This window comes from Plantibacter sp. LMC-P-059a (assembly GCF_030209505.1).
Taxonomy (GTDB): domain Bacteria; phylum Actinomycetota; class Actinomycetes; order Actinomycetales; family Microbacteriaceae; genus Plantibacter.
This window is the reverse complement of the sequence record NZ_JARVRZ010000002.1, coordinates 284,018-341,511: the sequence shown is the minus strand read 5'-3', so window position 1 is coordinate 341,511 and position 57,494 is coordinate 284,018. Positions and strand designations below refer to the sequence as shown.

50 protein-coding genes (2 of these 50 running past the window's edge) are annotated in these 57,494 nt (G+C 70.1%); 27 read left to right on the top strand and 23 right to left on the bottom strand.

Features of this window, described 5'->3' with window-relative positions:
* The 3 genes from QRN27_RS05015 to QRN27_RS05005 all read right to left on the bottom strand — a co-directional run.
* Positions 1–842, bottom strand: partial view of an ABC transporter ATP-binding protein gene (locus tag QRN27_RS05015; protein ID WP_350224087.1) — the start only. Its footprint begins 862 nt before the window's first position; 842 of the gene's 1,704 nt are visible here — the first part of the coding sequence; the start codon lies at positions 840–842; its stop codon lies beyond the left edge, outside the window.
* A 45-nt stretch (positions 843–887) separates the two neighbouring features.
* Positions 888–1,469 (bottom strand): ECF transporter S component, encoded by a 582-nt coding sequence (locus tag QRN27_RS05010; RefSeq protein WP_285040961.1) that lies wholly within the window; start codon positions 1,467–1,469, stop codon positions 888–890.
* 113 nt (positions 1,470–1,582) lie between these two features.
* Positions 1,583–2,533 carry a pirin family protein gene (locus QRN27_RS05005; protein WP_285040960.1) on the bottom strand — a complete coding sequence of 317 codons (951 nt, stop codon included), beginning with the start codon at positions 2,531–2,533 and terminating at the stop codon, positions 1,583–1,585.
* A gap of 117 nt (positions 2,534–2,650) precedes the next feature.
* Here QRN27_RS05005 and QRN27_RS05000 point away from each other — a divergent pair, with 117 nt between their 5' ends.
* The 5 genes from QRN27_RS05000 to QRN27_RS04980 all read left to right on the top strand — a co-directional run bounded on the left by QRN27_RS05000 (position 2,651) and on the right by QRN27_RS04980 (position 6,537).
* A complete protein-coding gene (locus QRN27_RS05000; protein ID WP_285040959.1) occupies positions 2,651–3,769 on the top strand; it encodes an AI-2E family transporter in 1,119 nt (372 codons plus the stop codon).
* Between the two features lie 47 nt (positions 3,770–3,816).
* Entirely contained in the window at positions 3,817–4,251 is a 435-nt protein-coding gene (locus QRN27_RS04995; RefSeq protein ID WP_285040958.1) for a hypothetical protein, read from the top strand.
* A 73-nt stretch (positions 4,252–4,324) separates the two neighbouring features.
* Positions 4,325–4,939: a hypothetical protein gene (locus QRN27_RS04990; RefSeq protein WP_285040957.1), complete on the top strand. Its 615-nt coding sequence runs from the start codon at positions 4,325–4,327 to the stop codon at positions 4,937–4,939.
* A gap of 144 nt (positions 4,940–5,083) precedes the next feature.
* Positions 5,084–5,851, top strand: a complete 768-nt coding sequence (locus QRN27_RS04985; protein WP_285040956.1) for a YcnI family copper-binding membrane protein — start codon at positions 5,084–5,086, stop codon at positions 5,849–5,851.
* The gene (locus QRN27_RS04980; RefSeq protein WP_285040955.1) at positions 5,851–6,537 is read left to right on the top strand and encodes a copper resistance protein CopC; all 687 of its coding nucleotides are present in this window, start codon (positions 5,851–5,853) and stop codon (positions 6,535–6,537) included. Before QRN27_RS04985 ends, QRN27_RS04980 begins: the two co-directional genes overlap by 1 nt.
* Before the next feature lie 63 nt (positions 6,538–6,600).
* Here the strand turns inward: QRN27_RS04980 and QRN27_RS04975 are convergent, their stop codons facing one another.
* From QRN27_RS04975 to QRN27_RS04965, 3 genes are all read right to left on the bottom strand, one after another.
* Entirely contained in the window at positions 6,601–8,679 is a 2,079-nt protein-coding gene (locus QRN27_RS04975; RefSeq protein ID WP_285040954.1) for a bifunctional copper resistance protein CopD/cytochrome c oxidase assembly protein, read from the bottom strand.
* Positions 8,680–8,891: 212 nt separating this feature from the next.
* On the bottom strand, positions 8,892–9,503 hold the full coding sequence (locus QRN27_RS04970; protein ID WP_285040953.1) for a hypothetical protein: 612 nt from the start codon (positions 9,501–9,503) through the stop codon (positions 8,892–8,894).
* Between the two features lie 139 nt (positions 9,504–9,642).
* Positions 9,643–10,299 carry a fasciclin domain-containing protein gene (locus QRN27_RS04965; protein WP_056008590.1) on the bottom strand — a complete coding sequence of 219 codons (657 nt, stop codon included), beginning with the start codon at positions 10,297–10,299 and terminating at the stop codon, positions 9,643–9,645.
* 210 nt (positions 10,300–10,509) lie between these two features.
* Between QRN27_RS04965 and recQ the strand changes: the two genes are divergently transcribed.
* The 3 genes from recQ (at position 10,510) to glf (ending at position 16,016) form a co-directional block, all read left to right on the top strand.
* Positions 10,510–12,513, top strand: coding sequence for a DNA helicase RecQ (gene recQ / locus QRN27_RS04960; protein ID WP_285040952.1), 2,004 nt, complete (start codon positions 10,510–10,512; stop codon positions 12,511–12,513).
* 161 nt (positions 12,514–12,674) lie between these two features.
* Positions 12,675–14,756, top strand: coding sequence for an acyl-CoA dehydrogenase family protein (locus QRN27_RS04955; RefSeq protein WP_285040951.1), 2,082 nt, complete (start codon positions 12,675–12,677; stop codon positions 14,754–14,756).
* Between the two features lie 93 nt (positions 14,757–14,849).
* On the top strand, positions 14,850–16,016 hold the full coding sequence (gene glf, locus QRN27_RS04950; RefSeq protein ID WP_285040950.1) for a UDP-galactopyranose mutase: 1,167 nt from the start codon (positions 14,850–14,852) through the stop codon (positions 16,014–16,016).
* A gap of 54 nt (positions 16,017–16,070) precedes the next feature.
* On the opposite strand, the gene QRN27_RS04945 is transcribed toward glf, so the two are convergent.
* The 3 genes from QRN27_RS04945 to QRN27_RS04935 form a co-directional block, all read right to left on the bottom strand.
* Positions 16,071–17,018 (bottom strand): glycosyltransferase family 2 protein, encoded by a 948-nt coding sequence (locus QRN27_RS04945; protein WP_285040949.1) that lies wholly within the window; start codon positions 17,016–17,018, stop codon positions 16,071–16,073.
* 19 nt (positions 17,019–17,037) lie between these two features.
* Positions 17,038–18,084, bottom strand: a complete 1,047-nt coding sequence (locus QRN27_RS04940) for a glycosyltransferase family protein (RefSeq protein ID WP_502929468.1) — start codon at positions 18,082–18,084, stop codon at positions 17,038–17,040.
* Between the two features lie 76 nt (positions 18,085–18,160).
* Complete coding sequence (locus QRN27_RS04935; protein ID WP_285040947.1) at positions 18,161–19,261, bottom strand: glycosyltransferase; 1,101 nt, start codon at positions 19,259–19,261, stop codon at positions 18,161–18,163.
* Between the two features lie 86 nt (positions 19,262–19,347).
* On the opposite strand from QRN27_RS04935, the gene QRN27_RS04930 reads away from it, so the two are divergent.
* From QRN27_RS04930 to QRN27_RS04915, 4 genes are all read left to right on the top strand, one after another.
* Positions 19,348–20,328 carry a glycosyltransferase gene (locus QRN27_RS04930; protein ID WP_285041398.1) on the top strand — a complete coding sequence of 327 codons (981 nt, stop codon included), beginning with the start codon at positions 19,348–19,350 and terminating at the stop codon, positions 20,326–20,328.
* Positions 20,325–20,933 (top strand): hypothetical protein, encoded by a 609-nt coding sequence (locus tag QRN27_RS04925; RefSeq protein ID WP_285040946.1) that lies wholly within the window; start codon positions 20,325–20,327, stop codon positions 20,931–20,933. The genes QRN27_RS04930 and QRN27_RS04925 overlap by 4 nt, the downstream gene beginning before the upstream one ends.
* 212 nt (positions 20,934–21,145) lie before the next feature.
* Positions 21,146–26,893, top strand: coding sequence for a PKD domain-containing protein (locus QRN27_RS04920; RefSeq protein ID WP_285040945.1), 5,748 nt, complete (start codon positions 21,146–21,148; stop codon positions 26,891–26,893).
* Between the two features lie 5 nt (positions 26,894–26,898).
* Complete coding sequence (locus tag QRN27_RS04915) at positions 26,899–27,981, top strand: glycosyltransferase family protein (RefSeq protein WP_285040944.1); 1,083 nt, start codon at positions 26,899–26,901, stop codon at positions 27,979–27,981.
* On the opposite strand, the gene QRN27_RS04910 is transcribed toward QRN27_RS04915, so the two are convergent.
* Genes QRN27_RS04910 through QRN27_RS04900 form a run of 3 tightly spaced genes read right to left on the bottom strand, consistent with a single transcriptional unit; the run spans position 27,935 to position 31,965 of the window.
* The gene (locus QRN27_RS04910) at positions 27,935–29,242 is read right to left on the bottom strand and encodes a lipopolysaccharide biosynthesis protein (protein ID WP_285040943.1); all 1,308 of its coding nucleotides are present in this window, start codon (positions 29,240–29,242) and stop codon (positions 27,935–27,937) included. The two genes, QRN27_RS04915 and QRN27_RS04910, sit on opposite strands and share 47 nt — an antisense overlap.
* Entirely contained in the window at positions 29,239–30,570 is a 1,332-nt protein-coding gene (locus QRN27_RS04905; RefSeq protein ID WP_285040942.1) for a hypothetical protein, read from the bottom strand. Before QRN27_RS04905 ends, QRN27_RS04910 begins: the two co-directional genes overlap by 4 nt.
* A 3-nt stretch (positions 30,571–30,573) precedes the next feature.
* Positions 30,574–31,965: a tyrosine-protein kinase domain-containing protein gene (locus QRN27_RS04900; RefSeq protein ID WP_285040941.1), complete on the bottom strand. Its 1,392-nt coding sequence runs from the start codon at positions 31,963–31,965 to the stop codon at positions 30,574–30,576.
* Positions 31,966–32,056: 91 nt separating this feature from the next.
* Here QRN27_RS04900 and QRN27_RS04895 point away from each other — a divergent pair, with 91 nt between their 5' ends.
* Entirely contained in the window at positions 32,057–32,695 is a 639-nt protein-coding gene (locus QRN27_RS04895) for an arsenate reductase/protein-tyrosine-phosphatase family protein (RefSeq protein WP_285040940.1), read from the top strand.
* A gap of 5 nt (positions 32,696–32,700) precedes the next feature.
* Here QRN27_RS04895 and QRN27_RS04890 read toward each other — a convergent pair whose 3' ends face one another.
* On the bottom strand, positions 32,701–33,675 hold the full coding sequence (locus QRN27_RS04890) for a DUF6492 family protein (protein ID WP_285040939.1): 975 nt from the start codon (positions 33,673–33,675) through the stop codon (positions 32,701–32,703).
* A gap of 390 nt (positions 33,676–34,065) precedes the next feature.
* On the opposite strand from QRN27_RS04890, the gene QRN27_RS04885 reads away from it, so the two are divergent.
* The 5 genes from QRN27_RS04885 (at position 34,066) to pip (ending at position 39,531) form a co-directional block, all read left to right on the top strand.
* A complete protein-coding gene (locus QRN27_RS04885) occupies positions 34,066–34,224 on the top strand; it encodes a hypothetical protein (RefSeq protein WP_285040938.1) in 159 nt (52 codons plus the stop codon).
* A gap of 2 nt (positions 34,225–34,226) precedes the next feature.
* Positions 34,227–34,886: a hypothetical protein gene (locus tag QRN27_RS04880; RefSeq protein ID WP_285040937.1), complete on the top strand. Its 660-nt coding sequence runs from the start codon at positions 34,227–34,229 to the stop codon at positions 34,884–34,886.
* An 826-nt stretch (positions 34,887–35,712) separates the two neighbouring features.
* Positions 35,713–36,663 carry an LAPAL motif-containing putative phage structural protein gene (locus QRN27_RS04875; protein WP_285040936.1) on the top strand — a complete coding sequence of 317 codons (951 nt, stop codon included), beginning with the start codon at positions 35,713–35,715 and terminating at the stop codon, positions 36,661–36,663.
* A gap of 916 nt (positions 36,664–37,579) precedes the next feature.
* Positions 37,580–38,467, top strand: a complete 888-nt coding sequence (ypfJ, locus tag QRN27_RS04870) for a KPN_02809 family neutral zinc metallopeptidase (protein WP_285040935.1) — start codon at positions 37,580–37,582, stop codon at positions 38,465–38,467.
* Positions 38,468–38,571: 104 nt separating this feature from the next.
* A complete protein-coding gene (gene pip, locus QRN27_RS04865) occupies positions 38,572–39,531 on the top strand; it encodes a prolyl aminopeptidase (protein WP_285040934.1) in 960 nt (319 codons plus the stop codon).
* Positions 39,532–39,668: 137 nt separating this feature from the next.
* Here the strand turns inward: pip and QRN27_RS04860 are convergent, their stop codons facing one another.
* The 5 genes from QRN27_RS04860 to QRN27_RS04840 all read right to left on the bottom strand — a co-directional run bounded on the left by QRN27_RS04860 (position 39,669) and on the right by QRN27_RS04840 (position 45,151).
* A complete protein-coding gene (locus tag QRN27_RS04860; protein ID WP_285040933.1) occupies positions 39,669–40,391 on the bottom strand; it encodes a polysaccharide deacetylase family protein in 723 nt (240 codons plus the stop codon).
* A gap of 104 nt (positions 40,392–40,495) precedes the next feature.
* The gene (locus tag QRN27_RS04855; RefSeq protein ID WP_056008516.1) at positions 40,496–40,963 is read right to left on the bottom strand and encodes an FAD synthase family protein; all 468 of its coding nucleotides are present in this window, start codon (positions 40,961–40,963) and stop codon (positions 40,496–40,498) included.
* Between the two features lie 123 nt (positions 40,964–41,086).
* Complete coding sequence (locus QRN27_RS04850) at positions 41,087–41,857, bottom strand: CDP-alcohol phosphatidyltransferase family protein (protein WP_285040932.1); 771 nt, start codon at positions 41,855–41,857, stop codon at positions 41,087–41,089.
* Positions 41,854–43,122, bottom strand: a complete 1,269-nt coding sequence (locus tag QRN27_RS04845) for a glycosyltransferase (protein ID WP_285040931.1) — start codon at positions 43,120–43,122, stop codon at positions 41,854–41,856. The genes QRN27_RS04850 and QRN27_RS04845 overlap by 4 nt, the downstream gene beginning before the upstream one ends.
* A gap of 484 nt (positions 43,123–43,606) precedes the next feature.
* Positions 43,607–45,151: a sugar transferase gene (locus tag QRN27_RS04840; protein WP_285040930.1), complete on the bottom strand. Its 1,545-nt coding sequence runs from the start codon at positions 45,149–45,151 to the stop codon at positions 43,607–43,609.
* A gap of 456 nt (positions 45,152–45,607) precedes the next feature.
* Between QRN27_RS04840 and QRN27_RS04835 the strand changes: the two genes are divergently transcribed.
* From QRN27_RS04835 to QRN27_RS04820, 4 genes are all read left to right on the top strand, one after another.
* Positions 45,608–46,093: a MarR family winged helix-turn-helix transcriptional regulator gene (locus tag QRN27_RS04835; RefSeq protein ID WP_285036464.1), complete on the top strand. Its 486-nt coding sequence runs from the start codon at positions 45,608–45,610 to the stop codon at positions 46,091–46,093.
* 335 nt (positions 46,094–46,428) lie between these two features.
* Positions 46,429–47,733: a C40 family peptidase gene (locus QRN27_RS04830; protein ID WP_285040929.1), complete on the top strand. Its 1,305-nt coding sequence runs from the start codon at positions 46,429–46,431 to the stop codon at positions 47,731–47,733.
* Between the two features lie 4 nt (positions 47,734–47,737).
* The gene (locus QRN27_RS04825) at positions 47,738–48,115 is read left to right on the top strand and encodes a DUF1801 domain-containing protein (protein ID WP_285036469.1); all 378 of its coding nucleotides are present in this window, start codon (positions 47,738–47,740) and stop codon (positions 48,113–48,115) included.
* Positions 48,116–48,253: 138 nt separating this feature from the next.
* Positions 48,254–49,438 (top strand): SLC13 family permease, encoded by a 1,185-nt coding sequence (locus QRN27_RS04820; protein WP_285040928.1) that lies wholly within the window; start codon positions 48,254–48,256, stop codon positions 49,436–49,438.
* Between the two features lie 24 nt (positions 49,439–49,462).
* Here the strand turns inward: QRN27_RS04820 and QRN27_RS04815 are convergent, their stop codons facing one another.
* Both QRN27_RS04815 and QRN27_RS04810 read right to left on the bottom strand, forming a co-directional pair.
* Positions 49,463–49,837: an iron chaperone gene (locus QRN27_RS04815; RefSeq protein WP_194669179.1), complete on the bottom strand. Its 375-nt coding sequence runs from the start codon at positions 49,835–49,837 to the stop codon at positions 49,463–49,465.
* Between the two features lie 90 nt (positions 49,838–49,927).
* A complete protein-coding gene (locus QRN27_RS04810; RefSeq protein WP_285040927.1) occupies positions 49,928–50,914 on the bottom strand; it encodes an NAD(P)/FAD-dependent oxidoreductase in 987 nt (328 codons plus the stop codon).
* Between the two features lie 107 nt (positions 50,915–51,021).
* Between QRN27_RS04810 and QRN27_RS04805 the strand changes: the two genes are divergently transcribed.
* The 4 genes from QRN27_RS04805 to QRN27_RS04790 all read left to right on the top strand — a co-directional run bounded on the left by QRN27_RS04805 (position 51,022) and on the right by QRN27_RS04790 (position 53,312).
* Positions 51,022–51,630: a helix-turn-helix domain-containing protein gene (locus tag QRN27_RS04805; protein WP_285040926.1), complete on the top strand. Its 609-nt coding sequence runs from the start codon at positions 51,022–51,024 to the stop codon at positions 51,628–51,630.
* Between the two features lie 91 nt (positions 51,631–51,721).
* On the top strand, positions 51,722–52,120 hold the full coding sequence (locus tag QRN27_RS04800; RefSeq protein WP_285040925.1) for a hypothetical protein: 399 nt from the start codon (positions 51,722–51,724) through the stop codon (positions 52,118–52,120).
* Positions 52,121–52,174: 54 nt separating this feature from the next.
* Positions 52,175–52,690, top strand: a complete 516-nt coding sequence (locus QRN27_RS04795) for a DUF427 domain-containing protein (RefSeq protein WP_285040924.1) — start codon at positions 52,175–52,177, stop codon at positions 52,688–52,690.
* Positions 52,691–52,835: 145 nt separating this feature from the next.
* Positions 52,836–53,312 carry a hypothetical protein gene (locus QRN27_RS04790; protein ID WP_194669183.1) on the top strand — a complete coding sequence of 159 codons (477 nt, stop codon included), beginning with the start codon at positions 52,836–52,838 and terminating at the stop codon, positions 53,310–53,312.
* A 9-nt stretch (positions 53,313–53,321) separates the two neighbouring features.
* Here the strand turns inward: QRN27_RS04790 and QRN27_RS04785 are convergent, their stop codons facing one another.
* From QRN27_RS04785 to QRN27_RS04775, 3 genes are all read right to left on the bottom strand, one after another.
* The gene (locus QRN27_RS04785) at positions 53,322–54,311 is read right to left on the bottom strand and encodes an MBL fold metallo-hydrolase (RefSeq protein ID WP_285040923.1); all 990 of its coding nucleotides are present in this window, start codon (positions 54,309–54,311) and stop codon (positions 53,322–53,324) included.
* 204 nt (positions 54,312–54,515) lie between these two features.
* Positions 54,516–55,421, bottom strand: coding sequence for a LysR family transcriptional regulator (locus tag QRN27_RS04780; RefSeq protein ID WP_056778989.1), 906 nt, complete (start codon positions 55,419–55,421; stop codon positions 54,516–54,518).
* A gap of 76 nt (positions 55,422–55,497) precedes the next feature.
* Complete coding sequence (locus QRN27_RS04775; protein WP_285040922.1) at positions 55,498–56,247, bottom strand: NRDE family protein; 750 nt, start codon at positions 56,245–56,247, stop codon at positions 55,498–55,500.
* Between the two features lie 80 nt (positions 56,248–56,327).
* Here QRN27_RS04775 and coaBC point away from each other — a divergent pair, with 80 nt between their 5' ends.
* Positions 56,328–57,494, top strand: partial view of a bifunctional phosphopantothenoylcysteine decarboxylase/phosphopantothenate--cysteine ligase CoaBC gene (coaBC, locus tag QRN27_RS04770; protein WP_285040921.1) — the 5' portion only. The gene runs 87 nt beyond the window's last position; only the first 1,167 of its 1,254 coding nucleotides appear in the window; its start codon is at positions 56,328–56,330; its stop codon lies beyond the right edge, outside the window.

Sequence of the window (57,494 nt, the reverse complement as noted above, 5' to 3'; positions counted from 1 at the left end):
GGGAGCTCGATCGCGTCGAGGGCGGCGGTCAGCTCGTCGGGCGTCAGGGGGAGGCTCGGCAGGCGGACGCCAGCCTCCTGCAGGCGCAGTGCGGCGAGGGTGGCGACCGGCAGCCAGACGCCCAGCTCGAGGAGCTCGCTGACGTGGCCGATGAGGACCTCGCGGGTCGGCCCGTCGAACCGGAGACGGCCGTCGCGGTCGAGGACGACGACGCGGTCGACGAGGTCGATGGCGGCGTCGAGGTTGTGCTCGACGAGCAGGATCGCGTGGTCCCCCCGGGAACCGTCCGGTGCGGAGACGAGCGATCGGAGCGCTGCGTAGACCTCCTCGATACCCGCCGGATCGAGGTTGGCGGTCGGTTCGTCGAGGACGAGCAGCTCGCCACCCATCGCCAGGGCGCACGCGATGGCGAGTCGCTGGCGACCTCCGCCCGAGAGGCGGTCGGGGTTCTCGGTCCGCCGTTCCCAGAGCCCGACCTGCCGCAGCGCGCGCTCCGCCCTGGCGAGGACGTCCTCGACGGGGAGCAGGAGGTTCTCCGGTCCGAAGCACACTTCGTCGAGCACCGAACCGGTGACGATCTGGGCGTCGGGATCCTGGAAGACCATCGAGACGTGTTCGCTCAGCTGGGCGACGGTCGCCTCCGCGGTGTCGAGTCCGGCGGTGACCACGGTGCCCTCGAGTTCGGCCGGGAGCGCGTGGGGGATGAGACCGTTGAGGGCGAGCGCGAGCGTCGACTTCCCGGATCCGCTCGGTCCGAGGAGGAGCACCACCTCGCCCGGCGCGATCCCGAACGAGACGTCGTCGGGGGTCCACTGCTCCCGGTCGTCATGACGGATGCGCACCCGACGGACCAGGGTGGCGGGCTGCGCCGGTGGAGCGACGTCCACTCAGACCCGCGTGTCGACGGATCCGCGGCCGCGCTGCACCGGCTTGGCGATGGACCGCCCGACCCCTGCCCTGGCGAGCGCTGCGGCCACGCCGCGTCCGGCCGCGGTGAACGCGATCGGGCTGAGGACGAACAGGGCGATGTAGACGGCCTGTGCGACCGGGGTGAAATGGTCGATGCCCAAGACGACGAGCACCGAGGCGGCGAACACGATTCCGGCGATCCCGGCGGCGAGATAGAAGACCCATGAGCGCCACACGCGGTACCGGGACACGGCGAAGGGGATCTCCTGGAGGAGGCCGATGGCGAGCCCCGTGCCGAAGTAGCGGAAGAACCACTGCGGGCTGAAGGCTGCGGAGACGAGGCCGGCGGTGAGGCCGGTCATGAGTGCCACGCCACCTCGGCGCAGCAGCGCCTGCGCGACGACGCCCGGCAGGAAGTACACGCCGATGATGAGGCCGTAGAGCACCGGCGCGGTGGCGGAGATCGTGCCGCCGACGTATCCGGAGACGACGAAGACGAGGCCGCCCCCGACACCGATCGCGGCGCAGGTCAGCAGCAGTCGCGTACTCAGACGTTGCATGAGCCCACCTTCACGAGCAGCCGATCTCCTGAGGACAGCCTATCCTCCCTTGGCCGGGCGGACGGCCGACGGATGTGGTCCGGATCGGGATGGCGAGCGCCGTCCGGAAGGGGTCAGATCGAGCGCCGACGCGGGGTCAGCCGGACGTTCGGCAGTGGGGGAGCCGGGATGCGCTCGGCCCCGTGACCGGCCACCGAACCGAACCTCGGCGACCCGGCCTCCCAATCCGCTCGGGCGGTCTCGATGTCCTCGTGGCTCCGACCGACGAAGTTCCACCACATGACGAGTTCCTCCGGGAACGGTGTTCCACCGAGGAGGACGAATCGGGCACCGCTGCCGCTGCTCAGGCTGAGGTGGTCACGACCCGGCTCGAGGTAGAGCAGCGGACCGGAGGCGAGGGCGATGCCGTCCACCTCGAGCGCACCGTCGATCACGAGGACACCGTGCTCGAAGGCGGGGTCGACCGGCAGGGTCACCGCTGCACCGGGGTCGAGGACGACGTCGGCGCCGAGGAGCGGCGAGTGCACGGTGGCAGTGGACGTCCCGCCACCGAGCGTGCCGATGAGGACCGTCGCGCGGAGACCGGGAACGGTGTGGACGGGGAGGTCCCGGTGCTGTTCGAACGCCGCCGGAACCGAGGAGGCGTGCTCGGGGAGCGCGACCCAGAGCTGCAGGCCGTGCATCTCGTCCTCCTCCTCGCCGACGGAGAACTCGGAGTGGGAGACCCCGACGCCGCTCGTCATGAGGTTCAACTCACCAGGGCGGACGACCACGTCGCTGCCGACGCTGTCCCGGTGACGGATGTCGCCGGCCAGCGGCCAGGTCACGGTCTGCAAGCCGGTGTGCGGGTGCGGCAGGACCCGCATCCGCGCGCGGTCCTCGTCGAATCGGTCGAGGAAGCACCAGGCGCCGATCATCGGCAGTTCGCGCTGGGGGAGGGTGCGGTGGACGCTCAGGCCTCGGACGCCGCCGAGGGGGACCACGCGCGCCTCGAGCAGCCGCGTGCCAGAGCCGTCGGGCGCGTGGCAGACGCTGGGTACCGGATCGGCGTCGAGTCTCGTCATGAGCGCCTCCTTATCACGGCCAACGCTACTCCGCTCGATCTGCCGCGGTCCTCGCCGACGTGCTTGACTGGGCGACGGGGCCACGCCGGTCCCGTCGCTCCCGAGATTGGGGACCCCATGGGCCTGTTCGACAAGCACGACGGTACGCCCGAGCCGCTCGCCAGAGGACTCTGGCACGACCGCATCGGCACCCTCGCCACCCGCAGCGTCCAGACGCTCGCGATCGTCGCCGTCGCCGCGCTCATCGTCTTCGCGCTGACCCAACTCTCCCTCGTGATGATCCCCGTCGTCATCGCCCTCATCCTCGCGTCCGCGATCTACCCGCTCATGCGGTGGATGCGCTCGAAGGGCCTCCCGTCGATCCTCGCCACCTGGATCGCCCTCGTCTCGATCCTCGTCGTCCTCGGCGGCATCGGTTGGCTCATCGTCTGGGCCGTCCGCAGCCAGTGGGACGACCTCGTCGACTCCGCCTCCAAGGGCTTCGGGCAGCTGCAGGACTGGCTCGGCACCCTGCCGTTCGACATCGACGAGAAGCAGATCGAGGACGCCAAGCAGACCGCGGTCGACTTCCTCACCTCGAGCCAGTTCGGCAGCGGGGCGCTCGCCGGGGTCTCGGCGACGGCGAGCTTCCTCACCGGGCTCGTCCTCATGATCGTCGTGCTGTTCTTCTTCCTGAAGGACGGGCCGCGGCTCTGGGAGTTCCTGCTCCGGCCCTTCACCGGGGCCGCGTACGACCGCGCCAAGCGCATCGGTGGCAAGACGGTCGACACGCTCGGCGGCTATGTGCGCGGCACCGCGACGATCGCGGCCGTCGATGCGCTCGGCATCGGCATCGGCCTCGCGATCATCGGCGTCCCGCTCGCGCTGCCGCTCAGCGTCATCGTGTTCCTCACCGCCTTCATCCCGATCGTCGGTGCGACCGCCGCCGGCATCCTCGCGGCGCTCGTCGCGCTCGTGGCCAACGGTCCGGTCGCCGCGCTCATCGTCGTCGGTGTGGTCGTCCTCGTGAACCAGCTCGAGGGCAACTTCCTGCAGCCCGTCGTCATGGCGCGTTCGCTCAAGCTGCACGCCCTCGTCGTCCTGCTCGCCTTGACGGCCGGCACCATCCTCGGCGGCATCGTCGGGGCGGTCCTCGCGGTCCCGATCGCCGCGGTCGCCTGGGGCATCGTCGGCGTCTGGAACGGTCCGGACCAGCCGGCGGAACCCATGCGACAGAAGCGCCCGGAGTCGGTCTGAGTCGAGCGGTCACCGACGCACCCGGAGGCGCCGGATAGCATGTGAGCGTGGACACCCACGACCTCCTCGGCCTCGTGTTCGAGGTCTTCACCTGGATCGGCTTCGGATGCGCCGTCGTCGTGCTCCTCGCCATGCTCATCGCCAGGGCGGCGGACGGCAGCTGGGTCGAGACGCACGGCGTCATCGTCGACGGGCCGGTCGATCCTGAGCGCCCGGAGGGGACAGCCGGCCGGGAGGTCCGCTGGATGACGGAGGCCGCGGAGCTGTACTCCCGTCCCGTCTCCGACGCGGAGTTCGACGCGCTCCGCGACCCGGAGGAACCGAACGTCTTCTACGCCCGACGCGAGCCGTCGCGTGCCCGGTTCACCCGGAGCGCCGATCATGCGAAGGCACTCCGGCTGCTGTTCTGGGTGAGCTTCGGTATCGGCGTGGTCTGCTCCGTCGCGTCGATCGTCCTGCTGTTCGTGGCCGACGCCGCCTGAGGGCGAGCGTCGCTCGGGTAGTCTGGAGTCCGAGCGTCGACACCTGGTCCGCTCGTTCTCCCGGAGGCATGGCATGACGGAACGGTGGGCTCGAGTCGCCCGCGGCACCGCCGCAGCCGCCTTCGCCACCTTCGCCGCCGCACTTTCGCACACGATCGGCGGAGCCGCGGCACCGTCCGCGTTCGTGCTCCTCGTCGGCGGCACCTTCGCCGTCCTCGTCTGCGTGCTGCTCGCCGGCCGACGCATCACCGTTGCGGGGATCGTCGCCTCCGTGCTCGTGAGCCAGCTCGGCTACCACGCGCTCTTCACCCTCGTCCCGAGCACCGTCAGCGCCTCGGTGACCTCGGGCGGCGGATCCGGTGCCGGTTCGTGGCACCGGCACCAGGTCGTCGAGCTGGCCGCCGGCGGCGGCATCGCGATGCACAGCCACGGCGCCACCGCGATGTGGGTGGCCCACCTCGTCGCCGCCGTCGCCACGATCACGGCCATCCTCTTCGCCGAACGCGCGACCCGCGCCGCGCTCTCGGCGCTCACGGTCCGGGTGCTCGCGCGCCGCCCCGCACCGGTCCACCTCGTCCCGGCCCCTCGGCGCGTGCAGTGGGTCCGCGTCAACGAGCGCCCGCGCAACCTCGGCGTCGTCCTGCTCCACCTGCGTCACCGCGGTCCTCCGGCGTTCGCCACCGCCTGACCGCCGCGCCACCGTCCGACACGGACGGGTGCTGTGCGCGGCGTGGTCGGCCATCCGCATCGCAGCACCCATCGGCGCGCCCGCCCAGGCGTCGCCCCATCCGTCTCCGCAGGCTCGACGCCGCGGAGCAGTCGACAGGACATCATGAACGCAACGACCCCCCGCCCCACCTTCCGCAAGCCGGCCGCCCTCGGTGCGATCGCCATCGGCGCCGGAGCACTCCTCGCCGTGGGAGCGCCGCTCGCCGCCAGCGCCCACGTGAGCGTCACGCCCACCTCGACCGCCGCCGGCTCCTACACGGTGCTGAGCTTCGCCGTCGGTCACGGCTGCGACGGCTCGCCCACCACGAGCCTCTCCTTCGAGATCCCCGAGGAGATCAACGCGGTGACACCGACGGTCAACCCGAACTGGACCATCGACAAGCAGATGGCCCCGCTCGCGAAGCCCATCACCGACAGCCACGGCGAGCAGCTCGCCGAACGCGTCGGCACCGTCGTCTACACGGCCAAGACGCCGCTCGCCGACGGCTACCGCGACACCGTCTCCTTCCAGGTCCAGCTGCCGGCCGACGCGGAGGGGAAGACCCTCGTGTTCCCGGTGACGCAGACGTGTGAGGTCGGCCAGACCGACTGGACCGACGTCGCGAAGGACGGCCAGACCGAGGACGACCTCGAGTCGCCCGCACCGGTCGTCGTCGTCACGGCCGCCGAGGCCGGCGACCACCACGGCGCGGCTGCGACGGACGACGACGGCGACGGTGACCACACCGAGGCCGCTGCCGCCTCCGACGCCGGCACCACCGACGTGCTGGGACGCGTGCTCGGCATCGCCGGGCTCGTCGTCGGTGCCGCCGGCATCGTGATCGCCGCGTCCGCGCGTCGCGTGGCGTCCGACGCGAAGCGCCAGGCCTGATGACGACGGCCCGTCGCCGCCGCCTCGTCGGCTCCGTCGCCACCGCGTTCCTCGCGGCGGCAGCGGTGTTCGCCATGGCTGGTCCGGCTGCAGCGCACAACAGCATCGTCTCGACGAGCCCCGCCGAGGGATCGACGGTCACCGAGCAGCCGGAGCAGGTCGTCATCACGACGAACGACAACCTGCTCGACCTCGGCGAGGCGGGTCAGTCCAATCAGATCCAGGTGACCGGCCCCGGCGACGAGCAGCTCCAGTACGGCACGGCGTGTGCCGCGGTCAACGGACCGGCGCTCGTCATGCCGGTGCAGCTCGGCGAGGCCGGGGAGTACACCGTCGTGTGGCAACTCGTGTCGACCGACGGGCATCCGTTGTCGGGGAGCTACACCTTCCAGTGGGCACCGGCCGAGGGTCAGGAGCTCGCCGCCGGCAGCTCTGAGCCGGCGTGCGCGACGAGCGGTGCCTCGTCCGTCGGGCCGTCGTCGGCCGCGGGTGGCGCGGGCGATGGCGACACCGCGACTCCCGCCGCCGGTGGTCTCAGCGGCGACGTCTGGTGGGTGGTCGGCGCGATCGGTGTCGTCCTCGTGGCCGGCATCGGCGTGCTCCTCGTGACCCGTCGCAAGCCCGAGCCGGACGACCCGGCCTCGGCGTCGGGCGGTTCCGGCGCGGACGGTCCTCCCACCTCCTGATCGTCCTCCTCACCACGACGGCCCCGTCGGCATCCACTGCCGGCGGGGCCGTCGTCGTCCGGCTCAGGAGTGCTCGCGATCCTCGCCCGACTGCTCATCCCGTTGGTTGATGCGCGCCAGACGGGCGTTGTAGTCACCGAGTTCGGCGTCGCCGTCGCGCTCCGCCCGGCGGTCGTACCGTTTCGCCGCACGCTCGTCGCTCTGGACCCACTGCGAGACGACGATGAGCGCGACGAGCACCGCCGGCACCTCGCCGACGCTCCAGGCGATGCCGCCGCCGACGCCCTGATCGGCGAGGAGCGCGGCGGTGTCGGTGTACCCGAGCGCCGTCCACCAGTCGGCGGCGAGGACGGTCGAGCTCGACATGATCGCCAGGCCGAAGAAGGCGTGGAACGCCAGGGTCGCGAGCAGCAGGATGAGCCGGAACGGGAACGCGGGCCGGTTCGGACCGGGGTCGACGCCGATCAGTACCCAGAAGAACAGGTACCCGGTGGCGAGGAAGTGCACGGTCATGAGGACGTGCCCTTGGTGCGCGATCATCGCCCACTCGAACCAGCCGGTGTAGTAGAACACCACGAGGCTGCCGGCGAACAGGACGCCGGCGACGGCGGGCTTCGACAGGAGGCTCAGATAGCGGGAGTGCACGACGGCGAGGATCCACTCGCGGAGCCCCCGCCCGCCGTCCGTCCGGGCCGGCAGGGTCCGGAGGGCGAGGAGGACCGGGCCGCCGAGCACGAGGAGCGGCGGCACGATCATCATCAGCGCCATGTGCTGCAGCATGTGGGTGCTGAAGTGGATCTGGCCGTAGGCGGCGAGGCCACCGCTCGTGGCGTACAGCAGTGCGACGCAGCCGAGCAGCCAGGCGACCAGCCGGGTCACCGGCCACGCGTCACCGCGCCGTCTGAGCCGCAGGAACGCCCACAGGTACCAGCCGGCGCCGATGGCCGCGATCCCGGCCCACATCCAGTCGACATGCCACTCGGTGAACATCCGGAGCGGCGTCACGGGCGGTGGGTACTCGAACCCGAGGAGGCGGCGTCGGACGTCATCGGCGACGGGCTCCTGCGACACCGGCGGTTGGCTGCGGGACAGCGCGACGGAGACGCCCATCGTCACGGCCATGACGACGACCTCGCCCACCGCGAGGCGGATGAAGGCCCTCGGGTCACCACCTGGGCGCAGCAGCCGGGGGATGAGGCGACGGCGGTGCCAGACGCCTGCGCAACCGAGGAGCACGAGGGCCACCGTCTTGGCAACGATGAGCAGCCCGTAGGGGGTCAGGAGGTCGGACGGTCCGGCCAGACGCAGCGAGGCGTTCACGACACCGGAGAAGGCCACCGCCCCGAACGCCCAGCCGGCGAGCACGGAGTAGCGCGCGACCACGACCCCGATCTCGTTCCCGACGGCACGGCGCAACAGGATCACCGCGACGAGGCCGCCCGCCCAGGCGGTGACGCCGATGAGGTGGACGGCGAGCGAGTTCACCGCGTTGCCGTGTTCGTCGGAACCGGCCGCGTGTCCGGACAGCGAGAGCGGCAGGAGGGCGAAGACCGCGATGGCGTTCGCCGCGGCGACCCAGGCGAGGCGACGGGCGAGCACCACGATGCAGCCGACGAGGAGGACGCACCCGAGCGAGGCGAGGAGCGTCTGGCCGAGTTCGAGTTGCGTCGCGTAGAAGAGGAAGGTGTAGGCGAAGGTGGGCGACGACACGGGGACGCCGATGGAGTTCGCCGCGGTGAACACGAGGACCGCGATGCCGGCCGCCAACCAGACGGCCGACGACCAGGCCGCCCAGCGGATGGCCTTGGCCTGCGAGAACGAGACGATGCCGGGCACGATCCGTTGCCCCGGCAGGAGGAACGTCGCGGCAGTCAGGAGCCCGATCGTCACCGCCGCCGCCGCGTCGTGGATCACGCGCGCGATCGGGAGCCCCCTCGTGACCACGACACCGGGGTCGGAGAGCAGGGTCCCGGTCGAGAACGCCCCGGTGCCGACGAGCGCGAGCAGGGCGACGGCGACGGCGATCGGCACGGATGCGAGCATGATCGCCTCCGGTGCCCGGATCGGTGCCAGGCCGGGGGAGCGGTTCGGCGCGACCGCGAGGTCGTCGTCCGGTGGGGAGGAGGTGCGGGGTTCGGCCACGGTGGTGGCTCCTTTCCTGCGGGGTCGGCGCGCTCGTCCCTCGGGACGCGTCACCGCCGCAGCACTGACCGCTCGACGGGTCGGCGGGGACCGTGGTCGAGCGACGGGAATGGGGAGACGGGTCGCGCGGCGCTCCGGATGTCGGAGCGCGGTGGGACGACCCGCGGGGTGGGGCGGTCGACGGGGACCGATGGGTCCGGCCGGCCGCGTGCTCAGCGGATGGTCGCGAGCGGCGGACCGCGCAGGGCGGTCGTCTCGGGGTGGAAGCCGAGCGGGTGCGCCAGGCGGGGCTCGATCGCCGTCTCGACGCGCGTCGGGCGGGTCGGCGGCGCGTCCGTCAGCGCCTTGCGGATGAGGCGGACGAGGACGAACTCCCGGACGCCCGCGAGGGCCGCGAGGAGCGAGCCTGCGCGCTGGAAGGCGGCGATGGTCACGAGACCGGCGGCGAGGTGGGCGGACCACATGCCCACATCGGTGTGGTGGCTCGCGGTCGCGCCGGCGACGAGGTCGACCGTGGCGGCGGATCCGTGCGTGCCGTGCGCCATGGATCCAGGGTGCTGAGCCGTCCGCGGTGCGGTGCCGAGTACGAACAGGGTGTGGAACAGCACCTGGCTGACGACGACCGAGAGCGTGGTCCGCAGGAGGGTCAGACGCCGACCGGCGAGGAGGACGCAGGCCGCCGTGGAGAGGACGAGTGGGACGACGACACCGAGGGCACCCGGGACCTGGCCCCCGCCTGCGACGTGCGACAGCAGCGCGATGAAGGTCGCGAACACCGCGGCGCTCGAGCCGCGGAGGACGCGGTCGGAACGGTCGGACGGCATGGCTCCATTCTCACAGACGCACGTCGAGGCAGTGTCGCCGACGGCCGCTCCCGGACACGACGAAGCAGCCCCGCCATCCGGTGCGGATGACGGGGCTGCGGGTGTCGCTGGTGATGCGTGCGGGTGAACCCGCGGTCGGCTACTTGGCCGGCGGCATCAGGACCGAGTCGATGAGGTACACGGTCGCGTTGGCGGTCTTGACGCCACCGCAGATGACCTTGGCACCGTTGACGGTGATGTTGTCACCCGAGCCCTCGACCTTGACGGTTCCACCCTCGACGGTGGTCTGGTCGCCATCGATGTCCGACGGCGCGATCTGGCCGGGGATCACGTGGTAGGTGAGGATCGACGTCAGCGTCGCAGCGCCCTCAGGCGTCTTGAGGCTGTCGATCGTGGCGGCGTCGATCTTCTTGAACGCGTCGTCGACCGGAGCGAAGACGGTGAACTCGGAGCCGTTCAGCGTGTCGACGAGGTTGACGTCGGGGTTCAGCTGGCCGGAGACCGCAGCGGTCAGCGTGGTCAGCAGCGGGTTGTTCGATGCGGCGACGGCGACCGGGTCGGCCGACATGCCGGCGACGGAGCCTGCACCGTCCGGGACAGCGTCAGCGTAGGCGGCGCAGCCCGAGCCGACGAGGTCCGCTGCGGGATCTGCAGCCATGGACTCGGTGGGTGCGGAGCTGGGCTCCATGGAGGACCCGCTGTCCGAGCTGGAGCCGCTGGAACAGGCAGCGAGGCCGAAGGTTGCGACGGCGGCGAGTGCGAGCACTGCCATGTGGTTCCGCTTGATGGTACGCATGTGATTCTCCTTTGATGAGGTTTGGACCGGCTGTTCGAGTGCCTCTCAGAACCGGCCCTCGATGACACTTCGGAGCCCCCACAGGGGTGGTTTGGAAAATCTTCGGATCCGGCCTCGACGACCCTTGGGCATTAAGAGGGACGAACTTTCCGTCCGGACCGCTGTGGAGGCTCGCACGGCGATGTCGGCTGTGGCGGCTACGATCGACGGATGAGCTGGAGCACCGAACCCGACTGGATCCCGGACGACGCGGACGCTCCCGACGACTTCGACGCACCGCCGCCCGACGACGCCTACCTCGGCGGAGGGGTCAGCTGGGGCGCGGCGCCGTCGACGGCCGCTCCGGCTGCCCCGCGCACGGCGACCCCGGCCGTTACGCGCGCCGCAGGCCAGAAGTTCGCCACAGCGCAGGAGGCCCTGCACACCGTCTTCGGGTACGACGCCTTCCGCGGCGAGCAGCAGCAGATCATCGAGCAGGTCGCCGGCGGTGGTGACGCGGTCGTGCTCATGCCGACTGGTGGCGGCAAGAGCCTCTGTTACCAGATCCCCGCGCTGCTCCGGCCGGGCACGGGCATCGTCGTGTCGCCGCTCATCGCGCTCATGCAAGATCAGGTCGACGCGCTCCTCGCGGTCGGTGTCCGCGCCGCCTTCCTCAACTCCACGCAGGATCCCGCGGAGCGGTCGCGGGTCGAGCAGGCGTATCTCGCCGGCGAGCTCGACCTCCTCTACGTCGCACCCGAGCGGCTGAGCTCCGAGGCCACCCGCCGCTTCCTCGGGCAGGGCACCATCGCGCTGCTCGCGATCGACGAGGCGCACTGTGTGTCGCAGTGGGGGCACGACTTCCGCCCCGACTACCTCATGCTCGGCGAGCTGGCCGAGCGCTGGCCCGACGTCCCGCGGATCGCCCTCACCGCGACCGCCACCGACGCGACGCACCAGGAGATCACCCAGCGCCTCCACCTCGGTGAGGCGAAGCACTTCGTCTCGAGCTTCGACCGCCCGAACATCCAGTACCGCATCGTGGGCAAGAACGAGGTCCGCAAGCAGCTCGTCGCGTTCGTGAAGGAGCAGCCGGCCGGCACCGCCGGGATCGTGTACTGCCTGAGCCGCAAGACGGTCGAGCAGACGGCCCAGCTCCTCCGCGACAACGGCGTGGACGCCGTCGCGTACCACGCCGGCCTCGACGCCTCGGTCCGCGCGGCCGCGCAGTCCCGCTTCCTCCGCGAGGACGGGGTCGTGGTCGTCGCGACCATCGCGTTCGGCATGGGCATCGACAAGCCCGACGTCCGGTTCGTCGCCCACGTCGACCTCCCGAAGAGCGTCGAGGGCTACTACCAGGAGACGGGTCGCGCGGGCCGCGACGGCGAGCCGTCCATCGCCTGGCTCGCGTACGGCCTCCAGGACGTCGTGCAGCAGCGTCGCATGATCGCGGAGTCGCCGGGCGACCTCGCCCACCAGCGCAACCTCAGCGCGCACCTCGACGCCATGCTCGCGCTGTGTGAGACGGTCGACTGCCGCCGGGTCAACCTGCTGCGGTACTTCGGCCAGCCCTCGACCCCGTGCGGCAACTGCGACACCTGTCTCGAACCCCCGGTCACCTGGGACGGCACCGTCCCGGCACAGAAGCTCCTCTCCACGATCGTGCGCCTGAAGCGCGAGCGCAACCAGTCCTTCGGTGCCGGCCAGATCATCGACATCCTGCGCGGCAAGCGGACCGACCGGGTCGCCCAGCAGCGGCACGACGAGCTCGCGACCTTCGGCATCGGCGAAGACCTCAGCGATCAGGAGTGGCGCGGCGTCGTCCGGCAACTCCTCGCACGCGACCTCCTGGCCACCGTCGGTGAGTACGGCACGCTCGGCCTCACCGAGGGGAGCGCGGAGGTGCTCGCCGGGAGCCGGCCGGTCGCCATGCGGCGCGAGCCGGAACGCGCTGCCCGGTCCTCCTCGCGGTCGTCCTCCCGTTCGGCCGGCGCGAACGCGGAGCTCGAGCCGGCCGCCGCCGAGCTCTTCCAGGCGCTCCGTGCCTGGCGGGCCGGCGTCGCGAAGGAGCAGGGCGTCCCGGCGTACATCGTCTTCGGCGACGCCACGCTGCGGGCGGTCGCGTCGGCCAAACCCACCTCGCTCGGCGAGCTCGACGGCATCAGCGGCATCGGTGCGAAGAAGCTCGACGCCTACGGTGCGGCGCTCGTCGAGGTCGTGTCGGCGAACACCTGAGCCACGCCCTGGGAGCTTCCTGCGACAGCTGTGGGGCATGACCAACGCGATCCGTGACGATCGGGCAGCCCCTTGTCCACATCCCACAGGTGCTTTCGGGCTTCGTTATGACAGTCCTACCATTGTGGGAGGTTTTCATGGGTGAAAGGCAGGGCACAGGGATGGTCGACACAGCGATCCGGACGAGCGTCAGCGGTACGACGGCAGCGACGGTCGAGGTGGCGCCGTCGGACGCGCGGCTCGACATCCCGGCGCTCGCCCGCCAGCTCCTCGGGTCCTGGCCGGAGGCACGCCTCGCCTCCCGTGCCCTCGCCGCCCGCCCGGAGATGCAGCGCATCGAGGGGCAGTCGATGGACGACCACCGCGACCGCGTGTTCCACCAGCTGAAGCTGCTCGTCGAGAACGGCCAGGTGCTCAAGGCCTTCCCGACGCGCCTCGGCGGTGCCGACGACCACGGCGGCAACATCGCCGGGTTCGAGGAACTCGTGCTCGCCGACCCGTCGCTGCAGATCAAGTCCGGCGTCCAGTGGGGCCTCTTCGGCGCCGCGATCCTGCACCTCGGCACCGAGCCGCACCACGACGCGTTCCTCCCGAGCGCGATGAACCTCGACGTCCCCGGCGCCTTCGCGATGACCGAGTCCGGCCACGGCTCCGACGTGGCGTCGATCGCCACGACGGCGACGTACGACCCGGAGACGCAGGAGTTCGTCATCGACACCCCGTTCCGGGCGGCGTGGAAGGACTACCTCGGCAACGCGGCGGTCCACGGCAAGGCGGCGACGCTGTTCGCGCAGCTCATCACGAACGGCGTGAACCACGGCGTCCACTGCTTCTACGTCCCCATCCGCGACGACGAGGGGGCGTTCCTCCCCGGGATCGGCGGCGAGGACGACGGGCTGAAGGGTGGCCTGAACGGCATCGACAACGGTCGCCTGCACTTCACCGGTGTGCGCGTCCCGCGGACCAACCTGCTCAACCGCTACGGGGACGTGGCCGAGGACGGCACGTACTCCTCGCCGATCGCGAGCCCCGGGCGTCGCTTCTTCACCATGCTCGGCACGCTCGTCCAGGGTCGGGTCTCGCTCGACGGCGCCGCCACGTCCGCCTCCGCCCTCGCGCTGCAGATCGCGATCACCTACGGCAGCGAGCGCCGCCAGTTCAACGCCGGCAGCGACACCCAGGAGGAGGTCATCCTCGACTACCAGCGCCACCAGCGCCGGCTCCTGCCTCGTCTCGCGACGACGTACGCACAGATCTTCGCCCACGACCGGCTGCTCGTGAAGTTCGACGAGGTCTTCAGCGGGAAGGCCGACTCCGACGAGGACCGTCAGGACCTCGAGACGCTCGCGGCCGCGCTCAAGCCGCTGTCGACCTGGCACGCGCTCGACACCCTGCAGGAGGCGCGCGAGGCGTGCGGCGGCAACGGCTTCCTCGCCGAGAACCGCCTCACGGGTCTGCGCGCCGACCTCGACGTCTACGCCACCTTCGAGGGCGACAACAACGTGCTCCTGCAGCTCGTCGCCAAGCGCCTCCTCACCGACTACAGCCGCAAGTTCGCGAAGGTCGACGCCGGAGCGCTCGCGCGCTACGTGGTCGAGCAGGCGACCGACCGCGCCGTGCACAACAGCGGGCTGCGGAGCCTCGCTCAGACGGTGAAGGACTTCGGGTCCACCGCGCGTTCGGTGAGCCAGCTGCGCGACACGAACGTGCAGCGTGAGCTGCTCACGGAGCGGGTCGAGTCGATGATCGCCGAGGTGGCGACCAAGCTGCGCGGAGCGAACAAGCTCTCCAAGCAGGCCGCGTCCGACCTCTTCAACGCGCACCAGAACGAACTCATCGAGGCGGCACGGGCGCACGGTGAACTGCTGCAGTGGGAGGCGTTCACCGAGGGTGTCGAGCAGATCGAGGACCCGGGTACGAAGCAGGTCATGACCTGGGTGCACGACCTCTTCGGGCTCTCGCTCATCGAGAAGCACCTCGCCTGGTACCTCATCCACGGTCGGCTCTCCCCGCAGCGTGGTCAGGCCGTCAGCGCGTACGTCGACCGCCTCATCGCGCGGCTCCGTCCGCACGCCCTCGACCTGGTCGAGGCCTTCGGGTTCGCTCCGGAGCATGTGCGGGCGCCCATCGCGACCGGCCAGGAGGCGCAGCGCCAGCAGGAGGCCGCCGACTACTTCGCCGCGCGTCGTGCTTCCGGCGAGGCGCCGGTCGATGAGAAGACACTCTCCAAGAAGCAGCGCTGACCAGCGGTATCCCCCGAAGCGGGGATAGGGGCTTCCGATACGCTGGGCGGAGTGCTCACCGACCCGACGGTGCGCCGAGTGGAGGGCAGTGGCATGACGGCTGATCTGATCGTGGTTGGGGCCGGACTGTTCGGTCTGACGATCGCGGAACGAGCTGCGAACGAGCTCGGGCTGCAGGTCCTCATCATCGATCGCCGCTCGCACATCGGTGGCAACGCCTACAGCGAGACCGAGCCCGAGACCGGCATCGAGGTGCACCGCTACGGCGCGCACCTGTTCCACACCTCGAACGAGCGGGTGTGGGAGTACGTGAACCGGTTCACGACGTTCACGCCCTACGTGCACCGCGTGTACACGAAGCACCAGGGGGTCGTGTTCCCGATGCCGATCAACCTCGGCACGATCAACCAGTTCTTCCAGGCGGCGTACTCGCCCACCGAGGCGCGGGAACTCATCCGCAGCCAGGCCGACGCCGCCGCCGGCACCGAGGCGACGAACCTCGAGGAGCGCGGCGTCTCGCTCATCGGCCGACCGCTCTACGAGGCGTTCATCGCCGGGTACACGCAGAAGCAGTGGCAGACCGACCCTCGCGAGCTGCCGGCGGACATCATCTCGCGCCTGCCCGTCCGGTACAGCTACGACAACCGGTACTTCAACGACACCTACGAGGGCCTGCCGACGGACGGCTACACGGCGTGGCTGACGAAGATGGTGGACCACCCGAACATCGAGGTGCGTCTCGACACCGACTTCTTCGACGAGAGCCAGCCGATCCACCGCGGGAACACGCCGGCGGGCGTGCCGGTGGTCTACACCGGGCCGATCGACCGTTACTTCGACTACCTCCACGGCCGGCTCGGCTGGCGCACGCTCGACTTCGAGCAGGAGGTGCACCCGGTCGGCGACTACCAGGGCACCTCGGTCATGAACTACGCCGACGCCGAGGACGAGTTCACCCGCATCCTCGAGTTCCGCCACTTCCACCCCGAGCGCGACAGCTACCCGGACGACAAGACGGTCATCGTGCGGGAGTTCTCGCGCATGGCCACCGCCGACGACGAGCCGTACTACCCGGTCAACACCCCGACCGACCGGGAACAGCTTGCCCGGTACCGCGAGGCGCAGGCGTTCGAACCGGATGTGTTCTTCGGCGGCAGGCTGGGCACCTACAAGTACCTCGACATGCACATGGCGATCGCCTCGGCGCTCACGATGTTCGACAACCAGCTCGCGCCGCGACTGCGGGAGCTCGCGGAGTAGTCCGCGCGGCCGAACCCGTCCGACGACCGGCGTGGTCCGGTCGGTCGGAGCGGGTCAGGCTGAGCGCCGGGCCGCGGTGCGCTTCGCGTACTCCTGGTAGACGAAACCGGCCGCGCCCGCGATCATGCCGGCACCCCTGGCCACCGCCCGCTCGCCACGCGCGACGTGGGTGAGTTTGCCGGTGACTCGACCGAGCAGGACCCGTCCGCTGCCGCCGATGACACGGACGACCCCGCCCAGGAGGTACTGCAGACGCACCCGGATCGCGTGGGCGGGCCCTGAACCGGCGAGCCGCGCGACGGTCTCCTCGACGGTGCCGTTGCGGTACGCGCGGGTGAGGATCCAGCGGCGGTTGAGCCGATCCTGCGGCACGTGTTCGTAGACGACGGCCTCGTCGCACCACAGGATCGTGCCGCCGCCGCGCGTGAGCTGGGTGGTGAACAGCGAGTCCTCGCCGCCACTGAAGGCGAGGCGGGTGTCGAAGCGCAGGCCGAGCCGTCGGACGACGTCGAGGTCGAGCAGGAGGTTGTTGGTGGCGACGGCTGGGAGGCGGTCCCCGGTGCGGTGCGCGGGGCGGATGAACGCCCGCCCGGCCACGAGCCAGGCGTCCCGTTCCACCTCGAAGACGGAGACGACGCGGCCGAACACCGCCGCCGATCCGTGATGCGCCCACATCGCGAGCATCGTCGCCAGCCAGTCAGGTGCCGGCTCCTCGTCGTCGTCGAGGAAGACGAGCAGTCGTCCGTCCGCTTCGTCGAGGGCACGGTTCCGCACCGCGGCGAGCCCGGGGGCGCCCTCCAGGACGTACCGCAGACGGCCCTCCGCGGACGGCGACAGTTCATCGGCGACCGCGCGTCCGCCGCCGGCCGGGTCGTTGTCGATCACGAGCACCTCGGCGTCGCACTCCCCGCCCGCCGCCGTTTCGGCGAGCTGCGGCAGCAGCGCCGCGAGCAGCCGGCGGAGCTCCGTGTTCCGGTGGAAGGTCGGGACGGCGACGGTCACCCGTCGAGCCGAAGGATGCTCAGCGACCACGACGGTTCCGTCCCGTCGCACGGCGCAGCGCCGCGGCACGGTCGAACGCGGCGAGGTGACGCGTCCCGGCATCGGCCCAGTCGCGGGCTGACAGGTCCGGCTGCGCGGAGCGATCGCCTGCCCGCACCAGGGTCAGCGTCCGGTCGAGGTCGTCGGCGGTCAGCTCGCCCTCGTAGGTGTGGATCCATCCGGGCCCCACCTCGGCGGCGAGTGCGGCATTGGTCTCGTTCGCCGGGATGAGCACCGGCCGGTCGAGGGAGAGGGCTGCGAGGGTGCCACCGGAGTTGTGCATGAACCGGTACGGCAGCACGACCAGCTCGGCGCTCGTCATGATCGTCACGAGTTCGGCGTCGCTCAGGAAGTGGAGCTCGAGCCGGATGCGGTCGTCGTCGGCCGCGAGCTCGGTGATCGTCTCGGCCAGCTCGGTCGTCGAGGGACGCCCGCCGACGGTCAGGCTCACCGCACGGCCGCGTTCGGCGAGTTCGCGGAAGGTCGTGACGAGGCGTTCGACGCCCTTGTACCGGCGGATCAAGCCCGCGTACCCGAACCGACCCGGCGTCGCCTCCGAGGCTGGGAACTCGGCGAACCAATCGCGGTAGTGGCCATGGAGGATGGTCTCGACGGGCTGGTCGGCCGGGAGGGTGGTGGTCTCGTTGATGACGATGCGGAGGGTCGTCGCCCGCTCGAGCGCGACGAGGAGCGCCCGTTGGATGCGGGTGATGTCCTGCGGCAGTTCGACGTTGTGGACGGTCCGCACCACCGCGATCCGCGACAGTCGGAGCCGCAGCAGGAGGAGGGCGAAACGCACCTGGTTGCCGATCGCCTTCACCTGGTTCGACCCACCGAGGCGGGTCTCCGGCCAGTGCAGGTGCAGCACGTCGTAGCGTCCGAGCAGCGCTCGCCGCCAGGTGAACCGCAGATGCTCCATCCCGGCCGTGGACCCGAGGGCGCGGTCGAGCTGCACGATGTACGGATTGGTCGTGGGACGAAGGCGTTGGTACGCCTGCATGACGCGGAGTCGACGGGACAACGGCATCTCCTGCCGGGAGAAGGGGCGGTCGGGTGCGCGCTCTGGGCCGGATTCGGGTCGGCCTGTGCGCTGCTGGGTAAGCCTAGCGGGCCGCACCCGTGTCGGTGTGCGACGCGGGCACGAGGGTGGCGCGGAGCCCGGCCACGACCTCCGCCCAGTCGTACCGTTCGCGAAGTGCCTCGTACGCCTCGGTCGTTCCAGGACGACCCCAGGCGGCGTCGATCGCGGAGCCGAGCATCCGAGGCGTCGCCAGCGGGTCGACGAGGTGCGCGACGGAACCCACCGTCTCGCGGAAGACCGGGATGTCGCTCACGAGCAGCGGTGCGCCGAACCGCGCGGCTTCGATCGGCGGGAGACCGAAGCCCTCGTCGAGCGAGAGGTTCGTGACGAGCGCCGCGTGCGCGTACAACCAGGCGAGTTCCGCATCGGTCACGTGTCCGAGGAAGCGGGCCTCGCCGCGCTCGACCGCTGCGCTCGCGGCGGGGGTCAAGGCGGTCTCGACCCCGGAGTGCAGGGAGCCGCCGACGATGAGCAGCGGCTGCTCGGGGGTGATGACTTCGGCCGACGCGGCGCCCTCGATGGAGGCGGCCAGGTTCTTGCGGATGTTCAGGCGTCCGACGGTGACCGCGAAGGCCGCGAGGTCAGCAGCACCCGCGGGGGCCCGCTGCTCGAGCGATTCGAGGTCGTTGCCCACGGCGAGGCCGACCGCCGTCGCCTGGGGGAGGCGCGGGTTGAGACGACGGATCCGAGCGGCCTCGGTGCGCGTCGAGGTCGCGAGTAGCGTTGCGCGCCTCGCGAGCACGGGCATGAGCGAGAAGTAGGCGCGTTCCGCCCGGCTGAACCACTCCGGGTGTTCCTGGAACATCACGTCGTGGATGAAGGTCAGGTTGCGGCCGCCGGCCGGTGCGTAGTTGTGGGCGACGACCGCGTCCGCTCCCACGCGTCGGGCGAGGCGGGGGAGTTCGACGGCGTTCGACACCGCCTGGGGCCAGAGCCGCGTTTCGACCGTCTCGACGCCCTCCGGCAAATCATCGACGCGGTCGCCGGCGTGCTTGCGACGCAGGGCGACGACGAGTTCGTCGGCCGGGAAGGCCTTGCTCCAGGCGAGGATGAACTCCCGCTGCACCGTCCGGTTCGCACCGGGACCGTGCACCCACCAGTAGCCGTCGAAGAGGACTCTCACAGCATCGCCTTCCCGTCGGTCGCCATATACTACCGCCAGTCGGCAGACGTCCCGAGTCGCCGGCGCGGAGGTGTGCAGTGGACCCGATGTATCGCGGTGACGGCCTGGCGATCGTGGTCGTCGACTACGGTTCGTCCGCCCTGCTCGCCGAACACCTGGTCGCCGTGGAGCACGAACTCCCCGAGGCGCTCATCGTCGTCGTCCACAACCCCACCTCGGATGCGGAACGCCAGGCGGTCGAACGGCTCGTCGCCGAGCGCGGCTGGACGGCGGTCTACCCGGCGAGCAACCTCGGCTTCGGTGGCGGGGTCAACGCCGGTGTCGCCGCCGCGCTCGAGGACGAGACGACGACGACCCTCATGCTCCTCAACCCCGACGCGAGCATCGGTGCGGAGGCGACCGCGCTGCTCGTCGACCGTGCCCGCCAGGACCCGCTCGCGCTCGTCGGCCCGACCGTGCGCCGCCCTGACGGCCGACCCTGGTCGACAGGTCACCTCCTGTCGATGCACTCCGGGGCGATGCGTTCCCTCGCCAGCACCGCGCCGTCCGACGACCCCGGGCCGTGGATGCCGTGGCTGAGCGGTGCGTGCCTCGTGCTGAGTGCGACGCTCTGGCGGACCGTCGGCGGATTCGACGAGGACTACTTCCTGTACTGGGAGGACGTCGACCTCAGCAAGCGTGTGCTGGACGCCGGCGGTTCGATCGTCTTCCTGCCGGAGGCCGTCGCGCTCCACGACGAGGGCGGCACCCATGACGACGGCACCGGTGGCAGCCGCGCGAAGTCGCCGACGTACTACTACTACAACGTCGTCAACCGCCTGCGGTTCGCCGCCGTCCATCTGGACGAAGAGCTGCGTCGGCGCTGGCTGCGCGGTTCGCCGCGAGCGTCGTGGCAGATCCTGTTGCGGGGCGGTCGTCGCCAGTTCCTGCACCCGGTCGCCCCGCTCGGCTCGGCCTGGCGCGGCCACCGCGACGGTCGCGCCCTCGTGAAGCGCGCGGCCGCCGGGCCCTATGGTGGGGTCAGCACCGGAACGCCGGTCGCGCTGCCCGAAGAGGAGACCGCATGAGCCCCGTCGTCCGCCGTCGATGGATCATCGGAGGCATCGTGGCCGTGGCGGTCATCGTGGTCGTCGTCATCGTGCTCTTCGTCGTCCGGCCGGTAGCCGCGCCCGGCTCCGGCGACAGCCCCACCACGACGCTGACCCCGAGCGCCGCCTCGACGCCGAGTGCGAGCCCGACGGACGGCGGGGCAGCCGAGGTGCTGCCCGAGTTCCCACCAGCACCGCTCGACGAGCCCGTCTCGGCCCCCAGCGGGCTCTCGGCGTCGATCGTCTCGATCGAGTCCGTCGACGGCGAGGCTGTCGGAGCCGGCGATGTCGGCGGTCCCGCGATCCGGGTCACCGTCCGCCTGACCAACGGGTCCACGTCACCGCTCGACACCGCCCTCACCGTGGTCAACGGATACTCCGGTGCCGACCGCGAGCCCGCGGGCACGCTCGTCAAGCCGGGCGGCAAGCCGTTCAGCGGCACCGTCGGTCCCGGTGAATCGCAGGACGCGGTCTTCCTCTTCACCATCCCGGAGGACGCTCGGGGAGACGTGACGATCACCGTCGACTACGCGGCCGGACAGCCCGCGTTCGTGTTCCAGGGCGACGCTTCGACGGGCTTCTGAGTCGCCGAGTCCACGAGCACGCACGGGTCACAACGACGGGTGTCAGCGCCCACGGGTGGTGACCCCCGTCAGTGTGGCACCACCTTTGGGGGTGCTCAGGCCCTTGGCCGGGCCGTGAGCTGAGCCATAGTATCCACCCTGGGTACACGCAGTTCGGGTTGTCGTGTTTCCGCTAACGAATCGTGCTTTGTTACGGATTACGAGGAACCACATTGTCCAGCCTGCCTGCAGCCCGCGGTGCGTCCGATGACGCTGTCGCCCCCGCTCTCCGACGACTCGGTCGCGTCGTCCTGACCGCGCTCGCGACCGCCGCCGTCGTCGGCGGCACCCTAGTCTCGATGCCGACGGCGGCCGTCGCGGCCGAACCCCCGGCCGCCGCTGCCACCCCGCTGCCGACCACCGTCGCCGCGGACGCCCTGCCGACCGCGCAGATGGACGGGGTCGCCTGGGGCCAGGCCGTCGCCGGCAACACGGTCTTCGTCGGCGGTGACTTCGCGAAGGCCCGCCCGGCAGGCGCGGCAGCGGGGGTCAACACCGTCGACCGCAAGAACTTGATGGCCTACACGATCTCGACCGGCGTCATGACGTCCTGGAACCCGAGCGCCAACGGCGTGGTGAACAGCCTCGCCGTGTCGCCCGACGGCTCCCGGCTCTACGTCGGCGGCACGTTCACGACGATCAACGGCGTGACCCGGAACCGCGTCGCCGCGTTCGACACCGCGACCGGCGCCCTGATCGCAAGCTTCGCCCCGGTCGTCAACGGCAAGGTCATGTCCGTCAAGGCGACCAACTCCACCGTCTACATCGGTGGTGAGTTCACGAGCGTCGGCGGCGCCACCCGCACGAAGGTGGCCGCGGTCAGCGCCTCCACCGGCGCCCTGCTGCCCTTCACCGTCGACCTCCAGGGTGGCTGGGGCGTCCGCGCCCTCGTCGTCTCGCCCGACGGCGGCAAGCTCGTCATCGGTGGGTCGTTCACCTCGACCAACGGCTCCACGAGCCCCGGCCGCGGCCTCTCCGCAGTCGACGCCGTCACCGGAGCGACCATGCCGTTCGGCGTGAACAGCGTCATCCACAACGGTGGCGAGAACTCGGCCATCTACTCGCTGGCGTCCGACGGCACCTCCGTCTACGGCACCGGATACGACTTCTACGGTGACTCCACGCTCGACGACTTCGAGGGCACCTTCAAGGCCTCCTGGTCGGACGGCACGATGCAGTGGATGGCCGACTGCCACGGCGACACGTACTCGGTCGACGTCGTCAAGGACATCGTCTACACCGCGAGCCACGCGCACTACTGCGGCAACATCGGCGGCTTCCCGCAGCCCGACCCGTGGGTGTTCCACCACTCGCTCGCCTTCAGCCCCAACGCCACCGGCACGATCACGCCGGACGTCCACGGCTACCGCAACTTCACCGGCAACCCCTCGCCCTCGCTCCTGCAGTGGTACCCGACGTGGCAGACCGGCACCAAGACGAAGCTGTACCAGGCCGGTTGGAGCGTCGTCGGCGCTGGTGACTACGTCCTCTACGCCGGTGAGTTCCTCGGCGTCTCCGGCGCGAAGCAGCAGGGACTCGTCCGCTTCGCGACGCGCGACAAGGCCCCCAACAAGCGTGCGCCCGAGGTGTGGGGCGACAACTGGAAGCTCACCGCACTGTCCTTCCGTGCCGGGCAGGTCCGCCTCAGCTGGCCCGCCAACTACGACCCCGACGACGCGACGCTGACCTACCAGATCTTCCGTCAGGACAAGGGCACCTCGGTCCCGATCTACACGACGACCGAGACCTCGAACTTCTGGACCCAGCCGGCGATGCTCTTCACCGACACGAACGTGACGGCCGGCCAGACCTACAACTACCGCGTCAAGGCGATCGACCCGTGGGGCAACTCCACGCAGACGAGCACCTGGGTTCCGGCGACCGCCACCGGCGGCAACTCCTTCAGCTCCTACAACGGTGCTGTTCTCGACGCGGCCCCGTCGAACTACTGGCCGCTCGGTGAGTCCTCCGGGACGAGCGCCTACGACTGGGCGTCCGGGAACGACCTGACGCTGGCGTCGCCCTCGGCGCGTGCCGTCTCCGGTCCGAACCTCGCCCAGGCCAACACGGCGACGTCCTTCGGGGGCACCTCCTCCTCCTTCGGCGTCTCGAGCATCGCGCAGCCGGCCCCGAACACCTTCAGCGTCGAGGCATGGTTCAAGTCCAGCAGCACGCAGGGCGGCAAGATCGTCGGCTACGGCAATGCCAAGACCGGCAACTCCGGCAGCTACGACCGCCAGGTCTACCTCGACACCTCCGGAAGCGTCGTCTTCGGCGTGTACCCCGGGTCGGTGCGGACCGTGCAGTCGGCGGCCGGCTTCAATGACGGCCAGTGGCACCACGTGGTCGCCTCCATGGGCGCCGATGGCATGACCCTCTCGCTCGACGGCAAGAAGGTCGCGAGCCGTGCCGACACCACCACCGGGCAGGACTACTCCGGCTACTGGCGGGTCGGCGGCGACAACATCGGCGGATGGCCGGGTGTCGGTTCCTCCTACCTCGACGGCAGCATCTCCGACGTCGCGGTCTACCCGACGGTGCTCAACCGGGCCACGATCGACGCGCACTGGGTCGCCTCGGGCCGCACCTCCACGGTGCCGGCCGCCCCGGCGGACACCTACGGTCAAGCGGTCTTCGCCCTCGACCCCGACCTCTACTGGCGGCTGAACGAGTCGACCGGTCCGAAGGCCGCCGACTCGGGCCCCCTCGGGAACACCGGCACCTACTGGGGTGACGTCTCGAAGCAGGCTCCAGGCGCGCTCTCCGGCGTCACCAACACCGCGGCGACGTTCTCACCGAGCGGCAACTCCGGCGTCGGCAGCGACAAGACCTTCTCGAACCCGCGCAACTACGCGGTCGAGACCTGGTTCAAGACGGACACGACGAGCGGCGGCAAGCTCATCGGCTTCGGCAACCGCTCGATCGACGGCACGTCGAACAACTACGACCGCCACGTCTACATGACGCCGGACGGACGACTGAACTTCGGCGTCTACACCGGCAACACGGTGATTGTGTCCTCGCCGTCCTCCTACAACGACAACACCTGGCACCACGTGGTCGCCGAGCAGTCGAGCACCGGCATGCAGCTGTACGTCGACGGTTCGCTCGTCGCCTCCGGCACGGAGACGAACGCGCAGGACTACACCGGCTACTGGCGCATCGGTGGTGACAGCACGTGGGGCGGTGACAACTGGTTCCGCGGTTCGCTCGACGAGTTCGCGGTGTACGGCAAGACGTTGACGCCCGCGCAGATCAGCGACCACTACTCGCTCGGGAAGATCGGCCGGGTCAACGCCCTGCCGACCGCCGCGTTCACGGCGACGCCGAGCGACCTCGGCGCGACCTTCGACGCCACCGGATCGACCGATTCCGACGGGACGATCGCCTCCTACGCCTGGGACTTCGGCGACGGCACGACGGGCAGCGGGGTGACCGCGACGCACACCTACGGCGCCGCCGGCAGCTACGCCGTGAAGCTCACGGTGACCGACGACCTCGGTGCGTCCACGACGCGCACCGAACAGGTGACGGTCGTCGCGCCCAACGTGGCGCCCACCGCGATCTTCTCCGCCTCGGTCGCGAACCTGGCGCTCTCCGTCGACGCCTCCTCCTCGGCCGACCCGGACGGCACCATCGCCTCCTACGCCTGGAACTTCGGCGACGGCACGAGCGGGGTCGGTGCGACCGCGTCCCACACCTACGCGACCGCCGGTTCCTTCACGGTGACGCTCACGGTCACCGACAACCGGGGCGCGTCGGCCACGTCCACGCAGCAGGTTGCGACGGCCCTGCCGCCGAACCAGCTGCCGACCGCGGCCTTCACGCAGTCGAAGAACCTGCTGACCGTGTCGGTCGACGCCGCGAGCTCCACCGACGCCGACGGATCCATCACGGGCTACGCCTGGGACTTCGGAGACACCACGACGGGGACCGGGAAGACCGCGAGCCACAGCTACGCGGCCGCCGGCACCTACACGATCACGCTCACGGTGACCGACGACCGTGCCGGTACCGCGATCACCTCGCAGACCGTCACCGTCGCCCCGGCACCCAATGTGGCACCGACGGCGTCGTTCACCTCCTCGGCCAACCTGCTCGTCGCGTCGTTCGACGGATCCGCGTCGACCGACACCGACGGTTCGATCGCCTCCTACGCTTGGGCGTTCGGTGACGGGACCACCGGAACCGGTGCGACCGCCCAGCACAGCTACGCGGCGGCGGGGACCTACTCGGTCGTGCTGACCGTGACCGACAACCGCGGCGGGACGGCGACGGCGACCCGATCGGTGACCGTCGCGGCGGCTCCGACGGCGACCGTGCTCGCCCAGGACGACTTCGAGCGCACCAGCGCCAGCGGCTGGGGCTCGGCTCCGGTCGGCGGTTCGTGGGCGCTCCAGGGAGCGGCGACGACCTACAGCGTCGGCGACGGCTCGGGCATCGTGAACCTCGCGAAGCTCGACACCCGTGCCGCCCGCCTCGGTGCGAAGTTCGACGATGCGGTCACGACCGTCTCGTTCTCCGTCGACCGCACCGGTCCCGGGTACTACGTGGCGGTGATCGGCCGACAGGTCGGAGCCAACGCGTACACCGCCCGGGTGCGCTGGGAGGCCAACGGTCAGGTCCGTCTCTACCTCCTGAAGAACGAGACCCAGATCGTCGACTCGAAGCTGCTCGACATCGTGTACGCACCGGGTGACCGTCTGACGATCTCCGTCAAGGCGTCCGGCACGAGCCCGACCACGCTCGGTGCGAAGGTGTGGAAGACCGGCACGACCGAGCCCACCGCCTGGCAACTGAGCGGCACGGACACCGATGCCACCATGCAGGCGACGGGTCAGATCGGCCTCATCTCCTACCTGTCGAACTCCTCGGCGTCGGCGACGGCGAAGCTCCGCATCGAGCAGTTCACCTCCGTCGCCTCGGCTGCGGCCACCCCGGTCACGCCTCCGGCACCGCCGGCGAACGTGAACCCGGTCTCAGCGTTCACGATGGCGGCCACCGACCTGTCGGTGACCTTCGACGGCTCGACGAGTTCCGACAGCGACGGCTCGATCGCGTCCTACGCCTGGACCTTCGGGGACGGCGCGACGGCGACCGGAGCCACGGCGACGCACGCCTACGCCGCAGCCGGCGCCTACCCGGTGACCCTCACCGTCACGGACAACCGTGGCGGGACCCACACGAGTCAGCAGACCGCGACGGTCTCGGCACCGGTGCCGCCGGTCCTGCCGCCCGTCGACCCGCCGGTCGATCCGCCCGTGGAGCCGCCGGTCGACCCGCCGGCAGCGGAGGAGCCCGTCGCCCTCGACGACTTCGACAACCGCCAGGCGGCGAACGGCTGGGGAGCCGCCGAGGAGGGTGGCGCGTGGAGCACCACCGGACCGGCGACGAGCTACAGCGTCGCGAACGGCGTCGGCAAGATCACGGCGAACGCCACCGAGACGCGCAGCGCGGTCCTGGCCGGGGTGTCGATCCGCGACGCGCTCGTCGAGACGACGTTCTCCGTCGACAAGGCCCCTGCGGGTGGCGCGCACACGGTGACGATCGCCGGACGGAAGATCGGCAACTCGGTCTACTCCACCCGCGTCCGCCTCGACGCCGCCGGTCTCATCCGCGTCTACATCCTCCGGGACGAGACGCCGCTGGCCGACAGCTACGTCCTCCCTGGCGGCGCGTACGTCGCCGGTCAGAAGCTCCACGTGACGCTCTCCGTCACCGGTGCTGGGCCGACCACGGTGCAGGCCAAGGTGTGGCGTGACGCGGAGACCGAACCGGCCGCGTGGCAGCTGAGCGCGACCGACGCCACCACGGCCATGCAGGCTCCGGGAGCCGTCGGGGTCATCACCTACGTCACGGGTGCCAACACCAACGGCACGACCACGCTCTCCGTGGACTCGTTCAAGGTCACGGGAGAATAGGCAGGGTGACCCTTCCACACCTGAGCATCCTCGTCGCCTCCGAGCTTCGTACCGAGGACTACGCGTCCCGGTACGAGGCCGGAGCGGCACCGGACCGGGCGCCGTACGGGGCCAACCACGTCCCGGGCGGCTGGCACTTCAGCGTCCTGGGCGGCGGCGACCCGAACGGGTTCGCGGCTCGGCTCTCGAGACTGTCGAAACGCCTCCTGGTCTTCGACGTCGGCCAGGCGCTCTCGCACCTCCGCGACCTGCGGCGGTCCGAGTACGTGTACTGCCACAGCGAGGTCGAGTACCTCGGTGCCGGCCTGGTGTTCCGGCTCCTCGGGATCAGGCGACCGGTGCTCGTCGGGCAGACCATCTGGCTGTTCGCGGAGTGGTCGAAGCACCCCCGGTGGCTGCAGCGCATCATGCGGTTCGCCCTCGCCAGGGTCGACCTCTTCGTCGCGAACGCCGAACCGAACGCGGAGGCGGGGCGGGCCCTCGTCCCGTCCGGTCGCCACCGCTACGTCCCCTTCGGCGTCTCCTCGGTCTTCGCGGCCACCTCGCCGACGGACGACGCGGAGCCGGCACCACGGCTCCTGTCCGTCGGGAACGACCGCGCCAGAGACTGGCGCACGCTCGAGCAGGCGCACCGGCTCCTCGGTGCCCCGTCGCTGCGGATCGCGTCCAACAAGAAGATCCTCGCGGACCACGATGCCGTCGAGACGCGCCCGACCACGACCGTCGCCGAGCTCGTGTCGCTCTACCGCTCGGCCGAGGTCACCGTCGTGAGCGTCACCCCCAACCTGCACGCGAGCGGCATCACCACGCTGCTCGAGCTCGCGGCCGCCGGTGGGGCGGCCGTCGCCACACGGGCCGGTGGACTGGACGCCTACTTCTCCGACGACGAGGTGCTGTTCGTCCCCGCAGCGGACCCCGAGGCCCTCGCCACGGCGATCTCCTCGCTGCTCGACGACCCGGAGGAGCGCCGACGACGGTCCGAGCGCCTCGCCGCCGCCTTCCAGGAGCGTCAGTACACGACCGCCGCCTACTGGCGCCGGGTCACCGAGGCGCTGGCGGAGCTTCCGTCGCGCGTCCGAGACGCCTGATCCGCAGCGAGTAGGGCAGGATCTGCCCGAGCGTCACGGCCAGCGCGTTGCCGAGCATCGGGCCGACGGCACCGAGCGTCGGGGTCAGCGCGAAGGCGAGGGCCACCGACACGGCGGCCATGAGCAGGGTCGGGGCGACCTGGAACCGGACCCCGGCGGTGTCCATCATGAACATGCCGAGCGGGTAGAGCGCCGCCTGGGCGGCGACCATCACGCCGAAGGCGACCACGATCTCGATCGGGACCTCCACCTTGCCGCCGGAGATGAAGCCGAACACCCACGGGCCGGCGACGACCATGGCACCCGTGAAGAGCAGCACGCCGCCGGCGAAGCACGCGGCCAGGAGGAACGGCCCGGTCGTCGGGTTCCCGCTCGCCCGGGCCTTCGCGTAGCGCGGCCAGAGGGTCAGGCCGGCGGCGCTGACGAGTCCCTGCAGGGCGAAGAAGAACTGGCCGGCCATGGCGTACTGCGCAAGGGCTGCGGCGGACACGAACTGCGCGAGCACGAAGCGCTGGGACTGCATCGACAGGGGCGTGGCGAGGAGCTGCGCGAGCATGGGCCAGCCCATGTCCATGACGCGGACGCCCGGGTGCCGCTTGACGAAGGGGATGCGCCGGGCGGCGGTGCCGATGAGCGGGCTCGTGAACCGACGCGCGAGGAGGAAGCCGGTGAGGGCGACGCCGCCGGCGGCCAGGAGCGACCCGAGCGCGAGGTAGGGGTGCAGTGTCTCGGGGCCGACCGTGAGCGCGAGCCAGATGAGGAGGAGCGTCAGGGGGGACTGCACGCCCTGGATCATGATGATGATGTGGTTCCGCTGCAGGCCGAGGAGGATGCGCGTCCAGATGCCCAGCGGGATGCTGCAGCAGAAGACGGTGATCGCCAGGAACGCCGCGAGCGAGGAGCCGGGGATGTCGCCGGCGTCACCGAGGAACGCCGGCCACACACCGGCGAGGAGGAAGACGGTGTTCACCGCCATCAGCACCGCGGCGAAGGTGAGCATGATCCGTCCGACGGTGGTCACCTGCGCCGTGAGGGTCGGGTCGTCGCGCGGGTGGTCGGTCGTGGCGATGCGGTTCACGAGCACGGCCCCTGAGCCGAGGTCCGCGAACGACACCAGCCCTGGGAGGGCGACGACGAGGGTGTAGAGCGCGTATTCGTGCACTCCGGCGTCGGCGATGATGAGCCGGGTGGTCGTGAGGCCGCAGATGAGCGCGATGAGCATGGTGACGGCTTTTGCGCCGACCGATTTGACGGTGTTCACGACGGGGATCCAAGCGGGGTGTGGGGGAGCGGTGGGCCGGCAGGCCGGTCACCGGTCGGGCGGGATGCAGGAGACGTCGCCCTGGCGCGGTTCACCAGGACGACGGCGAAGAAGAGGGTCATCGTCACCAGGGAGCTCGGCAACGGACTGAAGAAGAGGTCCCACACGGTGCGGATGCCGAGGTACAGCTCGAGGCCGCTGATCCGTCGGTCGGTCAGCCGGGATGAGACACCGAACAGGGCGAAGCCGACGGTGACGAGGAGCCACACCAGGCCGACGACGCCGAACAGGATCCAGACGTCGCCGATGATCGAGTGCACCTCGAAACCCGGGGAGAACATGTACCGCTCGACGTACCCGTTGTTCGGGTCGTAGCCGAGGGAGCTCATGCCCGACTTCGCGACCAGCACGTCCGTCATCGACGGTGAGCTGCCGGAGCCGTAGCCGCCCGGCTGGTGGAAGAGGAGCGAGACCGTCGCGCCGAGTTCCGGTCGACCTCCGAGGATGAGCGAGCCGGACGCCTCGATCTGGGCCTCCGAGCGCTGTTCCGTACTCGTCCCGAGATAGCCCTCGAGGATCGCGGCCTGCGCGAGGAGGAACACGAGGTAGCCGACGATCGCCATCCGGCCGAGCGCCCACCAGGCGTGGGCGCGGCCACGCGCGACCGGGATGCGCTGCATGGTGATGATGGCCGCCGCCATGAGGAACATCGCCGCCGCCGACCGTGAGTCGTTGGCGGCGCTGATGAGGCTGAGGGCGATCAGGAGCACGATGTCCAGCCACCGGCGCCCGGCCCACCAGGACAGGCCGAGGAGGAGGATCGCGATCGGGACGGACAGACCGAACTTCCACGGGTTCGTCTCGAACGACGCACCGAACGGCAGGCCGAACACCATCCCCAGCCCGTACAGCGAGGCCATGCGAGGCGTCCCGATGATGCTCCGTGCCCAGAGCAGCGCGCCGACGGACAACAGGATGCCCGCGATGCGCGCGGAGTTCATGGTGGCGAGGTAGCTCGAGACCACGTGGTCGCCGGCGGCGAACCCGGTGATGAGCAGACCGGACACGATCGCCAGGAGCCCGAGGAGCAGCATGGTCGCGGCGCCCTGGTACCGGCGGAGGGTGCTCAGCCAGAGCGGGGCGATGATCGCGCTGGCGGCGGCGGCGAAGAGGATGTCGTCGTAGCGCGGGTACCGCATGCCGATCGCGACACACAGGGCGGCGGCGACCGCGAACTCGAGCGCCCGGCGGCCACGGTCGGGGTCGGCCCGGCGGGGCGTGAGCCCCGGCCCGGGTCCGCCGCGCAGCGCCGCTGGGATGGTCGTCACGGCTCAGCGACCGAGGCGCTCGGCGACGGCGTGACGGATGTTCGAGACCGACTCGACCTCCGAGGTGTAGTACTTGCTGTTGCGGTCCCCGCGCTTGACGCGGTTGAGTACGACGCCGACGAGCTCGGCACGCGCGCCCTCGACCGCGGACACGGCCTTGGCGAGGTGACGGTGCCGGGTGAACCGCTCGCGCACGACGATGAGCATGCCGTCGGCCATGTTGCCGAGCCACAGGGAATCGGTCACGGTGATGATGGGTGCCGAGTCGATGACGACGAGGTCGTAGTCGGAGGACGCCTGCTCGAGCAGCAGGCGCATGCTCGACGAGCTGAGCAGCTGGCTCGGGTTCGGGGGCGTCGTGCCGGCGGTGAGGACGTCGAGGGTGTCGGAGCCCCACGACTGCACGGCGTCCTGCAGGTCGTGCTGACCGAGGAGGACGGAGGTCAGACCGACCGTGCCGTCGAGCTGCGTGTACGTCGCGACGGTGGGGTGGCGGAGGTCGGCGTCGATGAGCAGCACCCGCTGGCCGGACTCGGCGTGCTGCTGGGCGAGGCCGATCGCGACCGAGCTCTTGCCCTCGTCGGGCTGTGCCGAGGTCACGACGACGGACCGGATGGGGCGGTCGATGCTCGCGAACCGGAGGTTGGCGGACAAGGTGCGGAACGACTCCGCGACGAGCCCCTGCGGGTTCGTCCGCAGCGACACCAGGACCGGTGCGCCGCGGCGCGCTTCGGAGATCTCGCCGAGGATGGGCGCCGAGGTGTCGTGTGCGACGTCCGCTCCGTCGGTGATGCGCGTGGACAGTGCGCGTCGGACGAACGCGAACACGATCCCGAGGAGCAGGGCGATGGCCCCACCGACGGCGGCGTACAGGGTCGAGCTCGGCGAGAACTGCACGTTGGGGAGCGTCGCGGAGTTGATGCTCGTGAGGCGGACCGTCGGCTGGTCCTGGTCGTCCTGGGGGGAGACGTCCGCGACCGCGCTCGACAGTGACGCGACGACGGAGTCGTTGATCTGCTTCGCGCGGCTCGGGTCGGAGTCGACGACGGAGATCTCGATGATCGCGGTGTTGAGCGGCGAGTCCGCCGAGACGGACTTGCTGAGCCGCGCGACGGTGGTGTCGAGGTCGAGCTCGTCGACGACGGGCTGCAGGACGAGGTTCGACTCGGCGAGCAGTGCGTAGGTCTGGACGAGGCTCTGCACGTAGTTCGAGCCCTGGGCGAGCTCCGAGGTGCTCTCGCCGCGCTCGGCCGAGAGCAGCACGCTGCTCGTCGATCGGAACATCGGCACCTGGGTCTTCGCGACGACGTAGCCTGTCGCGCACCCGACGACCACCAGGACGGCGATGAGGACCCAGTACTTGCGAAGGGTCTGGACGTACTCGTGCAAGGTCATTTCGGGTCCCCCGTGGTCAAGGATGAATGGTCGTGTCGATGGGCTCCGACCGCCGCATTGGTATACTCGGTGCGGTTCTCAGGAGGCTGGATTGTCGATTGTTTCAACCGGCGTTCTCGCCGTCTGCCGTGCGAACGTGTGCCGGTCGCCGCTGGCCGAGTTCCGTCTGCAGCGCGAACTTCCGGCCGCGTTCGGCGTCGAAGGTCTGCGCGTGGACAGTGCCGGCACCGAGACGGTGTCCGGGGCGAAGATCTGCGCCGAGGTGTACCGCCGGCTCATGCCCGCGGACGGAGCCGCGTTCGCCGCGAAGCACGTCGCGGCGCAACTGGATGCGCAGCGCATCGGTGACGCGGGCCTGATCCTGACGATGACCACGGCCGCGCGCGGTTCCGTCGGCGCCATCACGCCGTCCGCCCGCGCGAAGACGTTCACCCTCGTCGAAGCGGTCGGACTGCTCTCCCTCGAGCCCTCCGTCGCGGAACTCGACGTCCTCGCCGCCAACGCGGACCCGGTCGCCGCGGTCGCCGCCGTGCTGAACGGCCGCCGTGGCCTGCTCGGCGACGGGCCGAAGTTCAGCCGGTCGACGCGTCGGGTGACCGACGGTCTCGACGTCCTCGACGCACACACGGATCGCGGAGCCCGGCACGGAGACGTGTTGCAGGCCGTCGACGAGCTCACCGCCGTCCTGGTGCGCGACATCGGAGTGCTCACGGCGCTCACGCCGCGCTGACGCGGTCACGATGCCCGTCCTCGGCGGGCGCGGAGCCGTCGGAGGACCATCGCCGGGTAGTACCTGGCGCGGTAGCGCACGATGAACCGCACTGCGGCCACGGTGCTCGGGAAGAGTCCTCGGGCGACCCAGAATCGAGCCACCGCGAGGACGCCGTCGCGGTCCATGCGGGCGAGGGCGGTGCGGTGGACGGCGAAGGTGGTCGTAGCAGAGGCCATCGCCTCGTCGAGGACCGCGCGGACCTGCGCGCCGGAGCGGTGCCGCGGCCAGACGGTCGGGCTCTCGAGCGGTTCGCCGGACGCGATGTCGTGCAGCGTCTCCCCGTCGGCGAGCCGCGATGCGGTGTACACGAAGAACTCGGTGAGGCCGGCGCGTTCGAACTCGGCGGAGAACCCCTGCGGGTGACGTGAGCCGAGGTCCCCGACGAGCGTCTTGACGGCCGAGGTCGACAGGAGGAACGGGGTGGCGGTCGAGGTGAAGCCGGCGACGAGGGTGTCGGCGTCGAGTCCGCTGTAGGCGAGCACGGTGCGCAGTTGCGGCTGCAGCGGGTGCTGCGCGTAGGAGTGTACGCCGCCGTTGGGCCGGCCGTCCGAGGTGAAGAGGTCGCCCGCGGATGTCGGGCGGATGAACACGGTCTTGGCGTCGAGGACGAGGTACCAGTCGGTCTCGACGCGGTCTGCGACGAGGAGCTTCAGAGCCTGCTGCGCCCGCCAGCCGCTCGTCGCCGTCGGCCCCGTGAGGAGGTCGTCCGGGCGGACGATCTCGAGCTTCGTGGCGAGGGGGCCGTAGGCCGCGGCCAGTCGGCGGCGGGCTCCGGCGCGGAGGCCGGCGGCGGAGTTGTCGATGACGAGGATCCGCGCGACGAGTGCCTGGTCGACGTACCTCGCGAGGGATCGGGCCTGGAGGCGCAACAGGTCGAACTCCGGCTCGAAGACGACCGTCACGAGGGTGACGGCGTCCGGTGAGGGCTTGGTGTTCACTGCGTCCGCTCGTTCCGGAGATCAGGCCGTCAGATCGGCGTCGGGTGGTGGTTCCGCCCTGTCGCGCCCACCGGATTCGGGTCGGGTGGGCGAGACAGCGGCTGTTGAACATGTTCAGCGTATGGGCCGGGGCAAGCGCCTTGTAGCCCCAGATCAGGGGGGACAACAAGCGGGGGGCGTCACCCCGACGGACCCCCGGCAGCGGCGGCGCACGCCGTGGTACCGCTTCGGCCAGTTGGGCATGGTCAACGCGTTCAACACCGACGTCACTTCCTCGCTGAAGGAGTGGTCCTACAACAGCAGCATCGTTCTCTAGACAGAGCCGGGTCATGGATCAATTCGTTGACCCCTCGGCGGCGCTTTTCGACGCGATTCTGCGAGGATGCTGCTATGAACAAAGAGACTGAGATTGCACTCAAGAACTACGACGCACTTGTTCGCAACAAGGGACTGGATCAGGTTTCGCTTGACTGGGAGACGAACACGGTCATCTACGGTGATGGCGGCGCGGTCATGGACGTACTTCTTGACCCGGGGTTCTTCGGGTAACGATGGGAAAGCGCAAGCGGGACGTATCAGCCGCGGAAAAGGCGAGGAGGCTCACGAAGTTCTTGCGTCGCTGCAATGAAGCGCTTTCCGGGCCGATCTTTGAGCTGGGCGACCGAGCATTCGAGGTCGCACTGGTGATGACGCGCGATGCAGACGGCAATGAAGGCGTGGACCTCCAGTTCGCGGAGGTCGGGTTTCGGGATCTGAAGGTTTCGATCGCAGACTGTCGCGTGTTCTTCATGAGCTCGGAGGGCTCCTACTTGCCCGGTATCGTTGAAGATCTTCGTGACATATCGGAGCCCGAACATTCTCAAGCTCTGCAGCCCCTCGCGGATCGTGTGGCTGGCTGTGTTCTCAACGGTCGGCTAGTAGGTACATTTTCGTACGCTGGCCGCTTGGAGATGGACAATGGCTTGGGGCCGGGGCAACTCCTCGGATCAGACCAGATCGCGATGGACTACATCTACGGCGTCGCTCTCCACGAGGACGACGATCGCATCGCTCGTCTCGAGAACATACCCAACTCGGATTCGATACGCCACACTGTGACAACCCAGTTGGCGTTTCTCATGAGTGTTGTGCAGAACGTACGTGATCAGATCCATGTGAGCCAGCTCAATGGCCGCCTGTCCGAGACGGTTGATCTAGGAACTGACACGTAGGTCAGCTCATGCGACCTCAGCTCGGCGAATCCGAGCGAGCGCAACTGGGGCGACGCTGAGCGCAGGTGCTCACAGCAATCCAGTTGATAGAGCAAGTAGCCGACGTGGTCCCTTCCCTCCGCCACCGGCCAATAGCGTGCGTAGTGTGGTCGAGAAAGCGGCTGAAAACTGCATCGACGCCTGCTCGGTGTCCCGTTGCCGCCGGTCCCGTTCGGCGGCCCGTCATACCCATCACGCTTCGACGGAAGATCCCATCGCACCATTATGCTCGCGCGCTCGAGCGTCGGCGGGGTGCCTATGAGGACGCGCGCGCCCGGGTCGATGTCGCAGCGGTGCACGCAGAACACGTCTTCGCAGAGGTCGTCGCGCCGGCGCTGGATGATCACCTTCGGATGGATTATCGGGTCGTTGCGCATCCGCAGTCACATGTCGACGTCGTAGCGGAGGGATCGGAAGAGTGCCATGTTGACGATCGCAGAGACAGCAGGGGACACTCAAGCCGGCCCCGGCGAGGCAGCGGTGCTCAGCCCCGGGTGGGTTCAAGATGAGGCTGTTCGTCGTGCGTCAGCCCTTTAGAAAATCGCGGCGGGCTGCCTCACCCATCCATTCGAGTTCTTCCTCGACCGCCTGCTCTTCGTAGAGTTCCTTCGGATTTAGTTCTCGATCTGCGCTCATGGCGATATTGTACCCGGGGCTCTGCACCCCTTTCAGCGGCTCGGGACAGGGGATAGCCCCTTCCCTGATTCTCCCGGATAGGGAATCCGCGAGAGAGCTTAGGAGCGCGTCCGTTACGGTGAGCTGAGTAGCAGCCATTTGGGGGATATGTATGAGCGACCAGGACACTCATGACGCACGAGCTGCGATGAACGAGCTGATTCAGCTCAGGTTCAGTGACACGGATGGATCCGTGCGCGACATCAACGCTGCTGAACTCGCCGAGGTGCTGCAAGGGCTGGTGGAGTTTACAAGCGAGCTAGCCAAGTCTGGTGCTTTCGGAGACGGTGCTCCGCCAGAGGTTCGAATTCGTCCGGCTAAGGAAGGGTCATTCATCGTTGAAGCGATCCTGCAGTGGATCAACGACAACCCCGAGGGGTCAGTGTCTCTGGCGCTAGGGACCGGCGGTGCGGTGGTGCAAGGCCTCAATGTCGCAGCCCGGCGGCTGCGGGGTGAGCCGACCGATTTCGAGTACCTCGAGAATGGCTATGTGAAGCTGAAGTGGCCGGGAGACAAGGTCGACGAGGTGCCGCGTGAGGTGTGGGACGCGCTCAAGAAGATGAAGAAGCGCACACGTGGCGCGATGCGCAAGATCATGGCCCCGCTGAGCGATGATGTCGAAATCCTCGAGGTGCGCGAGGGCTCCACGAATGTGGCCACACAGGAACTGGCGGCGACCGACGCCGACTTGGTGCTGGATCGTACGGACTATCGTGAGGCGGCCCACGAGGTGGACGAGATCGAGGAGACAACTTCTACGTTCTCCATCGAGGCGAAGCTGTCCAGCATCGACTTCCGCCCAGGTGAGAAATGGCGCGTCGAGACCAACCAGGGCAGTCGCCTTGTTACCATCGAGGACACCAACTTCCTGCTCGAGATCGACCGTGGCATGGCCATCCACAAGGACGACATCTTCGACGTCACGGTCCGCGAGAACCGCACGGTGAAGAACGGCAGCACCACGAAGGTCTGGACCGTATTGACGGTGGATCGAACCCGCCGAGGAGGCGATGATGGACACAATGACTCATCAGCGGTCTCACCGGCCACGCCACCGCGGTAGTCGCGGGTTGGACCTGACCAGCGCGGCGATTCTGTTCGTCGCGTTGGCCGCACTTGTACTTGCCTTCATCGCGATCGCGAAGAGCGATACGACGCCTCTTATCGTCGTTCCGCCCGTGCTGCTTGGCGCTTGGGCGATCGCAACTCTGCGACGCTGACAGGCGCAGGGCGAATCGCCGCCGCAAGGAGAGAGCTTGCGGCGGCGATTCGTTGTGTGACCCAGGAGGTCCACGACCGGGCCAATCGGCGAGGGACGGGAAACGTCAAGAATCCGTGCGTGTGAACACGGTCTGATGCCGGAGGTCGTCCTCCGACATGGGTGGAGTGCGTTGCCCCTGCTTGCCGCTGGAAGGTTTGAATTAGCCTCGTGAGCACGAACGTCTTTGAACGTCGGGCCTTCGGCGTAACAGGACGTCACGGTGGGCTGAAGTGCAGATCAAGGGGATCGGCGTGAAGCGGCCTTCTCGCGTGAGGGTCGAGTTTGCGGAGGAGCGGTTCGAAGGAAAGGCTGTGGGTCTCGGCTGCGCGGCTGGAAGTGCTCTGGGATGAGCAGACATCGACCGAGATGAGCTGGTGGAGCTCCGGCGAGAAGTTGCCCACCTCGGCCGTCTCACCCAGCGATCGATCAACAAGGTTCGGGAGTTGTGGTCACCGAAACTTGCAGATCAGTTGGAACACGAACTCCTGACCCCCCCCCCAGGACCACACCCCGGCCACGGCGAGGACTCAGATCGAGCTGCTTTCAAATCGATGTATCACTGGGTGAAGCGGGAGGACGGCTGAAGGCGCGATCCTTAGTCAGTCCGCAGCGAGTCCGCAAGAGCTCCAAACAGGACGCATCGCGCCCTACACTCAACAACGCCAACAACCCGGAAAACAAGGGAGATGGGCCGCTACTACGGCGGCCGACGAAGCCTATGACGTTCAACGACAACGCCGACATCAGCGGGAACAAGGTCAAGCGACGGGGCAAGACCACCGGCATCGCCGTCGGTGGCGGCGCGGTGGGGGTCATCGTCATCGCGCTCATCTCTCAGTTCCTCGGCGTCGACGTCTCGGGCATCCTCGGCGGCGGGGGCGTCGGTGGCGGATCGCAGGAGGAGACCCTCCTCTCCGAGGAGTGCCAGACGGGCGCCGACGCGAACGCGAACGTCGATTGCCGGATGGGTGGTGCCTACTCTTCGCTCGACGACTACTGGTCGGAGGAACTCCCCGCGCTCGGCGTGGACTACACCTCGCCGGCGGACTTCATCATCTTCGACCAGCAGACGAACACCGGATGCGGCGCGGCCTCGAGTGCCACCGGCCCGTTCTACTGCCCGCCGGACCAGACCATCTACATCGACACGAGCTTCTACGGCGAGCTGCGCGACCGCTTCGGCGCCTCGGGTGGCCCGCTCGCGGAGATGTACGTCGTCGCCCACGAGTGGGGCCACCACATCCAGGCGCTCACTGGCGTCATGGACCGCGCCGACCGTAGCGGCACCGGGCCGGCGTCCGACTCCGTGCGCATCGAGGTCCAGGCCGACTGCTTCGCCGGCGCCTGGGTGGCGGCGGCGTCCGACACCGAGGACGCCAAGGGCGTCGCCTTCCTGAAGCCCGTGACGCAGCAGGAGATCGACGACGCGCTGAGCGCCGCGGCCGCGGTGGGCGACGACCGCATCCAGGAGGCGGCGACCGGCCAGGTGAACCCCGAGGCGTGGACACACGGCTCGGCCGAGCAACGCCAGCGCTGGTTCATGACCGGGTACAACGGTGGTCCGGCCGCCTGCGACACCTTCTCGGTGTCGGCCGACCAGCTCTGACACACCTGGGGGAACGGTGTGGTGGCACCACCAGCCGGACGATCCACGCCATGCTAGAACGACCAGTGCGACGCGTCGAGCGCGCACCGAGGAAGGACAGGACCATGGGCGAGCCGTATCCCGCGATCGAGCCGTACGAGACCGGCATGCTCGACGTCGGCGACGGACAGTCGCTGTACTGGGAGACCTCCGGCAACCCCGACGGGAAGCCCGTCGTCTTCCTCCACGGCGGACCCGGCGGCGGCACGAGCCCCGTCCACCGCCGCCTCTTCGATCCGAAGCGCTACCGGATCGTCCTCGTCGACCAGCGCGGCTGCGGCCGAAGCACCCCGCACGCGAGCGATCCCGCCGCCGACCTCTCCACCAACACCACGTGGCACCTCGTCGCCGACCTCGAGACGCTGCGGAAGGCGCTGAAGATCAAGCGCTGGATGGTGTTCGGCGGGTCCTGGGGCTCCACCCTCGCGCTGGCCTACGCCCAGAAGCACACGAAGCGCGTGACCGAGCTCGTCCTCCGCGGCATCTTCACCCTGCGCGACGAGGAGCTCGACTGGTTCTACGAGGGCGGTGCGGCAGCCGTCTTCCCCGACCTGTGGGAGGGCTACCTCGAACCGATCCCCGTCGAGGAGCGCCGTCGGCTCATCGAGGCCTACCACCGGCGCCTGTTCGACGAGGACCCGGCCGTGCACGGTCCGGCGGCGGTCGCCTGGTCGCGCTGGGAGTCCTCGACCATCACGCTGCTCCCGCAGGCTGAGACCGTCGCCCGCTTCACCGACCCGCGGTTCGCCGTCGCGTTCGCGCGCATCGAGAACCACTTCTTCACCAACCGCGGCTGGTTCGAACCCGGCCAGCTCATCCGCGACGCCGACAAGCTCGCCGGTGTTCCTGGCGTCATCGTCCAGGGCCGCTACGACATGTGCACCCCGGTCTTCACCGCCTGGGACCTGCACCGGGCGTGGCCCGAGGCCGAGTTCACGATCGTCCCCGACGCCGGACACGCGTTCGACGAACCGGGCATCCTCTCGGCGCTCATCGACGCGACCGACCGCTTCGCGAAGGATTGAGCGGCTCCCGGCGACGCCCTTCGACAAGCTCAGGGACCGGGACCGCCCTTCGACAGGGTCAGGGACCGGGGAGGCTCAGGACCGGGACCGCCCTTCGACAGGCTCAGGGACCGGATCGGCTCAGGGGCCGGGTGCCGCTATTCCGAGAAGCGGGCGCGGCGCACGGCCTTGCCGTCGCGCAGGGCCTCGCCCAGCGAGCGCCCCACGAGCCCTTCGCGGGCGAATCCGCTGAGGAGCTCCTCGGCGAGCGCACCGCGGTCGACGTCGGGCTCCGGGCCGTCGTCGACGCCGTCGGCAGGGCCGGCGAAGCCGTCGTGCGCGAGCAGGATCGACCCCTGGTGGCAGTGCCGGACGGCGTGGGCGACGCGCTCGTGTTCGCCGACGTCCTTGACGTCCCACGCGGTCGCGGTCCACAGCACCGTCTGGAGGCCGGCCCGCTTGACCGCCTGCCACGTTTCGATGCTCTGCGCGCCGTACGGCGGCCGGAACCACTCGATCCGCTGCCCGCTCAGTTGCTCCAGCTCCTGCTTCGCGGCGAGGGTCCGCCGGTAGGCGACCTCCTCGGGGAAGTCGGTGAGGCGGACGTGGTCGTCACCGTGGAGGGCGAGTTCATGCCCCTCGGCCACGATGCGGTGGAGCAGTTCGGGGTGCTTCCTGGCCCGTCCGACGAGGACGAAGAAGGTCGCGGTGGCGCCGGCCGCGGCGAGGGCGTCCAGCACGCCAGGCGTGCCGTCGGGGCTCGGGCCGTCGCCGTAGGTCATGACGACCGTGCGCTCCTCGGTGGCGACGCCGACGATGGAACCGTGGACGGGCAGTGAGCCGGTGAGGCGTGCCAGCAGTGCCTGCCGAGCCTTCGTCATGTGTCCACCGCCCCGTGTGTCGATCCGTCCAACAGTACCTCGATGCGCTGCGGATGGGGAGCGTGGGGCTGCGGGCCCGAAACCGGCGATCGTGCCCGGGGGACTCAGGCCTGGACGAGCGTGGCGTCGAGCTCGCGCTGCTCGTCGAGCTGGGCGAGTGCGCGTCGGAGCGCCGTGCTCGAGGTGCTCATCGTGTACGGGAAGTAGACGACCTCGACACCCACCTTCGCGAACTCCGCTTCGAGGCGGAGGCCTTCGGCGGTGCCGCGCCAGTCGTCACCCTTGAAGAAGATGTCGAAGCGCAGCGCGTCCCACGCCTGCAGCTTGTCGTCCCAGGTCTCCTCGACCGCCTCGTCGACGAAGCCGATGTGGCGGACGATCTCGAGTCGCTCCGTCAGCGGCACGATGGGCTCGATGCGCTTGCGGGTGCGGAGCAGCTCGTCCGAGACGACCCCGGCGATGAGGTAGTCGCAGGCGCTCTTCGCGTGCCGGAGGATGTTCAGGTGGCCGACGTGGAACAGGTCGAATGCTCCGGCGGCGTAGCCGACACGTCCAGTGCCTCGTTCATGCATGTCGGGTGTTCCTCTCCTCGATCGGACGGCGATGTGCGGCGCCACGATGAGCCTGTTGTGAGCCTAGGGACGGGTGGTCTCCAGCGAGAGTCCACCTTCGGGTGCCGCCTGTTCGGGGGCTGGTCACGCGTCGACGCGGGCGGCGTCCAGTCGCGTCATGTCGCGGAACCACTTGATCGAGGCGAGGAGCAGGTGCCCGGCGTTCGCGACGAACATGAGGGTGTACGCCGCGAAGAAGAGGTACGGGGCGCCCAGCAGGAGGAATACCATGCACAGGAAGCCGTAGTCGGTCGGGATGACGAGGAGCGAGCGCAGGGGCGTGCTCTTGCCCTCGGCGGTCGAGGTCGGGTATCCGTAGGCCTGCTTGAGCTGGTCGTTGAGGATCATCGCGAAGAACGACACGGCGCCGACGATGCAGTAGCCGATCGGGATGAGCAGCAGCTCGGGCGTCGGGAGGTCGAAGCCGCGGTACGCGGTGATGAGCACGGCGAGGTGCAGGGTGGAGATCTTCGTGGCGTCGACGACGTGGTCGAGCCACTCGCCGCTGGCCGAACCGCCGCCGCGCAGCCTGGCGACCTGGCCGTCAGCTGAGTCGAAGGCGTAGCCGATCGCGAGCGCGAGCCAGACGGCGACGCCGGACCACCACTCCAGGGGGAGGAGCAACAGCATCGCGATGCCGGAGAAGGTGAACACGGCGCTGATGGCCGTGACGAGGTTCGGGGTGAGCCCCACCTTGTAGGCACCGGCGGCGAGGTAGCGGCCGGCCTTGCGGTTCACGTAGATCGAGTAGGCGGGTGCTCCCGCCGCACGCTTCTTCTGTGCGCCGGCGAGGCGGGCGACGATGTCGGCGTAGGACTCGGGGATCGAACGGGTGTCGGCAGTGATTCGGGTCATGCCAAGCCTCCGGTGGTCTCGGTGATGCGTGTCGGTGTGGTGTGTACGACCGGTTTCGGGTTCCAGTCGATGGGGAGGCGGAAGAAACGTCCGGTGCCGTGGATCGTCGCGCCGTCGGCGAGGCGCATGGCGAGCGCCTCGTAACCGTCGGCGATGTCGTCCCAGCGGTAGACCTCGGCGGCACGCGCCTGGAGGGCTGCTCCGACGGCCGCGGTGGCGGCCTCGTCCTGTTCGGCGCGTTCGATGCAGCGTGCGACCTCGTCGGTCGTGGCGAAGAAGGTGCCGGAGCCGCCGACGACCTCGTGGTTGAACACTGAGTCGAAGCCGATCACGGCCGTGCCGGCGCCCATGGCGCGCAGCAGCGACGGGTTCGTCCCGCCGACGGAGTGGCCGTGGACGTAGGTGAGCGCACCGGCGTAGAGCTGGTCGAGGAGTTCCTGGTCCCAGACGCCACCGAGCAGGTGCACGCGCGGGTCGCTCGCCGCGAGCGTGGCGATGCGTTCGCTGTGCTCGGCGCCGTACGGTGCCGACCCCACGACGACGAGAGGGTGACGGGCGTTGCTCGCGAGGTAGCCCTCGACGATCAGGTCGACATGGTTCTCCGGTTCGAACCGGGCGACCACGAGGTGGAAGGCCCCGGCTTCGACGCCGGCTCCGGAGCCGAGCAGGTCCGTGCGGGGCTGCTCGAGGATCTTCGCGCCGTAGGTGAGGAGTTCGGTCGGGACGCCGAACTGCTGCTCGTAGTAGTCGGCGATCCCCGCGGCGTCCGCGATGAGCGCGTCGGCCGTGCGGACGGATCGTTCCTCGGCCCAGCGGTAGTAGCGCTTGCCGGAACCGCTCCACTTCGCGCGCTTCCATTCGAGCCCGTCCACGTGCACGGCGGTCGGGACGCCCTTGGCACGGATGACGGGGACGAAGGGGGCGTTCGCGGCGTTGAAGACGAAGGCGACGTCGTGGCGCTTCGTGACGGCCATGTTCAACACCGACAGCGCCGTGTGGCTGAGGGTCTCCAGGACCTTCTTGCGGACGGCGGGCAGGTGCACGAGGCGCATCCCCAGGTGCTCGTCCGGCTGGTCGGCGGCGGTGCGACGGCAGAAGACGGTGACGTCGTGGCCGCGGGCGGCGAGCCGACTGCCGATCTCCTCGACGGCCGTCTCGAACCCGCCGTAAGCGGCGGGGACACCACGGGTGCCGACCATCGCGATACGGAGCGTGCCGTCGGCCTGGCGGCCGTGGGCGACGCTCCTGCGCTTCGGGGCCCTCATCGGGTGGTGGCCGCGGCGGATCGCGCGACGGACTGCAGGGTGGTGGTCATGGCTGAGTTCGGGTCTCTCATGATGTCGCTGCCGGCCCACGGGGTTCGGGTGTGCGCCGCTGCTGCTGGCCGGCGTCTCGGGCGCCGGTGTTCGGGTATCGCGTGCCCGGTCGGGTTCCGGTGCACGGCGACGATGTCACAGCTCGCGCTCACGGCCCGGTGGTGTCCGCCTTCGGGGGCGGACGGCGTCGATGCTCGCGTCGCTCGGGTAAGCGTCACGGATCTCGATGCACGATCGGGTTCGTGCGCGCGAGCGGCGTCATTGACCTGGTGAATCGTGTCGACGGGTTCGGGTGTTTCGGGTGTCGAACGACTCATCGGTTCGCGGTGATGGTGACGACTGTAGCGAAGTGTTGTCCCCTCCGGAAGGAGTTTTGTCCTCTTTTTGCAGGACACCCCTCGCTTTGGGGGCATCACCGACAGCAGTCCTCGCATCAGTACGCGCCGACCGGTTTCAGGACCACCTTGACGGTCTGCCACATGATCATGAGGTCGCCGGTGATCGACCAGTTCTCGACGTAGTAGAGGTCCAGTCGGACGCTCTCGTCCCAGCTCAGGTCGGAGCGTCCGGAGACCTGCCACATGCCCGTGAGCCCTGGCTTGATGTGGAGGCGACGGTGGACGTCCTTCTCGTACTCGGCGACCTCGCTCGCGAGCGGCGGGCGCGGGCCCACGAGGCTCATGTCACCCGTGAGGATGTTCCAGAGCTGGGGGAACTCGTCGAGCGAGTACTTGCGGAGGATGCGGCCCACCCGCGTCACCCGCGGGTCGTTCTTCATCTTGAACAGCACACCGTTGCCCTCGCTCTGCGCCATCAAGGCGGGCAGTGCGGCTTCGGCGTCGGTGATCATCGACCGGAACTTGAACATCGTGAACCGCTCGCCGTTGCGCCCCACGCGCTCCTGACGGAAGAGGACCGGGCCCGGGCTGTCGAGCTTGATCGCGAGTGCGAGGAGGGCCAGCACGGGGGAGATGAGCAGCAGGCCGAGGCTCGTGAGGCCGACGTCGAGGGCGCGCTTCATGATGTGGTGACCGCCCTCGAACTGCGGGATCTCCACGTGGATGAGCGGCAGCTCCTCGACGGGACGGAAGTGGATGCGGGGGCCGGCGACGTCGGTGAGGCGCGCGGCGAGGACGAGCTCGGTCGCGGTGCCCTCGAGGTCCCAGCCGAGTCGGCGGATGTAGTCGCTGCCGCCGTCGACCGGCCCGGCGATGATGACGGCGTCGGCGGTGAGGTTCGCGGCGGCCTGGGCGACGCCGTCGACGTGGGCGATGACGGGGACGGACCGGCCGCGGCTCGAGAACGGCTCGGCGGTCTCCTCGTCGGTGATGGCGGCGCCCACGACGGTGTAGCTCATGCTGTGCTGCTTGGCGACTTGCTGGAGGACGTAGTCGACGTCGTCGCGGCGGCCGACGACGACGGTCCGTGCCGTGTACTCACCGACGCGGCGACGGCTAAGCAGCCACCGACGCCACATCCATCGGGAGGCGAGCAGGGCGAGGGTCCCAGCCGGCAGGGCGAGGATGAAGTAGCCGCGCGCGATGTCGACCTTCGCGATGAGGAACGCGATCGCGAGGATGCCGAACGCGAACGCGCTGGCGTTGACGACGCGCTTGTACTCGATGACGCCGGAACCGATGATGCGGCTGTCGCGGGTCCTCGTGAACCCGAGGAAGGCGAGCCAGACGACCACGATGAGGCCGGACAGCAGGACGTAGAGCTGCTGGGCCTCCGGGCCGACGGGCTCGTCGCCGAACCGCACGACGAAGGCCGCGGAGACGGCGAAGAGGGCGATGGCGCTGTCGGTGAGGACGAGCCAGCGGCGGTAGCGCTTCGACCACTCCCGCTGGGTCAGTGAGGTGACGGCGGCGGGTGAGGACTCGGCGCGGATCGCGGACGCACGGCGTCGGCCCAGCGTGACCGGCGTCGCGATCGGGCCGGTCATCGGGAACGGGCTCTCGGAGAGTTCGGCGCTCATGCGTGGTTCCGTCGCTGTGTGCGCGGGCGGGTCTGTCGGAAGGACCGACGGCGGTTCGGGTACGTCGTCATGGGGGCTGCTATCCACTTGTGGGTTCGGGTGTGGTTCGGGTGCGCGGTGCGCACGGGCGGTTCGGGCCGCCCGCGGAGAACGCGACGTCGTTCGTGTCCCCACGACCGATCGACGATGTCGATCGGGATGACCGTCCCCCTTGGATATCCCTCAACTGTAGGAAGCGGGGGTCATCGACGGATCCCCCACTCCAGGGGGTCGGCGGCCCCCAATTCTGGGGGTGAGGTAGGTGTGCCACGCGCGATTCCGTCGTGGATCGACCTCCCGGCGACGGACTTCGTCGCTCGGCCGACAAGCGACGGATTGGGGGACAGCACTCCTGCCCCGCGTCGTTGCGGGGAGCGGTGGAGGTCTCCTCTGAGGCTCGGGCGCTACATTGGTGCCATGGATGGAGTGCGTGCGACCGACGGCGTGGTCGCCGACGCCGCTCGCGATCCGATGGCGGATTGGCCCACGGGGCGTCTGCTGTCGACCGCCGCGCGCCTCATCGAGCACACCTGGCAGCAGGCCCTGGACGGCATCGGCGTCACGCACGCCGGCCTCATCGTCCTGCACCTCCTGGACAGCGGGCCGGCGAGCCAGAAGGACCTCGCCCGCCGCGCCCGGGTGCAGAACCAGACGATGTCACGCACCCTCGACCGACTGGAACGCGCCGGGCTCATCGAGCGCATCGCGGCCGCCGACGACCGCCGACGCCACGTGGTGAGCCGGACCGCGGCCGGCGACGAGGCCTGGCTCGCCGCCCACCGGTTGGAAGCCGACGTCTTCCCCGAGCTACCGGACGAATCGGCCTTGCGCTCGCAGCTGCTGGCGATCATCCGCTCGGGCGAGTCCTCCCGCTGGTCGCCCGAGGACGTCGAACCCGCCTGACCCGTTCGCCCGGCGTGTCTGCCCCGGTCACTGAGCTTCCTTCCTCGGTCGCTGAGCTTCCTTCCCCCGGTCACCGAGCTTCCTTCCCCGGTCGCTGAGCTTCCTTCCCCGGTCACTGAGCTTGTCGAAGTGCCCCCGAGGAACCTTCGTGACGCGATCCCACCGAGTCCGGGCGGGCCGCCGACACGCCTCCGCCCCCATTCCGGGGGTATTCGAGCTGGTGCTGCGGGACGAGAGTGGCTAGTGTGATCAAAGTTTCTATTGTGACTGTTGTGACACGATGTCGACCGCGACCCGCCGGTGTCGGAGTGATCGTGTCGTCGGACTGGAGAATGATGACCCCCGCACGAACGCCTGGTGCGCAGTACGGCCGCCGCCGTCCCTGGCTGGCGATGGCCCTCTCCGTCGGCGTCGTCACCGCCTCGCTCACCCTCGGCGTGCTGCCGGCGCACGCGGACGACTACCCGAGCTGGGCGGACGTCGAGGCGGCGAAGTCGAGCGAGTCCGCGAAGGCCGCCGAGATCACCAACATCACGGCGCTCATCACCTCCCTCCAGGAGCAGTCGGACGCCGCGTTCCGCACGGCGCAGATCGCCGCTGAGTCCTACCGGCAGGCGCAGGACGCCGTGACCGAGGCGACCGCCCGCGAGTCCGCCCTCCAGGCGCAGGCCGACGCCGCTGCGGCGGCCGCGAAGGTGTCGAAGCAGCGCGCCGGTGCACTCATCGCGCAGCTCTCCCGTGGGGGCGGCGGCGACGTCTCGCTCGACCTCGTCCTCGGCGCCGGCGAGTCCGACGACCTCCTCTCGCGACTGTCCGTCATGGACAAGCTCGGCGAGCGCAACGCCGCGAGCTACGCCGAGGCGGTCACCGACCGGAATGCGGCGTCCGGGCTCACCGACCAGGCGGAGGTCGCGAAGACCGAACGCGAGCGACTCGAGGGCGAGGCGCAGACGAAGTACGACGAGGCGGAGAGTGCTTCGGCTGCGGCATCTGCCGCGGTCGCCGCGCAGGAGCAGCAGGCCGAGCAGCTGTACGCGCAGCTCGCCTCCCTGAAGAACACCACGGCCGAGACCGAGCGGGGCTACGCGGCCGGTGAGTCCGCCCGTCAGGCGGCGGAGGCCGCAGCAGCTGCGGCGGCCGCAGCGGCGAACACGCCCCCGGCCTCGAACGGTGGGTCGTCGGGTGGCGGCGGCTCGAGCAGCGGCGGTGGCGGTGGTGGCGGTGCCTCCAGCGGTGGTGGCGGGGGCAGCCCGGTCGCGCCGCCGAACTCCGCCGGCGTCGAGTCGGCGATCGCCTTCGCGCTCGCGCAGGTCGGCAAGGGCTACCAGCTCGGCGGCTCCGGCCCCGACGTCTGGGACTGCTCGGGCCTCACCCGGGCCGCATACGGCAGTGGCATCGGTACCCACTCGGCGACGAACCAGTACTACACGATGCAGTCGCAGGGACGCCTCGTGCCCTACAGCCAGAAGCAGCGCGGCGACCTCATCTTCTGGTCGAGCGGCTACGACTATTACCACGTCGCGATCTACCTCGGGAACGGCCAGATCGTCGAGGCGGCCAACGAGCGGGCCGGCACGCGTGTCGGTGGCATCTGGGGATCCGGCGACGTCGCGGCGTACGTCGGTCGCCCGACGGGTTGATCCCATGACCTCCGCCGAGGTCGACGCCTATCTCGACTCCCTCTCGCACCAGCTGAAGCCGGCGGTGGTGCGGCTGCGCGAGGCCATCATGGCCTCCGACGAGGGGTTCTCGGAGCACTTGAAGTGGAAGGCACCGAGCTTCGTCTACGCCGGCGAGGACCGCGTGACCTTCGCGCTGCACCCGGCGAACCGGATCCGCATCGTGCTGCACCGGGGCGTGCAGCGTCGGGCCGACGCCGAGGGGTTCCGGTTCGAGGACCCGTCCGGTCTCGTCGTCTGGGCGGCACCCGACCGCGGTGTCGTCACCTTCGCGAGTGTCGAGGCCGCGGCCGATGCCGAGACCGCGCTCCTCGAGCTCATCGGGCGCTGGGTTCGGGCCTGACCCGTCCGACACGGTACCCCGATCCGGCTCGGCCGCCGGGCGTGTCAGGGTGGTCGGCACTCGCCGGATCGAGCGACGTATGATCGACTGCCGAGCGAGCGACAGCGCGCCGACCCACCCGTCCTGAAGGAGGCGCCCGTGCGCAGTGCCGTGCTCGGCGTCGTCCTGCTCGTCATCGGGGCGATCGCGATCCTCACCGGGATCCTCCCGGGGAGCGAGGCGCTCGGCATCGCAGATCGCGTGTGGCCGATCCTCCTGTTCGTCGTGGCGATCACCGTCGTCGCCGAGCTCGCCGCGGATGCGGGACTGTTCACCCTCGTCGCCTCGCGCCTCGTGCGGTGGGGCCGGGGGAGCACCTGGTTGCTGTGGGTGCTCGTCGTCGCGCTGGCCACACTCAGCACCGTGTTCCTCTCGCTCGACACCACGGCCGTCCTCCTGACGCCGGTCGTGATCACGCTCGCCCGGCACGCGGGACTCTCGCCGGTGCCCTTCGCGCTCACCACCGTGTGGCTGGCGTGTACGGCGTCATTGCTGCTACCGGTGTCGAACCTCACGAACCTGCTCGCCGAGCACGCGATCGACGAGGCCTCGGCGGCATCGGGCGGCGGCCCGCTGGGTCCGGGAGGCTTCGCCGCGCTCCTCGTCGTTCCGGCGATCATCGCGGTCGTCGTCCCGTGCATCGTCCTCGCGATCGTCTACCGTCGACAGCTCACCGGCCGGTACACGGTGGGCGTCGAGGCGAGCGACGACGACCGCGTGCTGCTGTGGGTCTCCGGGCTCGTCGTGCTCGTGCTGCTGCCGCTGCTGGTGTCCGGGATCCCGGTGTGGATGTCGGCCCTCGGGGCGGCCGTGGTGCTGGTGGTCGTGTTCCTCGTCAGACGTCCGCGCGCGCTCCGCCCGGCACTCGTCCCCTGGCAGCTCCTCCTCCTCGCGTCCGGGCTCTTCCTCGTCGTCGAGGCTGCCCACGCGATGGGGCTGGCGCGTCTACTGGCATCGATCGCCGGCACGGGCGACTCCCTTCCGGCGCTCCTGCAGCTGGCCGGAGTCGGCATGGCCAGCGCGAACCTCGTCGACAACCTACCGGCCTACCTCGCGCTCGAGCCGGTGGCCGGCGACCCGGTGCGGTTCGCCGCCCTGCTCATCGGCGTGAACGCCGGGGCGCTCATCACGCCGTGGGCGGCCCTCGCGACCCTGCTCTGGCACAGCCGGTTGCAGGCGGCGGACGTCGAGTTCGGCTGGGCACGCTTCATCGCGCTCGGGTTCGTGGTCGCGCCGCTGACGGTCGCCCTCGCGACCGTCGGGCTGTGGCTGGCACAAGGCTGAGCGAGCCGGGCCGAGGCCGGGTCCTCAGTGTTCGTGGCGTGCGTCGGCGGCGCGGCGGCGGGCCAGTAACTCGGTGACGATCCGATCGATGAGCTCGAAGGGGATCGGCCGACTGAACGGGAACTGGAGCGTGTCCTTCGCCGCGCGGTAGTCGGCGACGGCCGACTGGAGCGGTTCGTCAAACGGTGGGATCGAGTACAGCGCGATGTGGTGCTTCCACGCGCCGAGGTAGAGCAGGTAGCGGTCGTCGAGCATGAAGGTCGGCATGCCGTACCGGATGGCCTCGGTGATCTCCGGGACGATCCGGTGCACGCGGAGACGGATCTCCTCGATGGCGTCGGCGGGGTCGGTCGGCAGCGCGGCCAGGTAGTCGTCGATGGTGCTCGGTGTACCAGGCATGTGCGTCCTCCCCAGGCCTCGGACGGCACGGGACCCTCCGTCCCGTGCCGTCATCGTCCCATGTCCGTCGCCGGTGCGACAGTGGTGGTTCTACCGCTTCGCGAGGGCGCGACGCACGTCGTCCTGCACGAGGTCGGCGTTCATGGCCGCCCCGGCCATCGCTCCGGCGGCCGCCGCCTGCACGACCTGGGGACGCAGACTGGTGACGTCCCCGGCCGCCCACACGCCGGGCACGGAGGTGGCGCCCATCGCGTCGACCCCGATCGCGTCGCCGTAGTGCGCCCCGGCCGGGTGCGGTTGGGTCTCGACACCGAGCTCGGCGAAGGCCGCAGCATGCACCCGGGCGACCGGTGCCACCGCGAGCGCGTCGACCGGGATCGTCCGGCCGTCGGCGAGGCGGACACCTACGAGCCGGTCGTCCTCGACCTCGAGCCGCTCCACGAGGCCGTCGACGACCTCGATGCCTCGTGCGGCGAACGCGGCCTCCTGATCGGCACTGAACGCTTCAGCGGTGTTGCGCAGGACGACGACCCGCTCGCTCAGCTGGCGGAACAGCTGGGCCTGGTGTGCAGCCGCCTGGGCGTCCGTGCCGAGGATGCCGATCATCCGGTCCTGCACCTCCCAGCCGTGGCAGTACGGGCAGTGGAGGGCGTCGCGCCCGTAGCGTTCGCGGAGCCCCGGGATGGCCGGGAGTTCGTCGGCCGTGCCGGTGGCGATGAGCAGTCGTCGGCCGCGGAGGGTCGAGCCGTCCGTCGTCGTCAGGACGAACCCCTCGTCGTCGCGGACGGCCGTGCTGACCTGCGCGTCGACGACCAGGACCCCGTAGGCGGTGACCTCCGCGCGCCCGAGGCGGACGAGCTCCCGAGGGGGGATGCCGTCACGCGACAGGAAGCCGTGGACGCCGTCGGCCGGGGCGTTCCGCGGCTGACCTCCGTCCACGACGATGACGGAGCGACGCGAGCGACCCAGCATGAGGGCGGCGCTGAGCCCGGCCGCGCCGCCGCCGACGATGATCGCGTCGACGAGCTCGGTGGCGGCCGGTGCGGTGGCAGACGGGGTGTGGGCGGGCGTGGTCATGATCGTTCCGTTCGGTCGAGGGTCGGTGTGGGGTCCAGCGTGCGTCGCGGTGTGCCGAACTGGCAAGAAACCTTGCCGGAACGGCAACGGCCCCGGAGAATCGACCCATGGCGCATGGACACGAGGAGCAACGGTCGATCGACGGGGTGCTGGACGCGGTCGGGCCGAGGCTCCGTGCGATCCGGCAGCACCGGGGCACCACCCTCGCGGCGCTCTCCGCCGAGACGGGTATCTCGGTCTCCACCCTGTCCCGGCTCGAGTCCGGACAGCGCCGACCGAACCTCGAACTGCTCCTGCCGCTCGCGAAGGCGCATCAGGTCCCGCTGGACGACCTCGTCGGCGCCCCGCAGACCGGTGACCCCCGCGTGCATCTGAAACCCGTCCAGCGCCACGGCCAGACGATCGTGCCGCTCACCCGCCGGCCGGGCGGCTTGCACGCGTTCAAGAGCATCATCCACGGCGGACCTGGTCCGCAGACCCCCGGAACGCAGCAGGTGCACGAGGGCTACGAGTGGCTCTACGTCTTGAACGGCCGGCTCCGCCTGTTGCTCGGCGATCAGGACCTCGTCCTCACCGCGGGCGAGGTCGTCGAGTTCGACACCCGTGTGCCGCACTGGTTCGGGCGGGCGGAGGGCGGAGCGGTCGAGTTCCTCAGCCTGTTCGGGAAGCAGGGCGAACGCATGCACGTCCGGGCGAGGTCGACCGAGGCCCGCTGACGCGTCATGCCGTTCTCCGGCGCACGGATCGTCAGGACATGGCAGGCTGAGGCCGACGGTCCACGGGGCCGCCCGACGAGCAGGAGAACCGATGAGCGCATCCGACGACCGTCCGTTCGCGGAGCAGTTGCTCGAACGCCGAGGGTTCGCCGTCGCGACCGCGTTCGTCGTCATGCTCGGCGGGCTCGTCGTCCCGTTCGTCGGCTGGGTGGCCGGCATGGTCATGCTCTGGCGGGCACGCGCCTGGACCACGCGCCAGAAGGTGTGGGCGACCGCTGGCCCGCTCCTCGCCACCGGGGTCGTCCTCATCGTGCTCGCCCTGCTGACGGCGAACTGGAGCACGACCGACGCCGGGCTCGGCGGATCGCCAGTGATCCCGGTCGTCCTCGACCTCGGCGGGACGGCCGTGGTGTTCCTTCTGGTGTCGTACGCCGTGGCCGGTGGGTGGCTGTTGTGGTCGGTGCTCCGCCGACCGGTGCCGCAGGCCTGAGCGGCGCTCGCCGATTCGCGGTCGGCGCTCAGGTGGACCGGGCAGAGTGGGACGATGCCCGACTCCTCTCGCTCCCGCCGACCCGTCCCCGTCCAGCCCGGACCCGGTGAGGAGTCCGTCTGGGAGTACCCGCGCCCGCCCCGGGTCGAGCCGCGCGACGAACGCGTGGTCATCCGGTTCGGCGGAGCCGTCATCGCGGAGTCGACGTCGGCGGTCCGCGTCCTCGAGACGAGTCACCCCCCGGTGTACTACGTGCCGGCAGCCGACTTCACGCCGGGCGTCCTCGTGCCGATCGACGGCACGACCATGTGCGAGTTCAAGGGCGAGGCCCACTACCTCGACGTGCGGGTGGGCGACGAGGTCGCGCCCGCGGCCGCGTGGACCTACCCGGACCCGCGCTCGGGCTACGCGCCCCTGTTCGGCATGATCGCCGTCTATCCGGGGCGCATGGAGGCCTGCGAGGTCGACGGTGTCCGCGTGCACGCTCAGGAGGGCGACTTCTACGGCGGGTGGATCACGCCGGGGATCATCGGACCGTTCAAGGGTGCCCCTGGCACCATGGGCTGGTAGCACCTCCTCCTCGGACGCCCGCCTCGCCTGCTCCTACACCCGTCCAACCCGCCGCGCAATGGCTGGGTGGAGGGCCGACCCCGTGCCACGCTGAGCGCCAGGACGCCTCGACGACGAGGCTCGGGTGCAGGAAGCGGTCGGTGCCATGGACGCATTCGGTGAAGCGGTCGACCCGGGGTGGTCCCTCCTGCGCGTCGTCCCACTGTTCGGACTCGCTGTGAGTGCCGGCGCGGTCGTCGGCGCGGTCCTCGCCGCCGGTGCGGAACTGTTCGAAGCGGTCGGGACCGTCTCAGCCCATCCCGCCGACCTCGGCGGCATCGCCGTCCTCGTCGGCGGGCTCGTCGGGGGGATGCTCGCCGCCGTCGGGGCAGTTGGGGCGCTGCTTGCGCTCGGCGTGCTGGACCACTGGGGCGAACGCGGGCCGCTCCGTCGGGCCTGGATCGCCGGCGGTGGTGCGGCCGTGCTCGTCTCGGTCGTCGGCGGCCTCATCGCGGCACCCATCGGACTCGGCTCGACGATCGGGGTGGTCGTGTTCGCCGTCCTCGCCGCCGGTGGCGCGGCGGGCGGGGGCCTGTACGCCTTCGAGCGCGCCTTGGCTCGTCGAGGTGTCCGCGGCGGGTGACTGCCGCCGTCAGTCGGCGAGCTGCAGGAGTCGTGCCCGATGCCAGGCGGTCTGCGTCAACGCGGACACCCGCAGGAGTCCCGTCAATGCGTCCCACCCGGCGGACCAGCCGATGCGCGAGGCGATGGTCCAGACGTCCGCTTCCGGGTCGTCGGCCAGGACCGACCGCACCTCGTCCGCCCGGCGCAGGTGGTGGGCCGCCAACTCGTCGCACCGCTCGGCGAGGCCGGTGAAGCGGAAGCCGTGTCCCGGGATCACCTGGTCGCCGTCGTGCACGCGGATGCGTTCGAGCGAGGACAGGTACGCGGTCACCGGGTTCTCCGCGGTCCGTGCGCCGAGTCCGAGGCCCGAGAAGATCGTGGGGAGGACGTGGTCGCCGGTGAAGAGGTAGCCGCGGTCCTCGTCGCGCAGGGTGAGGTGCCCGGTGGTGTGTCCCGGCGTGTGGATGACGCGGATCGTGCGACCGGGGAGGGCCAGGAGGTCGCCGTCCTCGAGCGTCCGGTCGGCACGGGTGTCGCCGAGGTGGCCTGCCGGGGCGGCGGCGCCCTCACTCCAGGGGCGCACGGTCGTGTCGTCGGCCGGGACGCCCCAGGCGTCCAGGGCCGCGGCCAGCTCGGCCGGGCCGGGCGGCGTCGAACCGGCGGCCTCGTCCTCGAGCCGGTGCATGAGGACGGGCGCGGCCAGCTCCTCCCGGAGGACGCCGGCCAGGCCGAGGTGGTCGGGGTGGAGATGGGTCACCACGATGCCGGTGAGGGTGGTGACGCCGACGTCGCGGAGCTCGCGCAGCAGGTGCTCCCGACCCTCCGGGGTGTCGGTTCCGGGGTCGACGACGATGGCGCGCCCGTCCGTGCCGAAGAGCACCGAGCAGAGGGTGAAGGAGTTGCCGGGGTCGCCGGTCGGCACGGCGATGACGACCGTGTCCGCGTCGAGCTGTTCCGTCGGCGGCGTGCGGCCCTCACGGAAGGCGGCGGCCTGCGATTCGCTCGACGAGGTGATCATGGGGGTGCTCCGGGTGCTGTTCGGGGGACGGACCAACCCTAGTCGTGGCTCCCGCGAGGTTCAGTACGATGGAGGTATGACCGTCAACGACATCCTCATCGGCGTGATCGCCCTCATCACCGTCCTCGGCGGCATCGGCATGGTCGGCGCGCTCGTCGCGATGGCCAAGTCGGGCTACCACGGCTGACCGCTCGCCTGTCGAGCTCAGCGCGCGACGGCCTCGTCCGTCGCGCGCTGGATGGCTGCGAGCGCTGCCGCGACCGCGGAACGCTGCAGTGAGCCCTTCCGCGCCGTCGCGATGATCTTCCGCTCGCTCATCCCCGAGATCGGCTTGCGGACGACGTCGGCGCGCGAGCCGATCGCGATGTCGGGGAGGACGGCCACGGACAGCCCTGCTGCGACGTGGTCGATGACGACCTCGTAGCTCGTGAAGCGTCCGACCACCCGAGGTTCGAAGCCCGAGCGTCGGCACAGCAGCGGGACGAGTTCGCCGAGGTAGGTGCCCGGGGCGTCGAGGGCCCACGACTCCGCCTGCAGCTCGGCGAACGACACCATGTCGCGCCCGGCGAGCGGGTGGTCGAGCGGTGCGATGAGCAGGAGCGGGTCCGTGGTGAGCGGCACGCTGTGCACCGAGGGGTCGAGGAGGAAGCCGTCCTCCTGATCGACCGTGATGACGACGTCGCAGGTGCCGCGTTGGACGGCCGTGGTGCTCTCGTGCGGTTCGACCTCGATGAGTTCGACCTCGAGTCGCGGGTACTGCTGGGCGAGTGCGCGGGCGGCCGGGATGAGGACCGGGGCGATGACGCTCGCGAATCCGGCGATGCGGAAGCGGCCGGACGGCTCGGACTCCACCTCGGCCAGTTCCACCTCGATGGCGTCCATCTGCGCGAGGAGTGCCCTGGCGCGTTCCACGAGCAGTGCTCCGGTCGGTGTCAGGGCGAGGGTCCGGCCGCGTCGTTCCAGCAGGGCGGCACCGGTCTCCGACTCGAGGACGGAGAGCTGCTGGGAGACCGTCGACGGGCTCAGGTCGAGCTCGCGGCCGACCGCACGGATCGTGCCGAGGCGGTCGAAGGCCTCGAGCAGTCGCAGTCGCACGGGGTTCAGGGCCATGGTGCAACAGTATCGAGCGCGCCTGGGGGCGCTCCACACGCCCGCCAGTCCGATCGGGGGCCCGTGGCTCCCGGTGTCACTCCCAGACGAAGGTGTCGGGGAGTCGGCCCGGTTCGGTGAGCCTGGCATTCCGGAGCACCGCTCCTTGCGGGCCGAGTGACAGGGCGGTCACGGAGAGCGACGCGAGTCGCAGGCCGTCGTGGTCGTCGATCCGCACGACGGCCTCGTCAGCATCGGCGGGCAGGCGCGTCGTCGATCGCAGTGTCTGCAACCAGGGCTCCCACGACGCGGCCGTGGCACCGTCGAGCGGGCCGGTCGGCGCCGGGGCCTCGACGAAGTCCGGCCGCCACCGGCGGACCCGGGGGACGTCGAGGTGGTCGGGTCCTTCGTGGGTCACGACGTGCAGGCCGGGTGGCACCTCGACCGAGCGGAGCGACGTACCGTCCCAGCTCGTCACCGCGACGCGGTCGGGTCGGAGCTCGACGAGGTTCCACGAGCGGGCGCTCCGGCCGTCGGAGCCGTCGACCCCGGTCGTCACCGCCTGCAGGGGGAGCACCCCGCGCGAGACCCACCCGCTCGCCGGCATGGGCAGGTCCTCGCGTCGGTTCAACACGACCGCCGCCCGCGGCCCACCGTCGGCGTCGAGGTTCGTCGCCAACCAGGCGCCACCCGCCTCCCGGTCGTGGATGCCCCGGACCCCGTCACCGAGCACGGGCCACCAGGAGCCGGGCGGATCCCAGGCGCGTCCCGGCTGCTCGTCGCGGAGCCCGAGCACGGCGATCGGCCACGGGCGCCCCGGCTCGAAGTCGATGATGACGGTGCACACGCGGGTTCCTCCTCGGCCGGTCGGACTAGGACAGACTAGACGAGGACCGCGCGCCGGAGCGCCGGTGGCGAGGAGACGAGATGACCACGCAGGACGCAGCACCCGAGGCGCAGCGACGCACCGTCGTCGTCGGCATCACGGGCGGGATCGCGGCCTATAAGGCGGTCGGCGTGGTACGCGGGTTCGTGCGTGCCGGGCACGACGTCCACGTGGTCCCGACCGAGAGTGCCCTGCGGTTCGTCGGGCTGCCCACGCTCGAGGCGATCAGCCGGAACCCGGTCACCACCTCGCTGTACGACGGCGTCGCCGAGGTCAGACACGTCGCCCTCGGGCAGCGGGCGGACCTCATCGTCGTCGCTCCGACGACGGCCAACACGCTGGCGAAGCTCGCGGCCGGGTTGTCCGACGACCTCCTCGGCACCACCATCCTCGCCAGTCGGGCACCCGTGCTTCTCGCCCCGGCGATGCACACCGAGATGTGGCAGCACCCGGCCACGACGGCGAACGTCGCCCTCCTGCGCTCGCGCGGCGTCGCCTGCATCGGACCGGAGACCGGCGCACTCACCGGCGGCGACGAGGGACCAGGGCGGATGAGCGAGCCGGAGGACATCGTCGCGGCGGGCCTCGCGCTCCTCCAGGGCCGCGATTCGGCCGGCGACCTGCGTGGCGATCGCGTCGTCGTCTCCGCGGGTGGCACGCGTGAGCCGCTCGACCCGGTGCGCTTCCTCGGCAACCGCTCGAGCGGCCGGCAGGGATTGGCCGTCGCGCAGGCGGCCGTCGCCCGCGGCGCCGACGTCGTGCTCGTCGCGGCGCACCTCGACGCGGACGTCGCGGACGAGGCGGCCGGCGCCGTCGGCCTCAGGGTCGTCCCGGTCGGGACCGCGGCGGAACTCGCCACCGCGATGGACGAAGCGGCGAAGGAGGCGAGCCTCGTGGTGATGGCGGCGGCCGTCGCCGACTATCGGGCCGCCGAGATCGCCGAGCGCAAGATCAGGAAGGACGACACCGGCGACGAACTGACCCTGCGACTCGTGCGCAACCCAGACGTCCTGGCAGGACTCGCCGAGGCGGCCGTCCCGGGTCGCCTCATCGTCGGCTTCGCGGCCGAGACCGCATCCGACCGCGACGAGCTCCTCGCGCTCGGCCGGGCGAAGATCGCCCGGAAGGGAGCCGACCTCCTGGTCCTCAACCGCGTCGGTTGGACCGACGGCTTCGGCACACCCGACAACGAGGTCCTCGTGATCGAC

Excerpts from the sequence above, each read along its gene's own strand:
- QRN27_RS05010 (WP_285040961.1), bottom strand. The coding sequence starts at position 1,469 with ATGCAACGTCTGAGTACGCGACTGCTGCTGACCTGCGCCGCGATCGGT.
- QRN27_RS05005 (WP_285040960.1), bottom strand. The coding sequence starts at position 2,533 with ATGACGAGACTCGACGCCGATCCGGTACCCAGCGTCTGCCACGCGCCC.
- QRN27_RS05000 (WP_285040959.1), top strand. The coding sequence starts at position 2,651 with ATGGGCCTGTTCGACAAGCACGACGGTACGCCCGAGCCGCTCGCCAGA.
- QRN27_RS04990 (WP_285040957.1), top strand. The coding sequence starts at position 4,325 with ATGACGGAACGGTGGGCTCGAGTCGCCCGCGGCACCGCCGCAGCCGCC.
- QRN27_RS04985 (WP_285040956.1), top strand. The coding sequence starts at position 5,084 with ATGAACGCAACGACCCCCCGCCCCACCTTCCGCAAGCCGGCCGCCCTC.
- QRN27_RS04980 (WP_285040955.1), top strand. The coding sequence starts at position 5,851 with ATGACGACGGCCCGTCGCCGCCGCCTCGTCGGCTCCGTCGCCACCGCG.
- QRN27_RS04970 (WP_285040953.1), bottom strand. The coding sequence starts at position 9,503 with ATGCCGTCCGACCGTTCCGACCGCGTCCTCCGCGGCTCGAGCGCCGCG.
- QRN27_RS04965 (WP_056008590.1), bottom strand. The coding sequence starts at position 10,299 with ATGCGTACCATCAAGCGGAACCACATGGCAGTGCTCGCACTCGCCGCC.
- recQ (WP_285040952.1), top strand. The coding sequence starts at position 10,510 with ATGAGCTGGAGCACCGAACCCGACTGGATCCCGGACGACGCGGACGCT.
- QRN27_RS04955 (WP_285040951.1), top strand. The coding sequence starts at position 12,675 with ATGGTCGACACAGCGATCCGGACGAGCGTCAGCGGTACGACGGCAGCG.
- glf (WP_285040950.1), top strand. The coding sequence starts at position 14,850 with ATGACGGCTGATCTGATCGTGGTTGGGGCCGGACTGTTCGGTCTGACG.
- QRN27_RS04940 (WP_502929468.1), bottom strand. The coding sequence starts at position 18,084 with ATGCCGTTGTCCCGTCGACTCCGCGTCATGCAGGCGTACCAACGCCTT.
- QRN27_RS04930 (WP_285041398.1), top strand. The coding sequence starts at position 19,348 with ATGTATCGCGGTGACGGCCTGGCGATCGTGGTCGTCGACTACGGTTCG.
- QRN27_RS04925 (WP_285040946.1), top strand. The coding sequence starts at position 20,325 with ATGAGCCCCGTCGTCCGCCGTCGATGGATCATCGGAGGCATCGTGGCC.
- QRN27_RS04900 (WP_285040941.1), bottom strand. The coding sequence starts at position 31,965 with ATGACCTTGCACGAGTACGTCCAGACCCTTCGCAAGTACTGGGTCCTC.
- QRN27_RS04885 (WP_285040938.1), top strand. The coding sequence starts at position 34,066 with ATGAACAAAGAGACTGAGATTGCACTCAAGAACTACGACGCACTTGTT.
- QRN27_RS04880 (WP_285040937.1), top strand. The coding sequence starts at position 34,227 with ATGGGAAAGCGCAAGCGGGACGTATCAGCCGCGGAAAAGGCGAGGAGG.
- QRN27_RS04875 (WP_285040936.1), top strand. The coding sequence starts at position 35,713 with ATGAGCGACCAGGACACTCATGACGCACGAGCTGCGATGAACGAGCTG.
- ypfJ (WP_285040935.1), top strand. The coding sequence starts at position 37,580 with ATGACGTTCAACGACAACGCCGACATCAGCGGGAACAAGGTCAAGCGA.
- pip (WP_285040934.1), top strand. The coding sequence starts at position 38,572 with ATGGGCGAGCCGTATCCCGCGATCGAGCCGTACGAGACCGGCATGCTC.
- QRN27_RS04860 (WP_285040933.1), bottom strand. The coding sequence starts at position 40,391 with ATGACGAAGGCTCGGCAGGCACTGCTGGCACGCCTCACCGGCTCACTG.
- QRN27_RS04855 (WP_056008516.1), bottom strand. The coding sequence starts at position 40,963 with ATGCATGAACGAGGCACTGGACGTGTCGGCTACGCCGCCGGAGCATTC.
- QRN27_RS04850 (WP_285040932.1), bottom strand. The coding sequence starts at position 41,857 with ATGACCCGAATCACTGCCGACACCCGTTCGATCCCCGAGTCCTACGCC.
- QRN27_RS04845 (WP_285040931.1), bottom strand. The coding sequence starts at position 43,122 with ATGAGGGCCCCGAAGCGCAGGAGCGTCGCCCACGGCCGCCAGGCCGAC.
- QRN27_RS04840 (WP_285040930.1), bottom strand. The coding sequence starts at position 45,151 with ATGAGCGCCGAACTCTCCGAGAGCCCGTTCCCGATGACCGGCCCGATC.
- QRN27_RS04835 (WP_285036464.1), top strand. The coding sequence starts at position 45,608 with ATGGATGGAGTGCGTGCGACCGACGGCGTGGTCGCCGACGCCGCTCGC.
- QRN27_RS04830 (WP_285040929.1), top strand. The coding sequence starts at position 46,429 with ATGACCCCCGCACGAACGCCTGGTGCGCAGTACGGCCGCCGCCGTCCC.
- QRN27_RS04825 (WP_285036469.1), top strand. The coding sequence starts at position 47,738 with ATGACCTCCGCCGAGGTCGACGCCTATCTCGACTCCCTCTCGCACCAG.
- QRN27_RS04815 (WP_194669179.1), bottom strand. The coding sequence starts at position 49,837 with ATGCCTGGTACACCGAGCACCATCGACGACTACCTGGCCGCGCTGCCG.
- QRN27_RS04810 (WP_285040927.1), bottom strand. The coding sequence starts at position 50,914 with ATGACCACGCCCGCCCACACCCCGTCTGCCACCGCACCGGCCGCCACC.
- QRN27_RS04805 (WP_285040926.1), top strand. The coding sequence starts at position 51,022 with ATGGCGCATGGACACGAGGAGCAACGGTCGATCGACGGGGTGCTGGAC.
- QRN27_RS04800 (WP_285040925.1), top strand. The coding sequence starts at position 51,722 with ATGAGCGCATCCGACGACCGTCCGTTCGCGGAGCAGTTGCTCGAACGC.
- QRN27_RS04795 (WP_285040924.1), top strand. The coding sequence starts at position 52,175 with ATGCCCGACTCCTCTCGCTCCCGCCGACCCGTCCCCGTCCAGCCCGGA.
- QRN27_RS04790 (WP_194669183.1), top strand. The coding sequence starts at position 52,836 with ATGGACGCATTCGGTGAAGCGGTCGACCCGGGGTGGTCCCTCCTGCGC.
- QRN27_RS04785 (WP_285040923.1), bottom strand. The coding sequence starts at position 54,311 with ATGATCACCTCGTCGAGCGAATCGCAGGCCGCCGCCTTCCGTGAGGGC.
- QRN27_RS04780 (WP_056778989.1), bottom strand. The coding sequence starts at position 55,421 with ATGGCCCTGAACCCCGTGCGACTGCGACTGCTCGAGGCCTTCGACCGC.